Below are 57671 nucleotides of genomic sequence, written 5' to 3'. Positions count from 1 at the left end.
CTTCGGCTGGGTGGTGACCTTCAGCGCCTTCTCGATCTCGGCGCGCTTGTCCTCGGCTATCGGGTGGTCGAAGAGGATCGATATCGGCATTCCGGTGCCGACGGTCTGCCCGCCGCCCGGGGTGTTGGTGAGCTTGTTGACCTTGTCGGCCTGCTCCGTGGTGAAGACCGAGGTGGCGGCGGACTCCTTGCCCCCGGTCGACTTGGCCCTGGTCTTCACGGTGTAGGTGGTCTTCGGCCGGACCTTGCCGTCCGACGTCCATGACGTGCCGTCACCGGCCAGGTGTCCGGTGACCGTGCCGCCGTCGTCGTCCTTGACCTCGACCGACGTGAGCTTTCCGTCCGCGGCCCGTACGGATATCGCCGAGCCGAGCTTGGCCGACTTGCTGCCGCCGGCGGGGGTGACGGTCACCTTGGCCGCCGGCTCGTCGGCCTTCGACGAATCGGCACCGCCCCCGCACGCGGTCAGCAGGCCGGCCGCCGCTATCAGGGCGGGTATCAACCGGGCGGGGTGGCGACGAAGTGCGGCGTGCACGGGGACCCTCCAAAGCAGGACGACTGGCGTTGGCGGGTCCGGCCCTGTGAGGGCGTAACCGTCAAAGGCCGCCAATGCACCCGCCGTCTATGCAGAGGGTCTGACTGCTGTGGTGGTTGTCCGGTGCACCGAATATTAGGACACAGTTCGATATCGAAGGGGCGGGCCGGGGGAGTGCCGGCCCGTGCCTCAGCCGGCCGGCGTGGCCCCGCCGCCGTTACGTGTGGGGCTCACCGCCGGGTGATCCGTTGCTGCCGGACGGCGAACCGGTCGTACCGCCGGTGGTGTCGGAGCCGCCGGTGGTGTCGCTCCCGCCGGTGGTGTCGGCCCCTCCGGTGGTGCTGGCCCCTCCGGTGCCCTCCGTCGGAGTTCCGGTGTCCGTCGTGCCGGTCGTCCCGTTCGTGCCGGTCGTTCCGTTCGTGCCGGTGGTTCCGGTGGTTCCGGTGGTCCCGTTGGTCCCGTTGGTCCCGGTCGTGCCGGTGGTCCCGGTCGTCCCGGGCGGCGAGGTGTCGGTTTCGCCGGGGGTGGTCCCGTCGGTCGGGGGTGACGCGGTGGTCGGCGGGGGCTGGGAGGAGGCGGGGCCGCTGGGGGTCTTGGCCGGCGGGGCGACCGGGTGGTCCTTGGCGGGGCCGTCGGCGCCCTCGGGCCGCTTGAACCACTTGCCCGTCTTCGGGTCGCGCAGGGTGAATTCGCGGACGTCGGTCCTTGCGGGCTTCACGACGACCGCGTTGGTGGGCTGGTATCCCGCCCACTTCTCGCCCCTGGTCTTCGCCCCCTTCGGCAGCTGCTGCGGCGCCGTCAGCGGGTTCCCGCACTTGCAGCGCACCCGGGGCACCCCGTACGGGTCGACCAGCACCGCGGTGCCGGCCTGCAGCACCGACTGGAAGGGGTAGGCCTTGCCGTCCTTGTAGCCGTGGTTGGTGACCCGGGTGTCGTAGGCCAGCTGGATGGGCGTCAGCGACCGCAGATAGGACGGGAGGTTCTCCGGGGTCTGGCCCACGACGCGGGCGAACGCCCGTTGCTTCGCGGGGACGCTCTCCAGGAATCTGACCTGCTTCTCGATGTCGCAGCTCGCGCTGTGCCGGGTGCCGCCGTAGAGGCCGGGCGTTGCGCCCGAGATGATGGCATTTGAGCCTTTGGTGGGCTTTTTGGGGATGGCGGACCGGGCGGGGGCGGTGCCGTTCGCCGTGGAATCCGTGACCGGGTTCTGGCCGGTCGAGCCGGCCGGTTCGGCGAAGACCTCGGCCGCGGCGGTCTCCTCCGGCCGGGTGAGTACGACGATCAGGATCACCGCGGCGACCACGGCGGCCACCAGGATCGCCACCCGCGGCACGGACCGCCACCAGGGTCCGCCGCCCTCTCCGCCACCGCCCCCGCCGCCGCCTCCGCCGCCTCCCTTGCCCGGGCCGCCGGGTGGCGGGGGCGGCCCGGGGGTCTTGGGCTGCGGCTGCCATGGCTGCGTGCTCACCTGCGTCGGCTCGTGCGACGGGCCGGACGGTGTGTCGGAGAGAGGGCCCGACGGCGGCCCTGTCGGGCGGCTGTCGGAGGGCGGTGGCGAGGTCACGGAACCCCCTTCCGGCGTGTGCGGGCCATCCGGGCGCGAACAATGCCCTGGTTCGCACTGGTTCACCCTGGTTCGTCAGTGTCTAGGCAATTGTGTGCCCGGGTTCGGCACTGTCCGCAAGCGGGGCGGTACGCGGCGTGCTTACGGTGGTGGGTGCCGCACCCACCGCGACAGACCAGGAGGCAGCGTGAGCCAGTTGCGGGGCCCCGCGTCCACCGGCCCGCCCGGCCCGGTACACACGCCCGGCGTACCGCCCGCCGTCCGGGCCTGGGGGGAAGCGCTCGGTGCGGCCGCGGCAGGCGTCGTCACCATGATCGTGGTCGCCGCGCTCGGCCTGTGGGCGGCCGGTGCGGCGGACCTGCCCGGCGGGGCGTTCCCCTCGGTGGTCGCGGCGGCCGTCGTGATCGCCGCGGGCGGCTCGGTCACGCTGTCCGGCGAGGCGGGGATCATCGGACAGGCGGACGCCACGCTCGACGCCGTACCGCTGTCGGTCACGCTGGCCGGTGCGCTGGTGACCGGTGCCGTCTTCCTGCGGCCGCTGCGCCACCGGGCGGTGGCCGGCGCCCGGGAGCTGCTCGGCCGGATCGCCCGTACGACGGTGTGCTGGCTGGTGCTGGTGCTGCTGGTCGCACTCGCCGCCCGGCACGACTTCCGGATCTCGGTGGGCAACGACCTCGCCGACGAGATCGGCGCCGAGCTGGGCACCACCCCCACCGTCGGCTTCTCCGCCGACGTGCCGGCGACGCTCGGCTTCGCGCTGCTGTGGGTGCTGGCGGTGCTCGCGCTGACCTTCCTCGTCTCGCGCCGGGCGCCGCTCTCCTCCCGGCTGCTGCACTTCCAGGACTCCGTACGGCCGCCGGCCTTCGCCATGCTGCTGACACTGCTGATCTATGTGGCGATCGGGCTGATCATCGGCGTCGTCGAGCTGATCGCCAAGGACCGCCCCGCGCAGACCTGCGCGGTGCTCTTCCTCGGGCTGCCGAACCTGGCCTGGATGGCGCTGGGCCTGGGGGCCGGCGGCGGCTGGGTGGGGCACGTCGACAAGGCCCTCGGCCTGCCGCTGCCGCACGTGCTGGACCAGGTGCTGCGCGCCCGCGGACAGCGGACCCTCGACGTCGGCTCGATCGCCGAACACGACGGCCGGGCCTGGCTGCTGGTGGCGCTGGCGGCCGTGGTGCTGCTGACCGCCGCCTTCACCGCGGCGGTCCGCTCCCCGGCGCGGCTGCCGGCCTGGCGGCACGCCGTCGAGATGGCCGCGGCGCTGGCGCTCACCCTGTTCGTCGTCGGACTGCTCACCCGGATCGAGGCCCACTACGGGCTCTCCCTGATCGGCGTCGGCGACCTCGGCGGCGACCTGGGCGGCGGGCTCACCCTGCGGCCGCAGCTCCTGCGTCTGGTGGGCGTGGGCGCCGCCTGGGGGCTGGCCACCGGCTTCCTCGGCAGCCTGCTCGCGCGGGGCGTACGGCATCCGGGGGAGGTACCTCAGCGCTAGGCCCCAGGCCCCGTCTGATGGGTCAGGGCCGGCCGGGCCGGTAGAGCCGGCGGGCGCGGGCGCCGTCGACGGTTCCGTCCTCCGGCACCCGCAGGAAGTGCTCCGACTGCCAGGACTGTGTGCTGCGGGCCTGGCGGCTGGTGGTCGTCACCCACGGCGGGTAGACGCGGAACGCCCGTTTCCCGCCGGAGCCGTTCCGCGACACGATGCCCCGTGCGCAGAGCACCTCCCGCGGGAACACGAACTGCCCGAACCGCTCGCCCTCGCGGGTGCTGATGACGAACAGGTCCACGGGGTCGGCGGCGTCGAAGGGCTGGATCGGGCCGCCCGCGGACCTCTTCCACACCGTGACGAACTGACCGGCCTTCGTCGGGGTCGTCTTGGCCACGCGGTACTTGACGAAGAGACCGTCCAGCGTGAACTCGTGCGCCGCGTACTCGGCGCTCTCGGCTTCCGGCACCGGCTGTGAGCACGTGAACCCGCTCGGGTCGTACACCAGCGCCTTCGCCGCCCGAAGGTCATGGGGGATCTCCGCCTCGTGCGGCCAGTCCCCGGCGGTACGGGCACCGGGCTCCTGAGGGGCCTCTTGTCTGCTCACCATGCTCACCATGCTGTCACCCCGGAAATCGAACACGCGAGCGGGTTGCGGGTGGCGGGTATGGCCTCGGGTCTCCCGCGGTGCCCGCCGCCGGTCAGCGCGTGGAGCCGGGGAACACCGGGACCGCCCACGACGGCGGGGGCGGGGGCGCGGTGCCGGCCCCATCGCCCGGGCCCGTCGTGCCGACGCCCCGGTCCCGGTCTTGGCCCTGGTCCCGGTCCCGGTCCTGGTCCCGATCGTCCGGCGGCAGCCTGGGCGGCTCGGTCCGGCCGGCCGTGCGCAGCGCCGCCACGAAGCCCCGGCAGGTCTCGTAGCGGTTCTCCGGTGCCTTGGACAGGGCCTGGGCGAACACCTCGTCGACGGCCGGGGACAGATCGGGGCGCAGCTCGGTCAGCGCCGGCGGCGGATCGTACTGGTGCGCCCACAGCAGCGCCATGTCGTCGTCGCGCCGGAACGGCGGCGACCCGGTCAGCATCTCGAAGAGCACACACGCCAGGCTGTAGACATCGCACCGGCCGTCCACCGGGCGGCCGGAGATCTGCTCGGGCGCCACGTAGTCCAGCGTGCCGACGAAACTGGCCGACGCCGGTGAACCCGGTCAGTGAGAGCGACTTCTTCGTCAGCCCGAAGTCGGTCAGATAGGCGTGCTCGGGACGGTCGCTGTCGGTGCCCTCGGCGATCAGGATGTTGCCCGGTTTGACGTCCCGGTGCACGAGGTCGTGCGCATGGGCGGCGTCCAGCGCGGAGGCCACCTGGAGGGCGATGCGGCAGGCGGTCTCCAGAGGCAGCGGGCCGTCGCGGTCGAGCAGCGCGGCCAGGTCCCGCCCCTCGACGTAGCGCATCGCGATGTAGAGCATGCCGTCGGTCTCCCCGGCCTCGAAGACCGGCACGATGTGCGGGTGGTCGATGGCCGCGGCGACCCGCGACTCATGTGCGAAGCGCTGCCGGAAGGTGTCGTTGCGGGCCAGCTCGGGCGCCAGCAGCTTCACCGCCACGATGCGGCCGAGCTTCAGGTCCTCGGCCCGGTAGACCACGGCCATCCCGCCCCGGCCGATCTCGTCCTGCAGCCGGTATCCGGCGATCTGGCGTCCGCGCAGCCCGGAGGAGTCGGGGGCGGTGGAGCGCTCCCGGCTCCGGTCGGCCGGCTCGTCGGTCACGGGGCCTCATCCGGCGGGGCGGAGCGCCCTTCCGAGTACTGCGCCGCCTGCGTCGGCTGCGCACCCGGCGCGGAGGGGGGAGGGGCGGCCGACCGGGGCCCGGACGGCGTCGCCCGCCCCGGCTCCGGACGCCCCGGATCCGACGCCGACGCCGCCTCCTGCCCGGAGCGCTGCGACGACGGTCCCGAGCTCACCGCGTAGGTCTGCAGCGACACCCCGTCGCAGTAGCACCACCGCTCGTGCCGGGCGTCGTACAGCCAGACCGCGTCGCCGTCCACGACCACCCCCACCCGGGTGCCCCGGGTCCGTTCGGCGAAGGACGCGCGGTCGATCCGGCCGGCGGCCAGCTCCTCGACCAGCTGCCGGTATCTGCCCAGTTCGCCCTCCGCCGCGCCGAGCAGCGGCCGGGGGTCCGCGGTGCGGGCGGCGGGCTGCGCGGCGGTCGGCGGCTCGCGCGGCACGGTCAGCAGCAGCCGGCCGTCGACCCAGGCCGACCAGCCGTTGGAGCACAGCGCCAGCGCCCAGTCGCCGCGCCGGTCGACGACCTGGACCGGCAGCAGCGGATCGAGCGGTGCGCTCGGCAGGCTCGCGTCCGGGGCCGACCAGGTCGCCATGCCCTCCGGCGGGACGACATGACTGGGGAGGAAAGCGGACGAGGTCACAGGCGGCTCCTCGGTGCTACTCGCGCATGATCTCGGGCTCGTGCCGCCGCAGCAGCTTGGTGACCACGAAACCGAGGACCAGCGAGAGCACGATCATCATGCCCATATCGAGCAGCCAGACCCCCGGAGCGTGCCGGAACAGCGGATCCGTGGCCCCCTGCGGTATCAGATGCGGCAGGTCGATGGTGCCCGCCATGGCCCCCAGCGCCCACCGGGACGGCACCAGCCAGGCCAGCTGCTCCAGCACCGGTACGCCGTGCAGATCCAGCAGCGCACCGCAGAACACCACCTGGACGATCGCGAGGAGGACCAGCAGCGGCATGGTGACCTCCTCCTTGCGCACCAGCGCCGACACGAACAGGCCGAGCATCATGGCGGTGAAGGCCAACAGCGCCACCGCCAGGGTGATTTCGAGCAGCGGCGGCAGCAACACGCCCTTGCCGCCCGGCGCGTTCAGCCGGACGCCGGTCAGCGCCACCAACGTCAGCACCACGGCCTGCACGACCGTGATCGTCCCGAGCACCAGCACCTTGGACATCAGATACGCCGAGCGGGACAGCCCGACGGCTCTCTCCCGCTGGTAGATCGCCCGCTCCTTGACCAGCTCCCGTACCGCGTTGGCGGCGCCGGTCAGCACCGCTCCGACGCACAGGATCAGCAGCGCGTTGAACGCCGAATCGGCGGTGAGCGCGGAGCCGGCCAGGGCGTGCGCCATCGCACCCATCACGAACGGCAGCGCGACCATGATGATCAGGAACGTCCGGTCGGCGGTCAGCGCCGCCGCATACCGCCGGACCAGGGTGCTCAGCTGGGCTCCCCAGCTCTGCGCCTTGTGTGCCTCCACCGGCCCCGACGGCGCCTGGCGGGGGCGCGGGGGCTGGTGGGTGTCCATGGCGATATAGCGCCGGTGCTGCGGGGAGGCGCGGTACTCGTCCGCCCAGGCCCGGCCCTTGTCGTTCTCGAAGGCCTCGAACGCCTCCGGCCACTGCGCGTACCCGAAGTACGGCAGTGCCTCCTGCGGCGGCCCGTAGTAGGCGATCGTCCCTCCCGGCGCCAGGACCAGCAGCCGGTCGCAGACGTCCAGGCTCAGCACGCTGTGGGTGACGACGATGACGGTGCGGCCGTCGTCCGCCAGGCTGCGCAGCATATGCATCACGGAGCGGTCCATACCGGGGTCGAGGCCGGAGGTCGGTTCGTCGAGGAAGAGCAGCGACGGCTTGGTCAGCAGCTCCAGCGCCACGCTCACCCGCTTGCGCTGGCCGCCCGAGAGGCTGTGGATGGGCTGGTCGACCCGCTGGTCGAGGCCCAGTTCATGGATCACCTCGTCGACCCGGGCCTGCCGCTCGGCCTTCGCGGTGTCCTCCGGGAAGCGCAGCTGCGCGGCGTAGGTGAGGGCGCGCCGCACGGTGAGCTGCAGATGCAGGATGTCGTCCTGCGGTACGAGGCCGATGCGCCGGCGCAGCTCGGCGTAGTCGCGGTACAGGTCGCGGCCGTCGTAGAGCACCGTGCCGTCGTCCGCGGGGCGCAGCCCGGTCAGCGCGTTGAGCAGCGTCGACTTGCCGGCGCCGCTCGGGCCGACCACGGCGAGCAGCGTCCTCTCACCCACCGGGAAGGACACCCGGTCCAGCAGGATCTTGTTGCCCTTGTCCACGCGGACGGCCAGGCCCTGGACGTCCAGCGACACCTCGCCGGTGTCGACGAACTCCTGCAGCTCGTCGCCGACCAGGGCGAACGAGGAGTGGCCGATGCCGACGATGTCGCCGGGGATCATCGGGGCCCGCTGCACCGGCTGGCCGTTGAGGTAGGTGCCGTTGTGGCTGCCGAGGTCCACGATCTCGAAGCCCTCGGGGCCGGACCGCAGCTCGGCGTGCCGGCGGGAGACCGAGAGGTCGTCGATGACCAGGTCGTTGTCGGGGGAACGGCCGATCCGGGTGGTCCGGGCGGCCGGGATCGGCCGTACGGAGGTGGGGCGGCGGAAGGTATGGGTGCCTGCGGGGTGGGAGACCGCGGACGGCCGGTCGACCGGGCCGGGCCGCGGCACCCCGGAGAGCACCGCGCACGGCCCGTCGGCGGGGTTGCCGAACCGGATCACGCTGCCCGGTCCGACCCCGGACTCCTGGACGCGGCGCCCGTCGGCGTAGGTGCCGTTCGTGCTGCCCTCGTCCGCCACCATCCAGTGGCCGGCCTCGGCCCGCAGGACCGCGTGGTGCCAGGAGACCCTGGCGTCCTTCAGCACGACCTCGCTCTGCGGGTCCCGTCCGACGTGGTAGACGCGGCTGGGGCTCATCACCTGGGTGCCGCCGTCGGACTCGACGACGAGTTCAGGCGCGGTGGGCGCATCCGGCCGCTCAGCCATACCAGGATTTTACGGCGGCGGGCCGCGCCCCGCCTGTTCACGAACCCGCACCACAGCACACAAAGTCCCTCCGCAAAACGGGATTTCGGGGCATGTTCCCTTCCCTTTGCGAGCGAATACGACCGGTTACTCGCGAGAAACGGCACAGGTCAACTAGGGTGAGCGTCCGATTAGTCCAACCTGCAAATTCCATGGAAATAACGGAGTTTGCCGCGCTGATCGAAGGAAGTCCTGCCGAACCAGGACGCAAAGTGCAGCACAGGGCTACGTGGTGTCGGCAACACCGCCAAACGTCGGCTTTGTGGGACCCAGCCGGCCCGTCTGTCGTCCCGGACACGACGGCGCCGGTCCCTTCTTATTCACCTACCTCGTGAAGGCAAGGCAGAGATGGCACGAGTCTCCCGACAAAACCCTCAGCAGTCCCCTCGCCCAAGGGCGCACCCCGTCGACGAGGTGCTCCCCGTCGGCAAACTCACCCTCTACGGTTTCCAGCACGTCCTCGCCTTCTACGCGGCCGCGGTCATCGTCCCGATCCTGCTCGGAAACGCCCTGGGGCTCTCCCGTGACCAGCTCGTCTACCTGATCAACGCGGACCTGCTGACCTGCGGTATCGCCTCGATCATCCAGGCCCTGGGGGTGTGGCGGATCGGCGCCAGGATGCCGCTGGTCCAGGGCGTCACCTTCACCGCGGTCTCACCGATGATCGCCATCGGCCAGGGCGCGGGCGGCGGCACCGCCGGACTGCTCGTCGTCTACGGCGCGGTGATCACCGCGGGCATAGCGACGTTCCTGTTCGCGCCGTTCTTCAGCAAGTTGGTGAAGTACTTCCCGCCGGTGGTCATCGGCACCATCCTCACCATCATCGGCCTGACCCTGATTCCGCAGGCGCTGCAGGACGCGGCCGGCGGCGCGCAGTTGATGGGGAAGCCCGAATACGGCGACCTCAAGAACCTCGGATACGCCCTGGGCACCCTGCTGTTCATTCTCGCCGTGGTGCGGATCGGGAAGCCGTACCTGAGCAGCCTCGCCGTGCTGCTCGGACTTATCGGCGGTACCGCGGTCGCCTGGGCCTTCGGTGATGTGGATTTCAGCGCGGTGCAGAATGCCGACTGGTTCGGCGTCAGTACGCCCTTCCATTACGGAATGCCCAAGTTCGAGCTGTTCCCCATCATCGCGATGCTCGTCGTCATGCTGATCACCATGGTGGAGACCACCGGTGACGTCTATGCCATCGGGGAGATCACCCGTAAGCGGGTCGACAACGACACCGTCGCCAGGGCGCTGCGCGCGGACGGCGCGGCGACCGTTCTCGGCGGCGTTTTCAACTCGTTCCCCTATGTGGCCTTCGCCGAGAACATCGGCCTGGTGCGCATGTCCAAGGTCATGAGCCGCTTCGTGGTGGTCGCGGCCGGCGGCTTCATGATCGTTCTGGGTCTGCTGCCGAAGGCGGGCAGCCTGGTCGCCGCGATTCCGCACCCGGTGCTCGGCGGCGCGGCGATCTCGATGTTCGGCATGGTCGCCACCGTCGGCATCCAGATCCTGGGCAAGGTCGATCTGCGCGAGGAGCGCAACGCCCTGATCCTGGCCGTCAGCCTGGGTGCCTCGATGCTGCCGACCGCGGTCGCGCCGTTCTTCGAGCGGATGCCGGACGGCGTCCGGGCGGTCCTCAACAGCGGCATCACGCTGGGTGGTCTGTCCGCGATCCTGCTGAACCTGGTCTTCAACGTCTTCACCCGCCGCAAGTCGGTGGAGATCGACTGGGACGAGATGGAGGACGACGACGAGGCGGCGGACGCCTACCCGCCGGGGGACGCGCAGGAGCCCGCGGGGCCCCGCGCACCGGTGGACCCGTACGCCCCGCAGGGACGTCCGGCGGATCCCTACGCCCGTCCGGCGGACCCCTACGCCCCGCAGGGTCCGGGCGTCCCGGGCGTCCCGGGCGTCCCGGGCGGTCCGCACGATCCGCAGGGGCCGCACTGGGGACTCCCCACCCGCTGAGGCGAGGGGCGGGGAGGGGCGCGGGAAGCCGGATCCGGGAAGCCGGATCCCGGCCCGTCCCGCCGGCCGCCGACGGGACGTCAGTGGGTGGTGACCGTGTTGAACGGCGGCGCCTCGCCGGCCTCCCCGATCAGCTCCCAGAAGTGGTCGGTCAGCCGGCGCAGATACGCCGAGCGCTCGGCGGCGACCTCCTTGAGCCGGGAGTCGTCGTTACGCGCCACCAGATGCCCCATGTAGCGCTCGGAGAACTCCGCGAACTCGCCGTGCATCGTGCGCAGCGCGTCGCTCACCCGGGTCTTGTTGAGCGTGGTGATCTCGATGACGGGAGCGACATGCGCCTTCCAGCGTCCGTCGATGGCCGACCGCAGATGCCCGGCCAGCTCCTCGTCCCGCCCCATCACCCCGATCAGCTTGCGCAGCGACAGTCCCAGCGCCTCCACCAGCGCCTTGGTCTGGCGGTAGTCACCCCGCCACTGCTGTGCGCCCTCCGCGGCCCGGTACGCCGCCGGGTCCATGCCGATCAGCTGCGCCAGGCGCTCCACGCCCAGCTGACGGGCCATCCGGTGTTCGGCCAGCGTCCGCGGCTCCACGCCCATCAGCGCGGTCGGCGGGCACCACAGGACATCGGCCAGGGCGAACAGCTGCGGCTCGGTCGGCACCTGGGAGCCGTACTCCCAGGCCTCGATGAGCTCGGGGCGGACCGGTGCGCCGCAGGCCGTCATGGACTGGGCGACCTGAGCCGTACTCAGGCCCACCCGGGCCCGCGCGGATCTGGCCTCTGCGGGGGAAAAGGGAGTGCTGTACACGTACGGGACACCTCGCTGCGCCCGGCGTTCGCGGGGCGCTTTGGGGGCGGGGAGATGGAGGAACATCCAGGGGCGGGCAGATTAACAGATCGTCCATAGGTACGAACCTCCAGTTCCCTTCGAGTCGAAGGCGCGGGAGCCGACGGGTGGGCGCGCGGGCAATGTGCACTATCTGTCCGATTCCGCTCATCAACTCGCTTACTGGGTATAGCCGATGCCCCGGTGCTTACCGGGTGGTAGCGGGTCACGGAATCGCTCCGACAGTCGTCTGTAATGAGAGCGTTACGCAGATGAGGGAGGGGTGACACAGTGATCCCTGAGGCTGGCGTTGTCGTCCGGCCTCGTTCAGCGGTGCCGGACGGCGGCACACCTGACATCCGGTCCTCCCCCCACAATCCGATCAGGATGGGACCCTTCCTATGCGATCAGTGCTGGAACGCGCCTGCGCGCGAAGCTTGGAGCCTGCCTTAGCGGCCGTGTGCCGCTGCGCCCCCGTCCGTCCCGCGGAGAGACGCAAGCCGCGGTCGACCGCGGCGTCGCGCATGTCACGCATCTGACGGTCATGCCTCTGGCAGCCGGCTGACGGCTGACGATCCGGAAGTGCCGCACCCCGGCGACCGGGTCCGCTTTCGCATGTCTCCTTGCACGAAAGGACATTCCCCGGTGCTCACTTCGCACCACGACAACTCCCAGGGCTCACCCGTGGCCCTGCTCGACGACGCGGGGCACGCCCCGTACGACGCTCCCGCCCCCGACGACGGCCCCGCCCCCGACGCCGGGCACGTGCTGGTCGTCGGCGCTCCGGGGCCGCGCCGGGAGCGGCTCACCCAGACCCTGCGCGCCACCGGCCACGAGGTGAGCCAGGCCCCGCCCGGCGAGGTCGGCCGGCGGATGGGGCAGGCCCACCCGGACGCCATCGTCGCCCTGGACGAACCGGGCGCACACCAGGAGAGCGGCTTGGAGGTGATCCGTGAGGTGCGTACCGATCCCGCCGGACGGGCGCTGCCGCTGCTCATGGTCACCACCACCCCGGAGCCGTCCGGAGTGGTGGACCTGCTGCGCCACGGAGCCGACGACTGCGTACCGGAGGCCTCCGATCCGGTGGAGCTGTCCGCCCGTATCGAGGCCAAGCTCCGCCGGGTTCCCGTACCGGTGGAGAGTCTGCTGCGCGATCCGCGCACCGGGCTCTACTCCCATCCGCACTTCCTCGACGAGCTCGACCGCGAGCTGCGGCGCCCCGAGGCCGCCCGGCACGGCGGTGTGCTCGCCGTGGTCGGAGTGGCCGAGATGGCCGCCCTGGAGGCCCGGCTGGGGCAGCGGGTGCGCCGGGAGGTCGCCGAGCGGCTGGCCGGTGTGGCCGAGCGTCTCGGCAGCTTCTGCGACCGGCTCGGCTGGGACGACGACGGTCAGCTGCTGATGCTGCTGCCCGGCGTCGACGAGGAGACCGCCCGCCGCGGCCTGGAGCGGTTCGCCGCCACCGTGGCCGGCACCCGCTTCATCGTCGCCGACGAGAACGTCCGCCTGACCCCGGCGATCGGCTGGCTGCCGCTGACCGGCTGCGCCGACGGCACCCGGGCCGTCGATCAGGCCGGGGACGCCGTACAGGAGGCGCTGCGCCACCGGGACCTGCGGCCCGTCCGGTACGCGCCCTGGATGCGCGGCGCACCGCCCCGCCACCGGCGCCCGCCACTGAGCCGGCTGCTGCGTCCCGCCCTGTCCGCGCTCTCCCCGGTGCTGGCGCTGCTGCTCGGCGTCGCCGTGCCCTTCGTGCTCTACCAGCAGACCTATGAGCTGGGCTGGGACCTGGGCTCTGCCATGTACTGGGTGGTGGTGGCCGGACTGGTGCTCTCCGCGCTGCTGATCGTGCTGGAGTGCCTCTTCTCGCTCGACGCCAGGGCCCGTCCCGAGACGCCCGGAGCGCCGTACCCGCCGGCCAGCGCCGTCATCGCCGCCTATCTGCCCAATGAGGCCGCGACGATCGTCGACACCGTCGAGTCGTTCCTGCGCCTGGACTACCCCAACCAGCTGGAGATCGTGCTGGCGTACAACACGCCGCACCCGCTGCCCGTAGAGGAGACCCTGCGCGAGATCGCCGCCCGCGACCCGCGGCTGGTGCTGTTGCCGGTCGCCGGCTCCACCTCCAAGGCGCAGAACATCAACGCCGCGGTCACCCGCGTCCGCGGCGAGTTCGTGGGCATCTTCGACGCCGACCACCACCCCGCCCCGACCGCCTTCAAGGACGCCTGGCACTGGCTGTCCAACGGCCATGACGTCGTCCAGGGCCACTGCGTGATACGCAACGGCGAGAGCTCGCGGGTCGCCGAAACGGTCGCGGTGGAGTTCGAGGCGATCTACGCGGTCAGCCACCCCGGCCGCACCCGGCTCTACGGATTCGGCGTGTTCGGCGGCTCCAACGGCTTCTGGCGCACGGACCTGCTCGCCCGTACCCGTATGCACGGCTCGATGCTGACCGAGGACATCGACTCCACGCTGCGCGCACTGGGCGAGGGCGCCCGGTTCGCCGTCGACCGCACCCTGATCTCCCGGGAGCTCGCGCCCACCACCGTCAAGGCGCTGTGGAACCAGCGCTCGCGCTGGGCCCAGGGCTGGCTCCAGGTCTCGCTCAAGCACCTGTGGCGCGGGCTGCGCTCACCGGTCTTCACGGCACGTCAGAAGCTCGGCCTGTTCGTCCTGCTGGGCTGGCGCGAGGTGCAGCCCTGGCTGACGCTGCAGATCCTGCCCATCCTGCTGTACTCGGCCTGGCGGGCCGGCGGTGTGGACCGGCTGGACTGGGCGGTGCCGGTGTGCGTACTGGCGGTGCTGTTCACCATGGCGGCCGGTCCCGTGCAGGCGCTCTTCGCCTGGCGGCTTGCGGTCCCCGAACTGCGCGCCCGCCGCCGGTGGTTCTGGTCGTACTTCCTGGTATCGACGTTCCTCTACAGCCACTTCAAGAACATGGTGGCCCGGCAGGCCCATCTGAAGGAGGCGCTGGGCGACCGGCAGTGGCGGGTCACACCGCGGGCCGCCACGAAGGCGATGGCCCGCCGATGAGCGCCGAAACCGCCCCGGCCCGCAGCCGGGCGAGCGCCATCGACGGCTTCCGCGGGCTCGCCGCGCTGAGCACCGTCGTCTTCCACGTCTGGCAGCAGTACTTCCGCTACGACGCCGAGGGCGGCCACCCGCCGGTCGACAACCCGGCGCTCGGCGCGGTGCTCTCCCTGGAAGTCATCGACCTGTTCTTCGTGCTCTCCGCGTATCTGCTCACGCTCTCGTACGCGCGGGCCGCCATCGACGGGCGCTCGACGAAGCCCGCCCGGCTGTTCCTCTTCCGGCGCACGATCCGGATCCTTCCGCTGTACGTCCTGGCCGTGCTGGTGGTCTGGGCGACCCGCAACCCGACCCTGCCGGGCAACTGGCAGGACCTGGTCGAGCACCTCACCTTCACCCATGTCTTCGACCAGCAGCGGATCTTCTACACCCTGGGCCCCACCTGGTCGCTCTCGCTGGAGGTGCTGTTCTACCTCGTGCTGGTGGCGCTGGGGCCGCTGGCGGTACGGGCCTGCCGGCCGCTGCGGCGGCGCGGCAGCCGGGTGGCGGTGTGCGCGGCGGGGTGTGCGTTCCTGTTCGCCGCGCCGCTCGCCTGGATCGCCCTCGCCCACTACACGTTCGGTGTGCCGCACACCGACTGGGTGGTCTACTTCGGCCCGCAGGCCCGCTTCGGCGGCTTCGCGGCCGGGATGGGACTGGCCGTGGCGACCGCCGCCCTCGGTGACCGGGGCCGGCTCCGCCCGCGCACCGCGCTGCCGCTGGCCGGGCTGGGGCTCGCCGGGCTGTTCGCCCTGTCCCTGGACTCCGTACCGGAGAACTTCTCCTTCACCTTCTACCACCCGCTCGCCTCGCTCCTGTGGGTCGTCCTGGTCTTCAGCACCGTCCACGTACACCAACAGAGCTTCTGGCACCGGATGCTGACGACCCGTTGGCTCACCGCCGTCGGACTGATCAGCTACTCCCTCTTCATCTGGCACGAGCCGGTCATGCTCCAGCTCCACAAGGCCGGGCTGCTGCCCGCCGGCCAGTCGGGCTTCCCGCTGGCCCTGCTGATCGTCTTCGTGGCGGCGCTGCCCGCCGCGGCGGCGAGCTACTGGCTGATCGAATACCCGTCGAGTCTGCTGGGCCGCCTCAAGGACCACCGCGGCCGGCCGCGCGAGTTCTACCCGGAGCCCGCCACCCGCTGACCGTCGTCGCCCGGCCCTTCGCCGGGGGCCCGCGCACCGCGCGCCGGGTCCCCGGCGAAGATCTTGTCGAGGTGGTCGTGGTAGGCGGCCAACACCCGTAGCGCGGTGGTGCGTTGGGCGTCCACCGGCAGGAATTCCTCCAGCACCGCAACCCGCCCGGCGGGCCGGCCGGGCGGGTTCGGTGGTGTGTGCGGTCGTCAGCCGACGTGGACGCGCGGGCGCCTGGCCGGGTCGGGCTCGGCGCGGCGCAGGACCTCGCGGGTGACCGGGGCGACCTCGCCGTCGCCGAAGACCAGGAAGCGCAGCAGATGGCTGAAGGGATGGCCCTCGGTCCAGTTGAAGTAGGCGTGCGGGACCTGGCCGGTGCGCTCGCGCAGCTGCATCAGTACGGCGGCGATGGTGTTGGCCACGCCGGCGCCCTCCACCCGCAGGATCTGCGCGCCGTAGCGCTCCTCGCCCTGGACGTGCAGGTCGGTGGTGAAGTCCGAGGAGTCCCGGACGGTCACCTCCAGGAACAGCACCGGACGGCCGTCGGGGATATGGGTCTCCTCGCGCTGGCTGTACTCCTTCTCCCGGTACTCCGCCGCGTCCCGTTCATCGGGTTCGTTGGCGATCACCCGCAGCGGTCCGGCGGCCGTCGCGGCGTCTATCAGGCGCCCGGCGGTCTCGTCGAAGTCGACCTGTACGGCGCGCAGTTCGAAGGCGCGGTGGACGCGGGAGGCGAACGAGGTCAGCAGGATGCCGAGGATGAACAGCAGCGCGATCTTCAGACCGTCCGGCCGCTCGATGACATTGGTGATCAGGGTGTATCCGAAGACCAGGGTGATGACCCCGAAGCCGATGGTGGCCGCCCGCAGCCGCCGGTGCCGGGCGGCGACGGTGGAGGCGAAGGACGCCGAGAGCATCAGCACCAGCACACCGGTCGCATACGCCCCGCTCTGCTCGTCGACGCTGGCGTCGAAGACGACGGTGACGCCGAAGGCGATGGCGAGGAAGATCAGCACCAGCGGGCGTACCGCCCGGGTCCACTCCGGGGCCATGCCGTAGCGCGGCAGATAGCGCGGTACGAGGTTGAGCAGCCCCGCCATCGCCGAGGCGCCGGCGAACCAGAGGATGGCGATGGTGGAGATGTCGTAGACGGTGCCGAACGCCTCGCCCAGATACTCGTGTGCCAGGTAGGCGAGCGCACGGCCGTTGGCCGAGCCGCCCGTCTCGAACTCCTTCTGCGGGATCAGCAGGGTGGTGGCCAGGCTCGACAGCAGCAGGAAGCAGCTCATGATCAGCGCCGCGGTGGTCAGCAGCCGGCGGGTGCCGCGGATCCGGCCGGCCGGGCGGGCGTCGGTGTCGGTCGCGTCGCCCCGTACCTGCGGCATGACGGCGACACCGGTCTCGAAGCCGGACATGCCCAGCGCCAGCTTGGGGAAGACCAGCAGCGCCACCCCGACGATCGCCAGCGGCGAGGAGTGCTCGGCGGACATCGCGCCCCACCAGTCGCCGACGACCACGGGGTGCGCGAGCACCTGCCAGGCCGAGGTGGCCAGCACGACGATGTTGAGGACGAGGTAGATCCCGACGAGCCCGACGGCGATGCCGATCGCCTCGCGGAAGCCCTTGAGGAAGACCGCGCCCAGGGCCGCCAGCAGCACCAGCGTGATCCACAGGTTCGCCCCGTGCAGCGCGGCCGGGGCGAACGGGTTCTCCACCACGTGTGCCGAGGCGTCCGCGGCCGACAGCGTCATCGTGATCACGAAGTCCGTCGCCGCGAACCCGAGCAGCACCAGGACCAGCAGCTTCCCCGCCCACCAGGGCAGCAGCCGCTCCAGCATGGCGATCGAACCCTCGCCGTTGGGGCTCTCCTTGGCGACCCTGCGGTAGACCGGCAGGGCGCCGAGCAGGGTCAGCGCGATCAGTACGAGGGTGGCGAACGGCGAGAGCAGTCCGGCCGCCAGCGCGGCAATGCCCGGCTGGTAGCCCAGAGTTGAGAAGTAGTCCACGCCCGTAAGGCACATGACGCGCCACCAGGAGTGCCCTTTGTGCTCGGCCGGCGGGGTGCCGTGCGGCCCGGAGTGCCGGCCGGTGCGGCTGCTGAGTCCGTCCAGCAGCCAGCCGCGCCACCGTTGGGCGGCGGGGGCGGCAGGCGCGGGGTCCGCCTGTGTGGGGGTGGTCATGCGGTGACGTCCTGCCGTTCTCGGTCATCGGTTCGAACTGTTCGGGCAACGAGGAGCGAGTATGCAACACCGTGCCCCCGGCGCCCCGGCCCACCCCGCGCCCGGCGACATCGGCGGCAGCGGCGCCCGCGTCGGTCGGCTCCAGGCCACCTCAGGGCCGCGTCAAGGACGCATCAAGGGAGCGTCAAGAGCGCGTCAGAAACCGTCCGTACCCCGTATGCACCGCGTCAAGAGGCGCCCTTGCGGCGCTCCCGCAGCACCCCGGGCGCGCAGTCTGGCGGAAGGGCCGGGTCGAGACCCAGGACCGGGAGGCGACCCGAGAGCCGGTCCGACCCGGGCCCACGGCAGGAGGTGCTCCCCATGGCCGCGCTTCACCCCCCGGCACCGGTCCGCCGACCGCGCATGCCGCACACCACCCGCGTCCCGCACACCGTCCGCGTCCCGCACACCGCCGCGCTGTGCCGTCCGCGCCGCGCCCACCGGCCGCCGCCCGTCCGCACCCTCACCGGCGACCTCGCCATGCCGCTCGGCGCCGTCGCCGCGGCGCTGCTGGCGACCGCACTGCTGCTGACCGGTGAGACCTCCCACGCCACTGTCGCGCTCGCCGTCTTCACCCTGCTGACCGCGCTCGCGGCCGCACCGGCCAGGCCGCCGCTGGCGCCCGCCGTGGCCCTGGTGTCCTGGATGTTCTACGACGGCTTTGTGCTGCACCGGCACGCCGAACTGGCCTTCCGGCAGCCCGACCGGACGGGCCTGCTGGTGCTGCTCCTCGCCGGCCTCACGGCCGCGGGCTGCGCGGCCGCCGTACGCGCGGCCCGCCGGTGGCCGGCCGGCCGCGGCAGGCGCTGAGGGACCTCAGTGGCAGTGGCACCGGCAGTGGTGCCGGTGCCGGTGCCGGGCGCCGCGCCGCCCGAACCGGCCGGCGGCCGCCCGCCGCGCCCTGCCCCGCGCGCTCAGGAACCCCAGCCCGATGCCCAGCATCCAGGCGTCCTTGGCGAGCGGAACCCCGTCCTGGGTCGGCCGCAGACTGCCCGGCTCCCGCATCCCGGGGAGCCGCAGGTACAGGCCGACGAGCCCGCCGGCGAAGCCCGTCAGCGCCATCCCGGCCAGCCGGGTCGGCACGAACGGCGTGAGCAGTGTGCTGCCGACCGCGATCTCCGTACACGCCAGCAGCCGGGTGAACCGCCCGGCCGGCAGCTTCTCCAGGAACGGATACGCCGTACGGGCCATCGCGTGCACACCCTCGGCGGTCGCCTGGTCCGCCCGCAGCTTGGTCAGCCCGGAGTTCAGCATGAACGCACCGGTGACCAGCCGCGGGGCCACATCACGCGCTTCGGGCAGCAACACCATCGGAGCCTCCTGCTCGATCGTCGGCCCCTTCACCGACCCTAGAGCCAGCCCGGTGGACCCGCCTCACGTCGCGGGCGCCGCCTCACTTCGCCGGCACGTCGTCCCACTGGTCCAGGATGTCGTCCACCGATTCCGGGCCGGTCTCGTTGCGGCGGCCGTCGAGGGACTGTTCGGTCCAGATGACCTTGCCGCCCGGCGTGTAGCGGGTGCCCCACCGCTGGGCGAACTGGGCGACGAGGAACAGACCGCGGCCGCCCTCGTCGGTGGTCGCGGCCCGGCGCAGATGCGGCGAGGCGCTGGTGCCGTCGGAGACCTCGCAGATCAGGGCGCGGTCGTGGAGCAGCCGGACCCGGATGGGCTGGGCGCCGTAGCGGATCGCGTTGGTGATCAGTTCGCTGAGGATCAGCTCGGTGGTGAACTCGATCGGCTCCAGCCCCCAGGCCTGCAGCCGGCGCAGGCAGGCGGCCCGGATGGGCGCGACGGCCGCCGGGTCCGAGGGGACCTCCCACTCGGCGACATGGGCGGGGTCCAGCAGCCGGGTGCGGGCCACCAGCAGCGCGATGTCGTCGCTGGGGTGCTCGGGCAGCATCGCGTCGAGGACCGCCGTACAGGTCTGCTCCGGGGTGCGGTCCGCCCCCGAGGCCAGCGCCGTGTGCAGCAGCTCCAGGCCGGTGTCGATATCGCGGTCGCGGTCCTCGACCAGCCCGTCCGTGTACAGCACCAGACGGGAACCCTCGACCAGGGTGAGCTCCGCGGTCTCCACCGGCATGCTGCCGCCCAGGCCCAGGGGAGGGGAGACCGGCACATCGGGGTAGGTGACCGTCCCGTCGGGGCGGACCAGGGCCGGGCCGGGGTGGCCCGCCCTGGCCAGGGTGGCCCGGCCCCCGACCGGGTCGTAGATGGCGTACAGGCAGGTCGCGCCGGTGATGCCGGTACGCCCGCCGTCCGGACCCGTCCCGCCGGCTTCGCTGCTGACGCCCGGCCAGACCACCTCCTCGTCCGCCGCGCGGCGGCCGTCCGCGGCCGCGTCGGCCGCCCGCGCCTCGTCCGTGTCGATATGGCTGACCAGCTCGTCCAGGTGGTTGAGCAGTTCGTCGGGCGGCAGGTCGAGGGCGGAGAAGTTGTGCACCGCGGTGCGCAGCCGGCCCATCGTGGCGGCGGCGTGCAGACCGTGTCCGACGACATCCCCGACGACCAGCGCGACCCGGGCCCCGGGCAGCGGAATGACGTCGAACCAGTCGCCGCCGACGCCCGCCTGCGCGGGCAGATAGCGGTGCGCCACCTCCAGGGCGGACTGCGCCGGCAGGGTCTGCGGCAGCAGGCTGCGCTGCAGGGTGACGGCGAGGGCGTGCTCGCGGGTGTAGCGGCGGGCGTTGTCGATCGCGACCGCGGCCCGCGCGGCCAGCTCCTCGGCGAAGGACAGGTCCTCCTCCTCGAAGCCGCCGGAGGCCTCCGACCGCCAGAAGCCGGCCAGCCCCAGCACGACCCCGCGGGCCTGCAGCGGGACGGAGATCACCGAGCGGATACCGGCGTCCAGGATCCGCTGGGTGGCCGTCGGATCCTGCCCCCGCCACTCGTCGGAGCTGCGCATGTCGTCGACGAGGACCGGCCGGCCGCTCTCCAGGCTCGACGCCATCGGCGTCCCGGGCGCAAATCTGATCACCTCGCCCACCTGGTACACCGGCGCGTCCTCGGTGAAGCCCCGGACGGCCATCCGCCGCAGATCGGTGTCCGCCCCGCCCTCCGGCTCGTCGCCCTGCAGCACCGGCTCGCGCAGTTCGACGGTGACGACGTCGGCGAACCGGGGGACCGCGACATCGGCCAGTTCCTGGCACGTCCGCGACACATCCAGCGTCGTGCCGATGCCCAGCCCCGCGTCGTAGATCAGCTTCAGCCGCTCCTGGGCCACCTCCGCCCGGCCGGAGACCGCCCGCAGTTCGGTGGTGTCCCGCAGCGTCACCGCACACCCGGCCGGCCCGCCGTAGGGGGCGGTCGGCCGGACGTTCACGGCCAGCAGCCGGTCACCGGCCAGATGCACCTCGTCGGTCGCCTCCCGGCAGGAGGTCAGCAGCGCGCTCAGCCGCGGGTCCAGGCCCAGGCCGTCGACCGGCCGCCGCTCCGCGTCGGCGTCGTCCGGCAGGCCGAGCAGCCGCCGCGCCTCGTCGTTGGCCAGCAGCAGCCGCCCGTCACTGCCGATGATCAGCACGCCCTCCCGTACGGCGTGCAGCACGGCGTCGTGGTGGTCGTACATCCGCCGCATCTCGGCCGGGTGCAGCCCGTGCGTCTGCCGCCGCAGCCGGCGGTTGACCAGCACCGTCCCCGCGGTGACCAGCAGCAGCGCCCCGACCGCGAAGCCGAGCAGCAGCGGCAGCTGGTCGGCCACCCGCTGCTCCGTCTTCTGGATGCGGATGCCGACGGACACCAGCCCGACGACCGAACGGTCCCTGTCGACGACCGGGACCACGGTGTTCACCGCGGGACCGACGGCCGAGGAGAGCGTGGTGGTGTACGCCTTGCCGCTGAGGGCCTGCCGGAAGGAGCCGCCGACGACGTGCTTGCCGATCAGCTGCGGGTCCGGGTGGGTCCACCGGATGCCGTCCGGCCGGAACGCGACGATGTAGTCGACGCCGGCGCTCTTGCGGGCCGCCTCCGCATGGGGCTGCAGCAGCGCGGTGGGGTCGGCGGACTTCATGGCGGCCAGCGTGCCCGGCGCGCGGGCGAAGGTCTCGGCCTCGATGACCGAGCGCTGCCGGGCCTCCTGCCTGATCGCCCCCCGCGCCTGGAAGACGAGGGCCACGACCCCCGCGACGACCAGCAGCAACACGAGCGCCAGCTGCAACCCGAACACCTGGCCCGCGACGCTCTGCGCGCGCACCCCACGCAGCTTCAGCAGCGACCGGAGGCGTTGCCGGGGGGAGGGTGACGAGCCCTGCGGATCATCACCCTCTCGCCGGAATTTTTCCCTCATGCCCCATATTTAGCATTCTGCTCCACTGTGGGGTGATCAGCTGGGGCATGGCGTTGTGCGGTGGCTGCACGCCGTGACCGCCCGGCCGGGCGGCGGGTCCGTACACTCCACCGGCCGTCGGCGCGGGCGAGGTGTACCGGGTGGTCGAAGCACCGGCTGACCTGGTCGCCGGTCAGTACGCCGGCGACCGGCCCCGAGGCCAGCACGCGTCCGTCCCGCAGCAGCAGGGCGTGCGTCGTGCCGGGCGGAAGCTCCTCCAGATGATGGGTGACCAGCACCGACGACAGCTCGGGGTAGGTGTGCTGGAGCGTGTCGATCCGTTCGATGAGCTGCTCCCGGCCGGCGACGTCGAGGCCCGTGGCGGGCTCGTCCAGCAACAGCAGCCGCGGGCTGGGCATGAGCGCGCGGGCGATCAGCGCCCTGCCGCGCTCGCCCTGGGACAGGGTGGGCCAGCGCGCGTCGCGGCGGCCGCCGAGGCCGAGCAGGCCGATGAGGCGGTCGGCCATGGCGGCCTGCTCGGGCGTCGGAGCCCAGCGCGGGACACGTTCGACGGTGTTGGTCAGCCCGGTCAGCACCACGTCCCGGACCCTCAGCGGCGAGCGCGGACCATGGCGTGGGTCCACATGCCCCACGGCGGACCGCAGTTGGCGAAGGTCGATCCGTCCCAGCTCGCTTCCCAGGACTTCCACCGTGCCCCGGGTGGGATGGGTGAGCGCACCCAGCAGGCCGAGCAGGGTGCTCTTGCCGGCACCATTGGCGCCGAGCAGCGCCCAGTGCTCTCCCGGCCGCACCGTCAAGGACACCTCGTGCAGGATCGGGTTGCCGTCGCGGACGAGGTCGGCCCGGTCCACGCGCAGTACGGGCGATGCGGTCACCGTCCGGCCCGCCCGGCACGGTTGACGGCTGCCACGACGGCCTGCACCGAGGCGGCGAGAACGGAGGTGTCCCAGCCGGCTCCCCAGCACGTGGTCCCGTCCACCCGGCACTCGGCGTAGGCGACGGCCGGGCTGCCGGGCCCCACGTCGGTGGCGTGCTCGGCGTAGTCGAGGATGTCGACGCGGAAACCGGCACTCCCGAGGGCATCGGCCAGCGCCGACAGCGGCCCGTTGCCGGTCCCCTGGTGCGACCGGTCCCGTCCGTTCTCCTCCAGGACGCAGGTGAACCGGTGCTCGCCGGGCCCGGTTTCGGCGGTGCTCCAGGAGCTCAGGGCGACCGGACCGTTGCGGGCCGGGGCGAGGTAGGTCGCCTGGAACAGCTCCCACAGGTCCTCGGGCGAGAGCTCCCGCCCGCCGGCGTCGGTGGCCCGCTGCACCGTTGCGGAGAAGTCCGGACGCATCCGCCGGGGCAGGTCCAGGCCGTGGTGGGTGTGGAGCAGATGGGCGATGCCGCCCTTGCCGGACTGGGAGTTGATGCGGATGACCTCCTCGTAGGTACGGCCGATGTCACCCGGGTCGAGCGGCAGGTACGGAACCTCCCAGGGCGCCTCCTGGGGCGGCACGCCCAGCTCCGCGGCCTGCTTGGCGTGGTGGGCCAGGCCCTTGGCGATGGCGTCCTGGTGGGTCCCGGAGAAGGCGGTGTGGACGAGGTCGCCGGCGTAGGGGTGGCGCGGGTGGACGGGCAGCCGGTTGCAGTGCTCCACCACCTCGCGCACGGCGTCGACGTCGGAGAAGTCGATCATGGGATTGACGCCCTGTGCGTACAGGTTCAGCGCCAGGGTGACCAGGTCGACGTTGCCGGTCCGCTCGCCGTTGCCGAACAGGCAGCCCTCCACCCGCTGCGCCCCTGCCAGGACGGCGAGTTCGGCGCAGGCGACCCCGGTGCCGCGGTCGTTGTGCGGGTGCACGGAAAGGATCACCGCGTCACGCCGCGCCAGATGGCGGTCCATGTACTCGATCTGGTCCGCGTACACATTGGGGGTGGCGATCTCCACCGTCGCCGGCAGGTTGTGGATCACCGGCCGGTCCGGGCTGGCCTGCCACAGCTCTGTGACGCTGTTACAGACGTCCAGGACGAAGTCCGGTTCGGTGAGGTTGAAGACCTCGGGGGAGAACTCGAACCGGATATCGGCTCCTGACCGCTCCTCGGCGCGCCGCATCAGATGGGCGGCCGCGTCCAGGATCATCCCGTGGAGTTCGCTGCGCGAACGCCCCAGGACCACGTTCCGCCACGTCGGTGCGGTGGCGGTGTAGAGATGGACGAGGGTGCGGGGCAGGCCTTCGACGGCGGCGACGGTGCGGTCGATCAGATCGGAACGGGCGGCGGTGAAGACCGAGACGGTCACGTCGTCGGGCACCGCGCCGCTGGTGGCCAGATGGCGTACGAAGTCGAAGTCGGTCTGGCTGGCGGAGGGGTAGCCGACCTCGATCTCCTTGTAGCCCATCGTCACCATCAGGTCGAACATCCGGCGCTTGCGCCCGGTGTCCATGGGCTCGGCCAGCGCCTGGTTGCCGTCGCGCAGATCGACGGGCACCCACAGGGGCGCCTTTTCGAGCCGGCGCGACGGCCAGGTCCGGTCCGTCAGCGGCAGCGGAACCCGGGCGTGCGCGGGCCGGTAGCGCTGGTGCGGCATCGCGCTCGGTCGCTGCGGGTTCCACGCCGGAGCGTCGGCGGGAACCGGACCGGACGGGGTGCGCAGTGTGGGGAAAGCCTGGATCTGGGGTGGTGCCATGGCGCAGAACTTCCTTCGGTCAGGCGTCTGGCGACCGGCAGGGCCGGATACCCGCTACGGGGTGCCGGTCCGTCAGACCCCGCAGCGGCAGCCGAGAAGAAGGAGCTCGCACAGCGACATGCCGGGTAGAGTAGCCACAGCCGAACACCTCAGACAACCTGAGAAGTAAAAGAGAAGGTGAACGTCGCATGCCACTGGGCGCCTTGCGGCCGACCCCCTTGGTCGAGCAGGCCACGGAACGCCTGCGCGAGCAGATCACCAAGGGCGAGTGGACCGTCGGAACGAAACTCCCCGGTGAGAACGCCCTCGCCCAGAGCCTCGGGGTGGGACGCTCAACCGTCCGCGAGGCACTGCGCGCACTCGCCGGAGCGGGCCTGGTGCAGGCACGCCAAGGCGCCGGTGTCTTCGTCATCGCCACCAAACCCGTGGAGGACTGGCCCACTCAGCTGCGCCGCGCGGCCGTCACGGACGTCTACGAAGTCCGCATGCTCCTCGAAGTCGAAGCCGCCCAGATGGCCGCCGAGCGCCGCACGGACGACGACCTCACCGCCCTGGACACGGCGCTGGCCCAGCGCCGGAAGGCCGCGAAGGCAGGCAACGCCGAGTTCGTCGACGCCGACATCGCCCTGCACACCGCCATCGTCACCGCCGCACACAACCCCGTACTCACCGCCCTGTTCAGCGAGTTCGTACCGGTGCTGCGCACGGGGCTGATCGACCTGGTGGAGCTGCTCGACCTGCGGACCGACGACCCGAACCACGGCGACCGCGAACACACCCTCCTCGTGGCGGCCATCGCACGGGCGGACGCCGAAGCGGCCGGTCGCACCCTGCGGGAGGAGCTCAGGCAGACGCTCGATCGGCTGCGTGCCGTGTGAGGCGGACGCGAAGGAGGGCCATTCCCGCGAGCTTCAGTTGACCGGGCACACAGGGTCGCCTGATGTGTCTGGCATATAGGCCGCCCGTTCCTGCGCGGTGAGGTCGCGGTTGACGGCCCGGCAGATCTTTTGGACGGCTGCGGCAGGTCGGGGGAGGGCGACATCCCATAGGCGCGCGGTGTTGTCGACGCTGCCGGTGGCGAGGGTGTGTCCGTCCGGGCTGAACGCCACCGAGGTCACTCTGTCGGTGTGGCCGGTCAGGGTGGCGCGGTTCTTGCCGGTGGCGGTGTTCCACAGCCGCACGGATGTGTCGAGGCTGCCGGTGGCGAGGGTCTGTCCGTCCGGGCTGAACGCCACGGACAGCACCCAGTCGGTGTGGCCGGTCAGGGTGGCGCGGCGCTTGCCGGTGGCCGTGTCCCACAGGCGTACGGTGCGGTCGCGGCTGCCGGTGGCGAGGGTGTGTCCGTCGGGGCTGAATGCCACCGAGTCCACCGCATCGGTGTGGCCGGGCAGCGTGGTGCGGCGCTTGCCGGTGGCCATGTCCCACAGTTGTACGGTCTCGTCGGCGCTGGCGGTGGCGAGGGTGCGTCCATCGGGGCTGAACGCCACCGAGGCCACCGTGTCGGTGTGGCCGGTCAGAGGGGTGCGGCGCTTGCCGGTGGCCGTGTCCCACAGTTGCACGGTCTTGTCGGTGCTGGCAGCAGCGAGGGTGCGACCGTCCGGGCTGAACGCCACCGAGCCCACCATGTCGGTGTGGCCTCTCAGGGCGGCGCGGCTCTTGCCGGTGGCCACGTCCCACAGGCGAACGGTCTTGTCGATGCCGCCGGAGGCGAGGGTGCGTCCGTCCGGGCTGAACGCCACCGAATACACCCAGCCGGTGTGGCCTCTCAGGGTGGCGCGGTTCTTGCCGGTGGCCGTGTCCCACAGGCGCACGGTGTTGTCGCGGCCGCCGGTGGCGAGGGTGTGTCCGTCCGGGCTGAACGCCACCGACCGCACCACGTTGGTGTGGCCCGTCAGAGGGGCACGGGTCGTGCCGGCGGCCATGTCCCACAGCCGCACGGTCTTGTCGGTGCTGCCGGTGGCGAGGGTGCGGCCGTCCGGGCTGAACGCCACCGAGGCCACCCTGTCGGTGTGGCCCGTCAGAGTCGTGCGGTTCTTGCCGGTGGCCGTGTCCCACAGCCGTACGGTCTTGTCGAGGCTGCCGGAGGCGAGGGTGCGTCCGTCGGGGCTGAACGCCACCGAAAACACCGTGTCGGTGTGGCCGGGCAAAGTGGTACGGGGCTTGCCGGTGGCCGCCTCCCAGAGTCGCACGGTGGCGTCGAAGCTGCCGGTGGCGAGGGTGCGGCCGTCCGGGCTGAACGCCACCGAGACCACCGCATCGGCGTGGCCGGTCAGGGTGGTGCGCTTCTTGCCGGTGGCTACGTCCCACAGTCGCGCGGTGTGGTCGCGGCTGCCGGTGGCGAGGGTGCGTCCGTCGGGGCTGAACGCCACCGAGTCCACCGAGTGGGTGTGGCCGGGCAAAGTGGTACGGGACTTGCGGGTGGCCATGTCCCACAGTCGCGCGGTCTTGTCGCCGCTGCCGGAGGCGAGGGTGCGTCCGTCCGGGCTGAACTCCACCGAGAACACCGCGTTGGTGTGGCCGGTCAGGGTGGCGAGGGGTTTGCCGGTGGCTGTGTCCCACAGCCGCACGGTGGCGTCGCTGCCACCGGTGGCAAGGGTGCGTCCATCGGGGCTGAACGCCACCGCCCCCACTTCGTGGGTGTGGCCGGTCAGGGTGGCCCGGTGCTTGCCGGTGGCCGTGTCCCACAGCAGCGCGGTGTGGTCGCGGCTGCCGGTGGCGAGGGTGCGTCCATCGGGGCTGAACGTCACCCGGTTCACCCCGCCCCTGTGGCCGGACAAGCGCCGCCGCAAGGGGAGGGCCGCGGCGTTCTCCAGGCTTTCGACGGACTCGGGAGTGGGGCTGGCGCGGTAGGCCTCGATGGCCAGCAGCGAGGCGAGGTCGGGGTCTGCGCCGATGAGCGTGCTGGACTGGGCGGCAAGCTGACGGGACAGGGCCGCCTCCCGTTCGGCGACCACCGTCCGCCACTGCCACAGGGCCCCTCCCGCGGCGACGAGTGCGAGGACGAGCAGGACGGCCAGGATCGTGTTGAGGCGTCTGCTGCGTCGGATGACGGCCTGCTGGCGTTGCCGGCTGGCGGTGAGGAAGGCGGCGATGTCGCCCGGCAGACGGCGTTGCTGTGACCAGTCGAGGCCTTCGGCGAGTGCCGTTCCCCCGAGCAGGTCTCCAGGATCGGTCCCTTCGGCCCAGCGGGCCCGCCGTGTGCGGGTGTGGGCGAGCCACTCCTGGAAGCGGTGGTCTTCATTGACCCATTCACGCAGTGTGCCCCAGTCGCGGATGAGGGCGTCATGGATCAGTTCGGCCACCGGCAGCGCGGGAGGGGTGTCGCGGAGCAGGGAGATGCTGGGGGTGTGGGTGGTGATGATGCGATGACGAGTGAGGGCGGCGAGGACATCGTCGACGGCACTGTCGCTGTCCGGCCCCCCGCTGCGGTCGGCTGCCAGTTCGCGCAGTTCCTGCAGGGGGACCTGGGCACGGATGGCGGGGATGTGGTGGCGGGGGTCGGCGGGCCGTACCAGGGAGGTGAGGATGCGCTGTGCGATGGGCTGGTGGTCGGGCGGTAGTTGGTTGAGGGCGGTGTCGCACCACGTGGTGAGGCTGCCGGTGACTCCGCCGATGCGCCGGTAGGCGTCGTGGGTGAGGCGTCCGTCGTGCCGCCTCTGCCAGAGCTGACTGAGCGTCAGCTCCAGTAGGGGCAGCACGGTGACCGGTGCCTGCCGGGTCCTGGCCCCCTCCGGGGTGGTGGCCAGGACGTCGGTGATGATCTGCTCCGGCAGCCCGTGCTCGAAGTGGTTCCCCACGTCCCGGGCGGGCAGGGTGATGATGTCGTGCAGGTCATCCCGGCTCAGGGTGCCCGGCATGTTGAGGAGTCCCGGCATCGCCGCTTCCAGCAACTCGGGGGCCAGCGCGGCCAGCTGGGGGTAGAAGTCGTCGCGCATGATCAGGATCACGTCGAGCTCGGCGCGCGATCCGACCGCGGCGGTGATCTGGTCCGTGGCGGCCAGGCGGCGCTCCTGATCCCGGCCGGTGGAGGTCTGGGTGAAGAGCTCTTCGAACTGGTCGATGATCAGCAGGACGCGCTGACAGGAGGGTTCGGCCGCGAGTTTGCGGGCGACGGCTGCGGTGATGCCCTCGGTGCCGGCCCCGGCCAGCCCGGCGCGCTCGATTTCGGCCAGCAGGTCCTGCCTCGGCCGGGCGAGCACGGGCAACCACCTGTCGCTGCCCGGCAGCTCGCCGGCGGCCAGCGCAGGCAGGACACCGGCCTGGACCAAGGACGACTTGCCTGAACCGGAGGGCCCCAGCAGCAGGGTCACCCGCTGTTGCCGGGCCAGGTCCGCCAGCACCTGCCGCACCGCGTCCTTCCGGCCCTCGAACCACTGGGCCTGTTCCGCGGTGAACGGCTCCAGTCCCCTGTACGGGCACACCTCCCGCTCGGTCAGCTCGGGCCAGATCTCCCGCAGTACCTGCGTAGGTGTGACATAGGCGATGCCCTGCCCCTTTCCGTACTCGTCAGGGGCGGTGATCTCGGTGACCATGCCGATGACCAGGCCGGTCTCCTCGTCGACGACCGGCCCGCCGCTGAACCCGGTGGTCAGGTCGTTGGCGGCGGTCAGCTGCAGATGCATGCCACTGCTCCCGGTGGCCGGCAGCAGATGGCCGGCCACACCGAACCCGAAGTGCCCGCCCGCCGGAGCCTGGGCGGGGAACCCGAACGAGCGCACCTGGTGGCCGCGGCAGCCGGCCGCGGAGCCCAGCGGCAACGCCCGCATACCCGCTGAGGTCCCGCTCAGGCGCACGACGGCCACGTCTTCGTCCTCCGGGGCACGCCACGGCTCGGCCAGGACCAGCCCCTCGACCTCGCGCGCGCCGTCCCCGTGCGGGAAGGCCAGCTGCACGCTCTCGCCGGGCTCGACTCCGGCGGCGCGTACGACGTGTGCACAGGTGACCAGGATGTCCTCGGCCACCAGGAAACCGGCCCCGGCCACCTGGTCACCCGGCCCGAGGATCTGGGCCACGGCGGGGAGGAGTTCCGAGCCGCCGTCACCGTTCGGCTGCTTGCCGCTGATGTCCACTGGTCAGCCCGGGTACGGATCCGTGCCGGGATGGCCGGGACCGTTCTTCTTCCAGGTCATCGTCACCTTCAAGTGACAGTTGGCGCTGCTCTTGGTGATCACGGCCCCGGCTGCGACCGCGAGGTCGACACCGAACTCCACCGCGATCCCGTCCGGGCCGGCCTTGCGCAGCTGGTCGAGTGTCGCGTGCGCCGCCTCGGTGACCGAACCCAGCGCTTGTTTCAGGCTCCCCGGCAGCTCGTGAATGGCTTCGCCCACGCGACCTGCCTTCACCGGCCCCTCCAGCGCGGACGGAGCCTCGACCAGGAGGAAACCCCCGCCTTCCAAGGGGATCCGGGCCAGATGTGTCAAGGCTCCTCCTTCACTCATCGTGCCTCGCGGGCGGCGCTGACGAGCAGGGCGCCGCTGGTGCCCACGCCGACTGGAAACCCTTGACCGACCACGAAGAGGCACCGGCGCCGCCTGCGCTGATCGTCATCGATTCCGGTATGTGCCGCATCCAGAGTGGGCCGTACGCATGAGGCCGGCCCGGCCCGCGCCCGGCCGGGGCGGGCGACGGGGGCGGGGCTCTCATGAGCGGCGGCGCTGTGTTGCGGGCCCGGGTGCCCGGTGCGACCGTGTACGAGGGGGAAATGCCGGTGCCCTTGCAACGGACGACCTTGCGGGCGACGGCACTTCGCGCCGGTACACGGCGGAATCGCACCCCACCATCCTTGGCACCTGCCACGCGGTGAATCGGCGCGCGTCCATGAACGGGGGAAGCACACAGAAAGCGGGAAACCCAATGGCGAACGGACCCATGGACAGCCGTGCATCCGGCGAGCAGCCCGAGCGGCCCAACGGCGCCGTCGCGGGCCAGGTCACGGAGTACACCGGTCGGTACGTGGTCTTGCTCGACCCGAGCGACCAGGAGAGCGGGCTGAACGCACTGCGTTCCTCCGCCGACATCGCGCCCGTCGAACGGGTCCGGGGAGCCGAGGCCGCGAACGTCGCCGAACTCCTGGAGCGCCCCGACGCCTCGGTGCTCTTCGAAGACCTCGCCGCGGCCGTCGTCGAAGTACGGTCCGAGCAGCGTCACGCGCTGGTCACCACGGCCGAGGCGGAACGCTCGATCCTCGCGGCCGAGCCGGAGCGCAGGGTCTACGCCTCGCCGATCACCGCTCCGCAGCAGGCGCCGACCGAGTTCTTCCCGGCCTACCGCAGCGACGAGGACGTGGTCACCCGCCATTCCCACGCCGAGACCGCCGCGTCCCAGGGGCCGGCCCTGGACGAACAGCACACGACCTGGGGCCTCCAGGCGATCAGGGCCAACATCTCCGGCATGACCGGACAGGGAGTGAAGATCGCCGTCCTCGACACCGGCGTGGACACCGACCACCCGGACCTGGCCGGGCGCATCGAGGAGACGGCCTCCTTCGTGCTCGGCGAGACCGTCGAGGACGTCCATGGCCACGGCACGCACTGCATCGGTACCGCCGCCGGTCCGGCCAACCCCCGGCAGGGGCCCCGCTACGGCGTGGCGACCGAGGCGCGCATACTCGCCGGCAAGGTACTCGACAACACCGGCTTCGGCGCGGACGGCCAGATCCTGGCGGGCATGTCCTGGGCGATCGCCCGCGGTGCACGGGTGATCTCCGTATCGCTCGGCGCTCCGGTCCAGCCGGGTGAGCTCTTCCCGCAGACGTTCGAGATCCTGGCCCAACGTGCACTCGAACTCGGGACGGTGATCGTCGCGGCGGCGGGCAACAGCAGCCGGCGCCCCGGATTCGTGGCCCCCGTCGAGCGACCCGCCAACTGCCCCTCCATCCTCGCCGTGGGCTCGCTGGACAAGGCACTGAAGACGGCGTCCAGTTCCTGCGGAGGCATCAACGGCCAGGGCGGCGAGGTCAACATCGCGGCCCCCGGCAAGTCCGTGCACTCGGCTGCCCCTGGCGGCGGTTACGCGATCAAGTCGGGCACCAGCATGGCCACACCGCACGTCGCGGGCGTCCTCGCACTGCTCGCCCAGGCGAACCCCACCGCTTCCGCGGCCGACCTCAAGGCCAGTCTGCTGTCCGGTGCGTTCCCGCTGACGCAGCCCGCCCGGGACGTCGGCGCGGGCCTGCTCCAGGCCCCGTGAGCGAGTCGTCGCAGCCCGAGCCGGTCGGGGTCATCCTCGCAGTCGACCCCGACCGGTTCTCGCACGTGGTCGAGGCCTTGCGGCGGGCGGGGCTGACGGTCACGGGTGAGCAGCCGCTCCTCGGCACGCTCTCCGGCACCGTCGCGGAGGACCGGATCCCGGCCCTGGAACAGGTCGACGGCGTCGAAGCAGTGGACCGCGAGCGCAGCATCCAACTGCCCCCGCCGGACTCCCCGGACCAGTGACCGTATGGGCCCGGACACAACGGCGGTTGTCGGGCTCCGGCGAAGCGGCGTCGGAAAAAACCGTTGGCGCCGCCGTCCGGTGCTGCTCTACGCTCGGCGATGTTCTTGACGGTGGCCTGGGGCCGCCGTCCTCGGCCGTTGAGGAAACCGGAGGTGAGTACTGATGACTGTCGTTGCGACGGGCGCTGCCCGCATCCAGAAGATCATCAATTTCACTTCCGTGGTCTCCGGCTGACTCGACTCTGTTTCTCCTTCTCGCGCGTGGCGCGGGTAGCCGGGACCGCTCTTTTCTGAAGGGTCATCCCGTTGTTCGACCTCGACTTCTCGAACTTCTCCGCTGCGCATCCGCTGACGGCCTATGGCTGGGACGACGGGTTCGCGGAGAGTTTCACCCCCTTGGCCGGGCGGGGGTTGGTGCCCGGCCGTATCGTCCGTGTGGACCGGGGCCGGGTGGATGCCGTCGTGCCCGACGGCGACGGTGTCCGGACGGTCCTTGCGGACACCGCGCTGGTGGCGACCGGCGATCCGATGCGGGTGCCGTGCACCGGTGACTGGGCCGTGATCGACCTGGAGAACGGGCTCAGCGGCGGCCATGTCGACGGTGTCGTACGGGCGTTGCTGCCGCGGCGTACGTCGTTCGTCCGGTCCACCTCCTCCAAGCGCTCCGAGGGGCAGATCCTCGCGGCGAACGTCGATCACGCGGTGGTCGCGGTGTCGCTGGCCGGTGTGCTGGATCTCGGGCGCATCGAACGGTTTGTCTCGCTCGCCTGGGAGAGCGGTGCCCAGCCGCTCGTGGTGCTGACCAAGGCGGATCTGGCCGGGGGGCCGGAAGGGCTGGGGCATCTGGTCGCGGACGCCGAGTCGGTGGTGCCCGGGGTGCAGGTGCTGGCGGTCAGTTCGGCGACCGGGGAGGGGATCGACGTGCTGTCCGCGGTGCTCGCCGGGGGCACGTCCGTACTGCTCGGGCAGTCCGGTGCGGGCAAGTCCACGCTGGCCAATGCGCTGGTCGGGGCGAGTGTGCAGGTCGTACAGGCGATCCGGGACCGGGACGGCAAGGGGCGGCACACCACGACCACACGGGATCTGCACGCGCTGCCCGGTGGCGGTGTGCTGATCGACACGCCGGGCCTGCGCGGCGTCGGCATGTGGGATGCGGAGGGCGGGCTCGCCCGGACCTTCGCGGACGTCGAGGGGCTGGCCGCGGACTGCCGGTTCCACGACTGCGCGCATCAGGCCGAGCCCGGCTGCGCGGTGCAAGAGGCCGTGGAGCACGGGCAGTTGTCCGTACGCCGGCTGGAGAGCTACCGCAAGCTGCTGCGGGAGAACCAGCGCATCGTGGCGAAGACGGATGCCCGGTTGCGCGCCGAGCTCCGGCGGGACTGGAAGCAGAAGCAGGCGCTGGGACGCCACATGGGCGAGCGGAAGCGGGGCGGGTGGTGAGGTGACCCGTGGGGCCGGTCCCGCCCGCGGCGGGCGGGACCGGCCCCACGACCGAACGCCATGTCCGATTTCCGCCAGTCGCGGCGTCGCGCACGGCGCACACTGGAGGCGTGATGGACGACGAGGCCAGGTACGAAGCGGTGTCCAGCCGGGACGGGCGGTTCGACGGGGAGTTCTTCTTCGCGGTCGTGACGACGGGGATCTACTGCCGTCCCAGCTGCCCGGCGGTCACTCCCAAGCGGGTGAACGTGCGGTTCTTCGCGTCGGCCGCGGCGGCGCAGGCGGCCGGGTTCCGGGCCTGCCGGAGATGCCGGCCGGACGCCGTGCCCGGTTCGGCGGAGTGGAACGTGCGGGCCGACCTGGTCGGCCGGGCCATGCGGTTCATCGGGGACGGTGTGGTCGACCGGGAGGGCGTCGGCGGGCTTGCCCGGCGGCTGGGCTACAGCGCGCGTCAGGTGCAGCGGCAGCTGACGGCCGAGCTCGGCGCGGGGCCGGTGGCGCTGGCGCGGGCCCGCCGGGCGCACACCGCGCGGGTGCTGCTGCAGACCACGCAGCTGCCGGTCACCGAGCTGGCGTTCGCGGCCGGTTTCGCCAGCATCCGCCAGTTCAACGACACGATGCGGGAGATCTACGCGGCGACGCCGAGCGAACTGCGGGCCGCCGCCGGGCGCGCACGCCCAGGAGGCGGAGCCCGGGGCGGCGGCCGCTCCGCACTCGGCGGGATCCCGCTGCGGCTCGCCTACCGCGGGCCGTACGCCACGGCCGAGATCTTTGACTTTCTGCAGGTCCGGGCGGTGCCCGGCGTCGAGGAGGTACGCGGTGACCGCGGCTCGCGCACCTACCGCCGTACGCTGCGGCTCGCGTACGGCAGCGGGATCGCTGAGGTCGACGAGCCCGCAGGGCCGCGCCGCCGGCGCCGGCCGCCGGCCGGTCTGGTGTGCCCGGCGGCGCGCGGGGCGGACGGCGGCTGGCTGGAGTGCCGGCTGCGGCTGACCGACCTGCGCGATCTTTCGACGGCCGTCCAGCGGATGCGCAGGCTCTTCGACCTGGACGCCGATCCGTACGCCGTCGCCGAGCGGCTCGGTACAGATCCGCTGCTCGGCCCGCTGGTGGCCGAACGCCCGGGGCTGCGTTCGCCCGGTGCCGCGGACCCCGAGGAACTGGCCGTACGGATCGTGCTCGGCGGGCCGCCGGAACCCGCCGCCGCGCTGGTGGCCGCGTACGGGAAGCCGCTGGACGCGCCGGACGGCGGGCTCACCCACCTCTTCCCGGCGCCCGGCGAGCTGACCGGCGAGGAGGTGGCGCGGCCGGTCCGGACGCTGTGCACCGCGCTCGCCGAGGGGGCCGTCGTACTGGACGCCGGCGCGGACCGCAACGCGGCGGAGCGGGCGCTGGCCGCACTGCCCTGGGTCGGCCCGCGCGCGGCTGCGTACATCAGGATGCGGGCGTTGGGGGATCCGGACGTGACTGCCGGGATGAGCGGGGCGGCCGCGGGGTGGCGGCCCTGGGGGGCGTATGCGCTGCACCATCTGTGGAGCGGTGGGCTGCTCCCGGAGGGCGAGCTGCTGAGCGATGGGGAGCTGCCCGGGGCGGGCGGGGCGCGCGAGCCGGGCGGGGCGCGCGAGCCGGCCGCGACGGCGGGGGCCGCCCCGGGCACCTGAGCAGGCCGGGGTGTCTCGCCGTTGCGCCTTACGGCGCCCCGCCGTCCGGAACCTGACCCATAGGACAGGCCCTCACGGCCGCGGGCGCCCTCAGCCCGCGACCACCGCCCCGGTCCACGCCCCGACCACCAGAAGGCACGCGAACAGCTCGATCAGCACGCTCAGCCCGATGGCGCGCATGACCGTACGGGTCGAGGCCCAGGCGTCGCCATGGCTGCCGAGCCGGATCCGCTCCAGCGCGTAGAGGCCGCCGATCGCACCCAGCGGACCGCCGAGGACCGGGATCACGAAGAAGCCGACGATGCCGAGGGTGCCCGCCAGGAACAGCGTGCGGTACGGCGCGCCCGCGGCCCGCAGATTGCGGGCCGGCAGCAGCCACTTCACGACCTGATTGAGCAGCAGGACGGCGGTGGCGCCGATCAGCACCGCCCAGGCCGGTGCGGACTTCTCGGTGGCCGTCCACCACAGCAGCCCGGCCCACACGATCAGCGGCCCGGGGATGCCGGGCACCAGCACGCCGACCAGCCCGAGCAGCATGACCAGCCCGACCGCGACCAGCTGCCACGCACTCATCCGTCGGCCGCACCTCCCGTGACGGCTCGCACGCTGTGCTCCCTCATGGCCCAAGACTGCCGGAAGCGACCGGGAAGCGCTTGCCGACGGCGGCGGGTCAGCGATGCCGCGGTGGGCGGGTGCCCGGGGCGCACCCTGCGCCCGCCCCCGCGGCCGGCCGTGCCCGCACGCCCGTGCGCGCCCTGTTTCGGCGACCGCCGCGCAGGAACAATACGGCGCATGAATCCCCAGGGGGCACGGCGCGGCCAGGAGGACGACTGGTGGCGGCAGTTGTACGGAGAGGACGGCGGGGGAGGCGGGGACGGACAAGGCGGCGAGGGTGGCGAGGGCGGCCGGGGCGGCACCGGTGACGTCGGCCCGGGGCGCGGCGCGATGGGCGATGCCGCTCCGGCCGGCGCCTCGGACACCCTCGACGACCGGGTGGCGTCGGCACTGCGGGCCGTAGGGGCGCCGGGGTGGCCGGATCCGGCCGGGCGGCGGCCGCTCCCCCCGCCGCCCGCCCCTGCCGAGCCGACCCCGCTCCAGGCCACCGGCCCTGGTGCGCGCCCACCGGCCGGGTACGAGCCCGAGCAGACCGCCGTCGAGCCGGTCGCGCTGCCCGCCGCCGAGCCCGGCGCGCTCGACGAACTGGTGCCGGACACCGTGCTGGACGGTGCCCGCTACGGCTCGCTCACCCTGCGCGCCGCCTCCCAGCGCGGCGACGCCGCCCGCTACCGCGGCGAGGCACGCCGCGACGCGCTGCTCACCGCCCGCTTCGGCACCGGCCGGCACACCCTCATCCTGGTGGCCGTCGCCACCGCACTGCCGGCCGCGGAGGGCACCCACCGCGCCGCACACGACGCCTGTGCCTGGATCGGCGGCGCGGTCGGCCGCAGCTGCACCCGACTGGCGGAGGACATCCGTACGGACCGCCGCGGCGCCCTCACCTCCGGACTGCAGCGGCTCACCGACCGCACCTACGGCAGGCTGCGCGCGCGGGCCGAGGACCTGGGTGCCGCGCCGGAGCACTACACGGCCACCCTGCGGTGCCTCCTCCTGCCCGCCGACCCGGACTGCCGTGCCCGGGTGTTCTTCGGCGTGGGCGCGGGCGGCCTCTTCCGGCTGCGCGACGGCGGCTGGCAGGACCTGGAGCCCGCGGGGGCGGACGGTCCCGAGCCCTTCCGCTTCCGCGCGGAGTACGCCCGTCCGGGGGACACCCTGCTGCTGTGCAGCGCCGGACTGGCCGAACCCCTCCGGCAGGAGCCCGCCTTCGCCGCCCGCCTGGCCGCCCATTGGTCCGGCGCCGAACCCCCGGGCCTGGTCCCCTTCCTCACCACCACCGCACAACTGCGCGCCGACGGCCATACGAAGGACCGTACGGCCGTCGGCGTGTGGGAGTCCTAACGTCGCGCACCCCGGGCCCGCGTGGGTTCATGGGAGGGGGAACCAGGTAAGGCGCCCCGACGGGGGCCGGGCGACGGCCCCGGCCCCGCCCGCCCCGCACCCCGTCGAAGGAGCGACAGCGACATGGCGAAGCAGACCGTGGCCGAGCAGTTCGTGGACATCCTGGTACGGGCGGGGGTGCGGCGGCTCTACGGAGTCGTCGGTGACAGCCTGAACCCGGTGGTCGACGCCGTCCGCCGGAACTCCGCGATCGACTGGATCCAGGTCCGGCACGAGGAGGTCGCGGCCTTCGCCGCCGGGGCGGAGGCGCAGCTCACCGGGGAACTCGCGGCCTGCGCCGGCTCCTGCGGCCCCGGCAACCTCCACCTCATCAACGGCCTCTACGACGCGCACCGCTCCATGGCCCCGGTCCTCGCCCTGGCCTCGCACATCCCCTCCAGCGAGATCGGCACCAGCTTCTTCCAGGAGACCCACCCCGACCGGCTGTTCGCCGAGTGCAGCCACTACAGCGAACTGATCTCCAGCAACAAGCAGATGCCACGGGTGCTGCAGACCGCGATCCAGCACGCCATCGGGCAGAGCGGGGTCTCGGTGGTCGCGCTGCCCGGCGACATCGCCGCCGAGCAGGTGACCGAGCGCGCCATCGAGCACGCCCTGGTCACCACGCGCCCCTCCGTACGCCCCGGAGACGCCGAGATCGACCAGCTGGCCCGCATGATCGACGAGGCCGGCAAGGTCACGCTGTTCTGCGGCAGCGGCACGGCGGGCGCGCACGCCGAGGTGATGGAGTTCGCCGAGCGGGTGAAGTCCCCGGTCGGGCACGCGCTGCGCGGCAAGGAGTGGATCCAGTACGACAACCCGTACGACGTCGGCATGAGCGGGCTGCTCGGCTACGGCGCGGCCTACGAGGCCACCCACGAGTGCGATCTGCTGATCCTGCTCGGCACGGACTTCCCGTACAACGCGTTCCTGCCCGACGACGTCAAGATCGTCCAGGTCGATGTGCGGCCCGAGCACCTGGGCCGCCGCTCCAAGCTCGATCTCGCCGTGTGGGGCGATGTCCGCGAGACGCTGCGCTGTCTGATCCCGAGGGTGCAGGTCAAGACGAGCCGCAAGTTCCTGGACCGGATGCTGAAGAAGCACGCGGACGCGCTGGAGGGGGTGGTCCGGGCCTACACCCGCAAGGTGGAGAAACACACCCCGATCCACCCGGAGTTCGTCGCCTCCGTCCTGGACGAGGAGGCCGCCGACGACGCGGTCTTCACCGTCGACACGGGCATGTGCAATGTGTGGGCGGCCCGCTACCTCACGCCCAACGGCCGTCGCCGGGTGATCGGTTCGTTCAGTCACGGCTCGATGGCGAACGCGCTGCCGCAGGCGATCGGCGCCCAGTTCCTCGACCGCGGGCGCCAGGTCGTCTCGATGTCCGGTGACGGCGGATTCACCATGCTGATGGGCGACTTCCTCACCCTGGTCCAGTACGACCTGCCGGTGAAGGTGGTGCTGTTCAACAACTCCTCGCTGGGCATGGTCGAGTTGGAGATGATGGTCTCCGGCCTGCCGTCGTACGGCACGACCAACCGCAACCCGGACTTCGCGGCCCTCGCCCGTGCGGCCGGGGCGCACGGCGTACGGGTGGAGAAGCCCAAGCAGCTGCGCGGCGCACTGCGTGACGCCTTCAAGCACAAGGGCCCGGCGCTGGTCGATGTCGTCACCGACCCCCACGCCCTGTCCATCCCGCCGAAGATCAGCGCGGAGATGGTGTCCGGCTTCGCGCTCTCGGCCGGGAAGATCGTGCTGGACGGCGGGGTCGGCCGGATGCTGCAGATGGCCCGGTCCAACCTGCGCAACATTCCCCGGATGTAGGGCGGGCGGGGCGGATCAGGAAGCGGGCGGCCGCTGCGGGCGCAGCCGCAGCGTCAGGATCTGGAAGGGGCGCAGTTCGAGCACCACATCCGAGGTCGGCCCCTCTTCCTCGTCGTGCAGGGGGCGTTCCAGCAGGTCCGTCACGGTGGCCCGTTCGAGGGGGAAGCCGGGCGAGAGCGTCCCGGTGGCGCGGCCGCCCCGGGACTCGTACAGCCGCACCACCACATCGCCGCTGCGGTCCTCGGCGAGCTTGACCGACTCGACGGTGATGGCCGGGTGGTCGACGCGGATCAGCGGCGGGACGGGCGCCGCGGTGGCGAAGGTCCGCAGGGGGAGGTTGAGGGCCAGGCCCTCGGCCACCGCTTCGCCGGTCCCCGCGCCCGGCAGCAGGGCGTAGGTGAAGCGGTGGGTGCCCTGGTCGGTCTCGGGGTCGGGGCTGTGCGGTGCGCGCAGCAGGGTCAGCCGTACGGTCGTGCCCAGGCCCTCGGGGTGCGGGGCGCGGGTGACGTCATGGCCGTAGGTCGAGTCGTTGAGCAGCGCGACGCCGTAGCCGGGCTCGGCGACCCGCAGCCAGCGGTGGGCGCAGATCTCGAAGCGGGCGGCGTCCCAGCTGGTGTTGGTGTGGGTGGGGCGGTGGACGTGCCCGAACTGCACCTCGGCGGTGGACCGTTCGGCGTGCACGTCCAGGGGGAAGGCGGCCTTGAGGACCTTCTCCGACTCGTGCCAGTCGATGTCGGTGCGGATGTCCAGGCGGTGGGATCCGGCCCGCAGGGTCAGCTCCTGGGTGCACCGGGACGCGCCGAACGTCCTGGTCACCCGTACCGCGGCGGACAGCGGCCCGGACCCGAGCAGCTCGACGGACTCGGCGTCGGTCAGATCGGTGTGCCGGTTGCGGTAGTGCCGGTCGAGGTCCCAGGCGTCGTACTTGTTGGGGTGGTCGGGGTGCAGCTGCAGCAGGTTGCCGCGTGCGCCGGGCGCCAGGACCTCCCGCCCGGCGTGCAGATCGCGTACGGAGACCAGCAGCCCGTCGGTGTCGATGCGGACGCGCAGCAGGGCGTTGTCGAGGGTGATGGTGCCGGCGGTGTCGGTGCTCGCCCGTACGGGAGGGGGCGGCGGGGTGGGGGAGCCGGGGCCGGGCGGGCGGACGGGGGCGGAGCCCAGCGCGGGCACATGGACCGGGACGGCGGTGGGCGTGCCGGACCCGGGGGCGGCCGCCCCCGCCGGCAGTTCGACGATCTCGTCCCGGTCGTAGGGCGAGGCGTTGAACACCGTCGGCGGTCCGGCCGCCGCCGGCTGCGCTCCGGCCAGCGCGCCGATCGCCTCCTCGGTGATCCCGGTCAGCTCCGCCGCCACCGCCGCGTACGTCTCCCGGGCCTCGCGGTGCACCCAGGCGATGGACGAGCCCGGCAGGATGTCGTGGAACTGGTGCAGCAGGACGGTCTTCCAGAGCCGGTCGAGGGCGTCGTACGGGTAGCGGTGGCCCGCGCGCACCGCGGCCGTCGCGGCCCACAGCTCGGCCTCCCGCAGCAGGTGTTCGGACCGCCGGTTGCCCTGCTTCGTCTTCGCCTGCGAGGTGTACGTACCGCGGTGGAACTGGAGGTACAGCTCGCCCGACCAGACCGGCGCCGCGGCCCCGTACTCCTCGTGGGCGGCCGCGAAGAAGCGGCCCGGCGGTTCGATCTCGACGCGGGGTGAGCCCTCCAGGGAGCGCAGCCGGCGGGCCCGCTCCAGCATCTCGCGGGTCGGGCCGCCACCGCCGTCGCCCCAGCCGAAGGGGACCAGGGACCGGGTGGCCCGGCCCTTGTCGGCGAAGTTCCGCTCGGCGTGGGCGAGTTCGCGGGCGTGGAACCGGGCGTTGTAGGTGTCGACCGGCGGGAAGTGGGTGAAGACGCGGGTGCCGTCGATGCCCTCCCACCAGAAGGTGTGGTGCGGCATCCGGTCGGTCTGGTTCCAGGAAAGCTTCTGGGTGAGGAACCACTTGGCGCCGGCCAGCCGGGCCAGCTGGGGGAAGGCGGCGGTGTAGCCGAAGGAGTCCGGCAGCCAGATCTCCTCGGTCTCCACCCCGAACTCCTCCAGGAAGAAGCGCTTGCCGTGCACGAGCTGCCGGGCCAGCGCCTCACCGCCGGGCATATTGGCGTCGGACTCCACCCACATCGAGCCGACTGGTGCCCAGGTGCCCTCCCGTACGGCCTCCTTGATGCGCTCCCAGATGTGCGGCTGGTGCTCCTTGACCCAGGCGTACTGCTGGGCCTGGGAGCAGGAGAACACCAACTCCGGGTATTCCTTGGCCAGTTGGGTGACATTGGCGAAGGTGCGGGAGGCCTTGCGCACGGTCTCGCGCAGCGGCCAGAGCCAGGCGGAGTCGATATGGGCGTGCCCGGTGGCCGATACCCGGTGCGCGCTGGCGGTGGCCGGCCGGCCGAGGACGCCGGTCAGCGCGGCCCGGCCGGCGGCCGCGGTGGTGCCGACGTCGTGCAGATCGAGCGCGTCGAGCATGTCCTCCAGAGCCCGCAGGATCTCGTGCCGGCGCGGACGGTCGGCGGGCAGCTCGTGCATCAGCTCCGACAGCACCTCGATGTCGAGGAGGAGGTGCCAGACGGTCTCGTCGAGTACGGCGAGGTCCGCCGAGGCGAAGCGGTACAGCGGGCGGGTGGGGGCGGTGCGGACGTCGCCGAGGTCGGTGGGGCGGAAGTCCCGCAGCACCGCCGGGTTCGCGGCGGCCTCCAGCAGCAGCCGCACCTCCTCGCCGCCGCGGGCCGGGGCGCCGACGGGGATATGGCGGTTGCGTGGATGGATGCCCTTGAGCGGTACTCCGTCGGCGTCGTAGACCAGGCCCTCCGCCTGGAAGCCGGGGCCGTCGCCGCGGAAACCGGGGTCGATGACGGCCTCCACTCGGCGCCCCGCCCAGTCCTCCGGCACCTCGCCCGCCAGCCGGAACCAGCTCGTCGACCACGGCGGCCCCCACGGTTCGCCGGCCGCGAACGGCTCGTACGCGGCCCGCAGCGCCTCCTCCACCGGTACGGGTTCCCCAGGCGCATGCCACACGGCGAGCCGCAGCGGCACCCGCGCCGCATACCGCGCGGGCCGGATGAACTGCTCCAGCGCCCGCTCCAGGCGCCCCTCCACCAGCAGTCGGTCGTCGTGCACAGCGGCTCCTCACGCTCGTCGCGGACGCATCCGGGGCCCGGCCGGGACCGACGGCAGGCTCGGATCAGGCATACCCACCGGGGACCGGCCCGGCTCACCCGGCTCACCCGGCGCGCGGGGTGCGGACGGGCGGGCGCGGGGCGGAAGCATGGCGTCTGATCCGATGGGCATGCTGACCGTGAGGCTGTTCGAGACCGGGCGCCGATGTTCGTTGGGGGCGGGGGAGAGAATGCGTCAGCCTGTGCGGCGCGAGGAACGTGACAGACAGCAGGGGACGACCGAGAGGGGCCGGAACGGGGGACGCGCCGCGCGAGCGCCGGGTGTTCTGGAGCGCAAGGTGCGGCATGCGGATCTGCGCGCGGTCGGCGAGGTGCGCCGGGAGCTGCGGCAGTTATTGAGCCGCTGGGCGGCGGGCAGCGGTGAGCTCGCGGAGGTGGCGACGCTGCTGACCAGCGAGCTGGTCACCAACGCCCTGGTGCACGCGGACGGCGGAGCGGTCGTCACGGCCAGGGTCGGCGACCGGCTGCGGGTGGAGGTGCGGGACTGCGCGTCCGGGCGCCCTGAGGTGCGGGCGGCGACGGCGGACGGGACGTCCGGCCGGGGGCTGATGCTGGTGCGCTCCTTGGCCGACGCCTGGGGCGTACGCTCCGAGGGCCTGGGCAAGTGCGTGTGGTTCGAACTGGGCGGCGGACCGGCCTGACCCGAATGCGGGGGTGTCGGTCGGCGCGGTCCGCCACCGGTCAGCCGAACTGCCGTTCGATCTCGGCGAGTTTCTCCTCAAGGGAGTCCAGACGGGGCAGCGTCTGGGTGTCGTCCTCGGCGGTGAGATCCACGGCCTGCCGGGGGCCGGCCGTGGCGTCGACGGTTTCGGGATCAGCGCCCGATACGGCCTTGAGGGCCGGGCGGGAGCGCACGGGCAACTCTGCGGTTGGCGGTGGCGGCGAGTCGCCGGCTATGGCGGAGTCCGGACCGGCGACCTCCCCAGGGGCCCCCGTCGCGGACGTCACCGCCAGTTGCCGGCCGCCGCCCCGGCCGATGCCCCAGGCGCGTTGCCGGTGCTGCCGGTTGATGGCTTTGATACGAGCCCGGTCGATCTTGCCCTGCTCGCGTCTGCGCAGCCGGTCGAGCTCCTTCTGGCGTTGGTCCTCGCGGACCTCCTCGACCGCCTCGTCCAGCGACCGTACGCCTTCCAGCAGCATCAGCGACCAGGCCGCGAAGGTCTCACGGGGAGCGCGCAGCCAGCGTACGACCCGGATCTGCGGCAGCGGTCGGGGCACCAGGCCCTGCTCGCGCAGCGCCGCCCGCCGGGTCTGCTTGAGTGCCCGGTCGAAGAGGACCGCGGCGGACAGCGACATGCCGGCGAAGAACTGCGGGGCGCCCTCGTGATCCAGGCCGCGCGGCGCGTGCACCCAGTTGAACCAGGCGGCGGCGCCCGCGAACGTCCACACCAGCAGGCGCGAGCCGAGCGCGGCGTCGCCGTGACTGGCCTCCCGCACGGCGAGGACGGAGCAGAACATCGCCGCGCCGTCGAGCCCGAAGGGCACCAGATACTCCCAGCCCCCGGTGAGGCTGAGGTTCTGCACGCCGAAGCCGACCAGCCCGTGGAAGGACAGCGCGGCGGCGACCGCGGCACAGCAGAACAGCAGCAGATAGGAGGCGGAGGCGAAGACGGCCTCCTTGCGTCGGCGGCGCTCCTCGCTGCGTTCCCAGGTGTCGTCTCCGCCGGCCCGGGCGGCAGCGCGTTTGCCGCGCACCACCAGGGCCGCGGCGGCCGTCATGGCGCCGACCGCGAGGGCGCCAGGAACCAGCCAGTCCATCGATATGTCCGTCGTTCTCATTGGGGGGATCCCTTGCCTCGGATACGCGATTGCGCGCGTCATCCTGGCGGAATCCACCCCGTGCACAGGGGGTTTCGGGGCAAGAGAACGCCAAGGAGGTCCGGGGACCGGCAGATAGCGGGTGTCCCGTCGAACTCCCTTGTGGGGGTGGCGAATTGATTTCGAATCAGGTGACCCGAAAGGGTGGTGTGGGGGTCAGGTGGTTGCCGTGAGGCGGGTGATGCGGTCCGCGTCGCAGGTGCGCGGACAGGTGACGCAGGTGTCCTCGGGGCGCAGCGTGTAGAACATGCAGCAACTGGCGCGGTCCCTGGTCGGCAGCGCCTCGCCGTTCGGGCCGGTCAGCGTGCGGAAGGCCGCGCTGCCCACGTACGGCGCGGTGGCGCCCGGCAGCAGCCGCTCCAGCTCGGCCACCGCACGCGGCTCCTCGCCCAGCAGGTGCCCCAGGTACCAGAGGCCCTCGACGATCTCGTCGGACGCCATGCCCCACAGCGCCCGCGGACCGCGCCGCATCCGGGTGCGGAAGCCCGCCAGTACGGGTTCGAGGTGCCCGGCCACCGCGGCCCGGACCTCTGCGCGCAGCGCCTCCTCGTCCGGCAGGACCCGGGCGCCGGGCAGCGCGGCCGCGGGGTCGTCCGGCAGGCACCCGAAGGAGTCGATGCGCACCGCCATCCGGCCCAGCTCGCGCTGGAAGGAGACGTCCTGTACGGGCAGGTGCGGCACCCGGCGGTGCAGGAACCAGGGGATGGTGATCAGCAGACAGGCGGGCCAGGCGTAGCGGTGCAGCGCGAAGCTGGCGGTCACGTCGGGCCGGGCGCGCTGGCCGTAGTCCCGCTCGATCTGGGCGTCGTCCCAGGCGAGGAAGGAGTCGAGGACCTCGCCGCCGGCCGCGAGTCCGGCCGCGCACACCCAGCCGTCGCCGGTGGGCGGGGCGTCGTTCCAGGTGGTCACCTGCAGACCGGGGAAGACCTCGAAGAGCCGGGTGTAGGCCTCGGCGATGGGGTGGGCGGCGAGCGGGGCGGCGAGGGCAGAAGTCATGCGGGAGACCACCGAATCGCGATCGTTAGCAGGTAAGGCTTACCTTATCCGAAGACTTTACCCGCGCCCGCCGGAAGCCAGTCCTGGCAGCCCGCCGACCGCCCCCGGGCGGCTCCCGGATTTGAACTGCGGCCGACGCCGCCTATGGTGCTGGGGACGTCAGGAGGAACCGTCATGGAGCAGGGCACAGCGGAACAGCAGCCGTGCGCACGGGCCTGGGTGCCCGCGCAGCCCGGTCCCGCCGCGCCCCAGCGGCACTCCGTCCGCGGACAGGTGCTGGCCGCGCTGCGCCGTGCGCTGGCCGAAGGGGAGCTGGCTCCCGGCGAGGTCTACTCCGCGCCCGCGCTCGCCGAGCGCTACGGCGTCTCCGCGACCCCGGTCCGCGAGGCGATGCAGCAGCTCGCCGCCGAGGGCGCCGTCGAGGTGGTGCCCAACCGCGGCTTCCGGGTCGCCGAGCGCAGCTCCCGTGACCTCGCCGAGCTGGCCGAGGTCCGCACCATGCTGGAGGTGCCCGCGATCGTCCGGCTGGCCCGGGCGCTGCCCCCGGAGCGCTGGGAGGAGCTGCGGCCGCTCGCCGCGGCGGGGGTGGCGGCCGCCGCCCGCGGGGACCGGGCCGGCTACGCCGAGGCCGACCACTCCTTCCACCACGCGGTGATGTCCCTCACCGGCAACCGCCGGCTCACCGAGGTCACCGGCGACCTGCTGCGGCGCGCCCACTGGTCGGCTCCCGCCGATGCCCGGCGGCGCACGGCCGACCTGCTGGCCGACGCCTCCGAGCACACGGCGCTGCTCGACGCCCTGATCGCGCAGGAGTACGCGGTCGCCGAGCGGATCGCCCGCGAACACGTCTCGGCGGCACGCCACCCGCACTGAGGCCAACGCACTGAGCCCACCGCACCGCTACCGTCCGTACGGACCCGCCCGTACGGAGCCACCCGTACGGCACGGCCCGTACGGGTGGCCACGAGGGGGACCGGCCCGGTGGGGGTCAGTCCGGCAGCAGCTCCGCCATGGGGAGCGCCGCCACATCGGCGGCGGGCCGGGACAGGTAGAGATCGGCGTGGTAGAAGCCGTCGGCTTCCTTGCCCGCGACGGACAGACCGCGCCCGGCGAGCGCCTCGAACGCCGCCCGCCGCTCATTGCCGTCCGCGAACCGCCGCTGGCGGAACGTACGCGTGGTGAGCTTCTCCGTCACCAGGCCGGCGCGGGCCAGCAGCGCGGAGACCGGCCGGTAGGACACCTCGCGCAGGACGAAGGCGGCGACCCAGGGCGGCGTGGACACACAGTCGATGAGCCGGCCGAAGGTGCGTTCGGTGATGTAGCCGACGCCGCCGGTGACGGTGATCAGATCGGTGTCGGTCAGCGCCCGCCGCAGCGCCGGGCTCGGGTCGCCCAGTTCGAGGTTCTCCGCGAAGCCGCGGTCGAGCAGGCCGACCGACTGCGCGTAGGCGACCGCGTGCTCGGCCGAGTCGAGGCCGGTCACCCGCACCGCTTCGGCGCGCCGCCGGGTGGCGAAGAACGTGCGGTCCGCTTCGGCGAGTTGACGGGTCGTCGGGACATCGGGGCGGTACCTCGTATAGCGGCTGTAGAGATCGGCGAGGGTCAGCCGGTGGTTGAGCAGCGCCGCGTTGACCCCGTATGAGCAGCACAGGTCGACGACGTTCAGTGGGGGGCGGTCGCTGCGGCGCCGTTGCAGGGCCTCGGCCACGGCGCGGAACACCGCCTGGCCGTGGTGCGGAATCTGGTAGTCCAGGGGTTGCAGTGTGGTGAAGTACCGACGGGGATCAGGGCAGTTGTAGATCGCCTCGAAATCCGCCTTGCCCCAGTCGGTTCCGGCGGTCGTCTTGGTCACTCCTGCGGTCATGGATCGCCTCCATACAGGATCTGTGAGGGGGAGGGGTCCAGCTGGTCCCGGACCAGCATCCAGTGCGCACCGTCGCGTCGCAGTGCGACTTGCGGCCATTCTCGGGGCCTGTGGGGCGTAGTAGGGCGGTACTGCCCCCGGGCCTTCGCTCATCGTCCCACCTCCCGCTTCGCTCGGCGCGTCGAAGCCGGGAGGGTGCGGCAACCGTCGTGCCCCGGCCGATCCGCCGCAGGGACCGTCGATATCCGGCCAATCGCCGTATGACCTTGCATGGCCGATGACGGGGGGTTGACGGCGAGCCGCTGACGGGGTCATGAGCTGGGGCCTGTCCGGCCCTGACCCACCGGACAGGCGCCAGCCGCACGCAGACGGCCAACCACTCGGGGACCGCGTGTGGTTGGCCGTCGTCGGGGTCGAGCGCCGGTGCCCTATGTCGCGGCCGCCGCCGTGGACAGGTGATCGGCGAGCCAGGTGGGGACGCCGCCCATGAGGCGGAAGAGCCGGGCGGCCTCGGCGCGCAACCGGACCGCGTCGCCCTCCGGCGCCGCGTCCGCCAGCGCCGCCAGGGCCGGGGCGGTGCCGACGAGGAAGCCCAGCTCCTCGCGGATCCGCAGCGACTCGGCGAAGCCGTGCCGGGCCTCGGTCAGCTCGCCGTCACGCAGGGCGAGTCCGGCCAGGTGGCGCCAGGTGAAGGAGAGCAGCAGGGTGTCGCCCTGCGCGGTGGCGCCGGCGTGCGCCCGGCGGTAGGCGGCGCGGGCCGCGTCCGGGCTGTCGGCGAGGTGCTCGGCCATCAGCCCGCGGCGGAAGTCCAGCAGCGGGCGGCCGGCCGCGGCCGGGGCGAGCAGCGCTGCGGCCCGGCCCAGCGCCGAGCGGGCCTCGTCGGCCCGGTCCCGTACGCCCAGGACCGTGGCGGCGTAGGCGAGGTGGCCGCGCTCGCAGGCCGCGCCGCCCCGCTCGTCGTCACCGCCGGCCATCGCCTCGGCGGTGCGCAGCGCGTCCTCGGCGTCGGCCCAGCCGGTGGCCGTGAACATGCAGCGCTCCACCAGGAGCGCGGCGCGGCGCAGTGCGGCGGTGGCGTCCCGGGCGGCGTGCGGTTCCAGGAGCGCGGCCGCGTCGTCCCAGCAGCCGCGGGAGCGCAGCCGCCAAACGGCGCGGTCGAGGGGATCGTCCCCCTCGACCGTTCTGGCTGTCGGTACTTCCGGTACGGGTGCCGGTCCCGGCACCACCGCTGATACGGGATCCGCAGAACTGGCCGGATCCGTGGATTCCGCGGATCCTGGCATGGCGGTATCCGCCACGTTGCCCTCCCCGAGCGCGCCATTGAGCTGGAAATTGGAAGCCGTTGGCGAATCTCAGCACGGATTCCGTCGCGCGGCCAAGGGGGTGGGTGAATGATTTCACAATCCCTCATGGGGCGGTCGGGGCCGCCCGCGCAGCACTGATCGGCCGCGCTGCGCAACGCCGCGTCCAGCGCCCCCGTATGCGCCGTTGACGTGATCCGCCCGATCGGATGAACGCGAATGGCGGATCACCGCCGCCCGGTGACGGGATCCGCAGCGCTCCTTCACCCGTACGGGCGATCGCGCCCGTACGGTCCGCCGGGCGTCAGCTCATCCGCAGCGCGAGGAAGAAGTCGAGCTTGTCCTCCAGCCGGGACAGATCGCGGCCGGTGAGCTGCTCGATCCGGCCCACCCGGTAGCGGAGCGTGTTGACGTGCAGGTGGAGACGGGTGGCGCAGCGGGTCCAGGAGCCGTCGCAGTCCAGGAACGCCTCCAGCGTGGGGATCAGCTCGGCGCGGTGCCTGCGGTCGTAGTCGCGCAGCGGGTCCAGGAGGCGGGCGGTGAAGGCCCGGCGGACGTCGTCCGGCACGAACGGCAGCAGCAGGACGTGCGAGGCCAGCTCCTCGTGGCCGGCGGCGCAGACCCGTCCGGGGCGGGCGGCGGCGACCCGGCGGGCGTGCCGGGCCTCCTCCAGGGCGCCGCGCAGGCCCTCCGCGGAGTGCACCGAGGCGCTCACCCCGACCGTCAGCCGGCCGTCGCCGTCCAGACCGCGGCCCAGCGGCTCCCGGACGACGGAGAGCAGGTGCTCGGCCCGCAGACCGGCCGCCGAGGAGTCCCCCGACTCGTCGGGGACGGGCAGCGGTACCAGTGCCACCGCCTCGTCGCCGGTGTGGGCCACCGCGATCCGGTCGGACGGCTCCGGCCCGGAGGTGCCCGGATCGACCAGCATCTCCTCCAGCAGGGCCTGTGCCACCGGACCGCCGGGGACGTCGCCGCCCTCCCACTCGACGCTGGCCACCACGAGCTGCCAGTGCGGGGCGGTGCCCAGGCCGGGCAGCAGCACCGGGGCCGCCACCCGCAGCCGGGCCGCGATCTCGGCGGGTGCCGCGCCGGTCTGGACGAGCTCCAGCACCTCCTGGGCGAGCCGCCGGCGGACCGTACGGGCGGCGTCGCGCCGGTCGCGTTCCACGGCGATCAGCTGGGTGACGCCGTGCAGCAGGTCGAGGCGCTCGGCCGGCCAGTCGCCGGCGTCCGCCTCGACGGCCAGCAGCCAGTCGCTCAGCAGCGTCTGGCGCAGGTCACGGCCCTCGTAGCGGATCGGGAAGAGCGAGTAGGTGGCGCCGGCGAGGGTGACCCGGTGCGGGCCGCGGCGCCCGGTGCGGGCGGCGGCGAGATGCTCGCCTGCGAGCCGGGCGGCCAGTTCGCCGGGCAGCTCGGGTCCGGAGTCCGCCAGCGTGGATCCGGCGATCTGCCGGCCGGTGGGGGAGAGCACCCAGGCCCGCAGGTCCAGGTCGGAGCCCAGCAGGTCCAGCACCACCTCCGGGCCGCCGCCGGCGGGGCCCGAGGTCATCAGACGGCGGTGGCGGTCCACCACGGCGGCCAGGTCGCCGGCCCGCTCGCTGGAGACCTGGCGTACGACGTGCTCGGTGATGGAGGCGAACGAGACCGCCTCCTCGACCGAGAACAGCGGCAGCCGGTGCCGGGCGCAGGCCTGCACGAGATCGTCCGGGATGGCGCCCAGCTCGGCCTCGCCCGCCGCGAGCCCGGCGACGTTGGCCGCGGCCAGGATGCGGACGAACCGCTCGGAGTCCTCCGGCTCACGGCGCCAGGCCAGGCCGGTCAGCACCAGCTCCCCTCCGGAGAGGTAGCGGCTGGGATCGCGCAGGTCCGTGGTCATCACGCCGCGTACAGTGCGGTCCAGTTCGTCCTCGCCGCCGAGCAGCCGAAGGCCCAGGGTGTGGGTTTCCAGGAGTGCGCGGAGCCGCATGACCTCGCCCGCCGTTCTTTGCTGTCTGGTGTTGCCGGTGGAATGCCGCGAGGTTTCAGAGCCTCGTCTTTCGTTCGAATCTACAAGACAGGTGGCTTGGCCAGCCAACCGCTTCATGGTTTCGGTGACTGCACCGGGTGGGTCCCCTGAGCGTTCACTAAGCCCAACCGCGTTAACAAGACATGAACGGCTCCATGGCGACGGGACCCCAACGTCCTCACCATGAGTAGCGAACGTCCCGATTTCGTAGAAGAGGCCACCCATGGACTTCCTTCGCCCCGCCAGCTGGGAGGAGGCGCTCGCCGCGAAGGCCGAGCACCCCACCGCTGTGCCCATCGCGGGCGGCACGGACGTGATGGTCGAGATCAACTTCGACCACCGCCGCCCCGAGTACCTGCTCGACCTGAACCGCATCGGTGACCTGAGCGAGTGGGAGGTGGGGGAGAAGACCGTACGCCTGGGTGCCTCCGTTCCCTACACCAAGATCATGGAGAATCTGCGGGCGGAGCTCCCGGGCCTGGCCCTGGCGTCGCACACCGTCGCCTCCCCGCAGATCCGCAACCGCGGCGGCGTCGGCGGCAACCTCGGCACCGCCTCCCCGGCCGGTGACGCGCACCCCGCGCTGCTCGCCGCCGGCTGCGAGATCGAGGTCGAGTCCGTACGCGGCCGCCGCATGATCCCGATCGACGACTTCTACGTCGGCGTCAAGCGCAACGCGATGGAGCCCGACGAGCTGATCCGCGCGGTGCACCTGCCCAAGGCCGACGGCCCGCAGCAGTTCTCCAAGGTCGGCACCCGCAACGCCATGGTCATCGCGGTCTGCGCGTTCGGCATCGCGCTGCACCCCGAGACCCGCACGGTGCGGACCGGCATCGGCTCCGCCGCACCCACCCCCGTACGGGCCCGGGAGGCCGAGGACTTCCTCGCCGCGGCGCTGGAGGAGGGCGGCTTCTGGGAGTCGGGTGCCCCGATCCCGCCGTCCGTCGCCAAGCAGTTCGCGCAGCTCGCCTCCGGAGCCTGCAACCCGATCGACGATGTGCGCGGCAGCGCCAAGTACCGCAGGCACGCCGTCGGCATCATGGCGCGCCGCACCCTCGGCTGGACCTGGGAGTCCTACCGCGGCAACGAGAGGAGCGCACAGTGCGCGTGACATTCACCGTCAACGGCCGCCAGCAGGAGGCCGACGACGTCTGGGAAGGCGAGAGCCTGCTGTACGTCCTCCGCGAGCGGATGGGCCTGCCGGGTTCGAAGAACGCCTGTGAGCAGGGTGAGTGCGGTTCTTGTACGGTCCGCCTGGACGGTGTGCCGGTGTGCTCCTGCCTCGTCGCCGCCGGCCAGGTCGAGGGCCGCGAGGTCACCACCGTCGAGGGCCTGGCCGACTACGCCAAGCAGCGTGCGGAGCACGGGGGTTGCGGGACCGGAGCGTGCGGTTCCTCCGGTACGTCGCTCCAGGACGCCCAGCAGTGGGAAGCCAAGCCCCTGGACTCCCAGACCGGCGAAGGCACCGAACTCTCCCCGATCCAGCAGGCGTTCATCGACGCCGGCGCCGTCCAGTGCGGCTTCTGCACCCCCGGCCTGCTGGTCGCTGCCGACGAGATGCTGGAGCGCAACCCGCAGCCGACCGATGCGGACATCCGCGAGGCGCTGTCCGGCAACCTGTGCCGCTGCACCGGTTACGAGAAGATCCTGGACGCCGTCCGTCTCGCGGCCGCGCGCCAGGACCGTCAAGAGGAGGCGGTCTGATCATGGCTGTCAATCCACGTGTCGCGACCGCCCCGGCGACCGGTGCTCCCACCAACCTCACCCAGGGGTCCAAGACCAAGGGCGGCATCGGTGAGTCGACGCTGCGCCCCGACGGCACCCTGAAGGTCACCGGCGAGTTCGCGTACTCCTCGGACATGTGGCACGAGGACATGCTGTGGGGCTTCACGCTGCGCTCCACCGTCGCGCACGCCGAGATCGTCTCCATCGACACCTCCGAGGCGCTCGCCCAGTCCGGCGTCTACGCCGTGCTGACCTACGACGACCTGCCCACGTCGATCAAGAACTACGGCCTGGAGATCCAGGACACCCCGGTTCTCGCCCACGGCAGGGTCCGCCACCACGGTGAGCCGGTGGCCCTGGTCGCCGCCGACCACCCGGAGACCGCGCGGCGCGCGGCCGCCAAGATCAAGATCGAGTACAAGGAGCTGCCCGTCGTCACCGACGAGGCCTCCGCGACCGCCGACGGCGCGCCGCTGCTCCACGAGGGCCGCGACGACCACCACGCCGGGCACGTCCCGCACCCGAACATCGTCCACCGCCAGCCGATCGTCCGCGGCAACGCCGACGAGGCCGCCAAGAAGGCCGATGTCATCGTCTCCGGCGAGTACGTCTTCGGCATGCAGGACCAGGCCTTCCTCGGCCCGGAGTCCGGCCTCGCGGTGCCCGCCGAGGACGGCGGGGTGGACCTCTACATCGCCACCCAGTGGCTGCACTCCGACCTGCGCCAGATCGCCCCGGTCCTCGGTCTGCCCGAGGAGAAGGTGCGGATGACGCTCTCCGGCGTCGGCGGCGCCTTCGGCGGCCGCGAGGACCTGTCGATGCAGATCCACGCCTGCCTGCTCGCGCTGCGCACGAACAAGCCGGTCAAGATCGTCTACAACCGCTTCGAGTCCTTCTTCGGGCACGTCCACCGCCACCCGGCGAAGCTCTGGTACGAGCACGGCGCCACCAAGGACGGCAAGCTCACGCACATGAAGTGCCGGATCGTGCTGGACGGCGGTGCCTACGCCTCCGCCTCCCCGGCCGTGGTCGGCAACGCCGCCTCGCTGTCGGTGGGTCCGTACGTGATCGACGACGTCGAGATCGAGGCCGTCGCGCTCTACACCAACAACCCGCCCTGCGGCGCGATGCGCGGCTTCGGCGCGGTCCAGGCGTGCTTCGCCTACGAGGCCCAGATGGACAAGCTGGCGGCCAAGTTGGGCATGGACCCGGTCGAGCTGCGCCAGCTCAACGCCATGGAGCAGGGCACGATCATGCCGACCGGACAGCCGGTCGACTCGCCGGCCCCGGTCGCCGAGATCCTGCGCCGCATCAAGGCCCGCCCGCTGCCGCCGGAGCGCCAGTGGGAGTCCAGCGAGGGCGCCGACGTCCGTCAGCTGCCCGGCGGCCTGTCCAACACCACCCACGGCGAAGGCGTCGTACGCGGTGTCGGCTACGCGGTCGGCATCAAGAACGTCGGCTTCTCCGAGGGTTTCGACGACTACTCCACCGCCAAGGTGCGCATGGAGGTCATCGGCGGCGAGCCGGTCGCCACCGTGCACACCGCGATGGCGGAGGTCGGCCAGGGCGGCGTCACCGTCCACGCGCAGATCGCCCGCACCGAGCTCGGTGTCACACAGGTGACGATCCACCCCGCCGACACCCAGGTGGGCAGCGCCGGTTCCACCTCGGCCTCCCGCCAGACGTACGTCACCGGCGGCGCGGTCAAGCACTCCTGCGAGCTCGTCCGCGAGAAGGTCCTGGAGATCGGCCGCCGCAAGCTGGGCACGTACCACCCGGCGTGGGCCACCGCCGAACTCCTCCTGGAAGGCGGCAAGGTCGTCACCGACGGCGGTGAGGTCCTCGCCGACCTGGTGGATGTGCTCGAAGGCGAGTCCGTCGAGATCGAGGCCGAGTGGCGGCACCGTCCCACCGAGGCGTTCGACCTGGTCACCGGCCAGGGCAACGGCCACGTCCAGTACTCCTTCGCGGCCCATCGCGCGGTCGTGGAGGTGGACACCGAACTCGGCCTGGTCAAGGTCATCGAGCTGGCCGTCGCCCAGGACGTCGGCAAGGCGCTCAACCCGCTGTCCGTCGTCGGCCAGATCCAGGGCGGCACCACCCAGGGCCTGGGCGTGGCGGTCATGGAAGAGATCATCGTCGACCCCAAGACCGCGAAGGTGCGCAACCCCTCCTTCACGGACTACCTCATCCCCACGATCCTCGACACCCCGACCATCCCGGTCGATGTGCTCGAACTCGCCGACGAGCACGCCCCCTACGGGCTGCGCGGCATCGGCGAGGCCCCGACTCTGTCGTCCACTCCGGCCGTCCTCGCGGCGATCCGGAACGCGACCGGGCTGGAGCTCAACAAGACGCCGGTGCGACCGGAGCACCTCACCGGCACATAGAGAGCAGTCCGGGGGCGATCCCCCGGACCCCGGCCTCCGGGCGGTGTGCGTCAGGGGTGTCCCTGTCCGTCCTCCTCCGTGTACCGCCCGGAGCCCAACCCCGCACCACGCAGTCGCTGCTGTTCCCCACGCAGTCAGCACCCGTTCGTCTCGGGCCGTCCCCCGGGTCGTGCAGCCGAAGATCCATCCCAAATCTCGCATCCCCCTCGCGAGTGCCCCTTTGAACCTTGGGAGTAAGGCACCATGACCCAGCAGTCCACTGAGCCGAGGACCACGGCGGAAGACGCGGGCGACGGCTCGCGTCAGCCCGCCGGCCGGTCCTGGCTCGACCGGTACTTCCACATATCCGACAGAGGATCCACCGTCGGCCGCGAGGTGCGTGGCGGCGTCACCACCTTCATGGCGATGGCGTACATCGTCCTCCTCAACCCGGTCATCCTGACCACGACCAAGGACATCACCGGCGCCACGCTCAGCGCCGCCCAGGTGACCACGGCAACCGCGCTCGCCGCCGCCGTCACCACGATCGTCATGGGCTTCCTGGGCAATGTGCCCCTGGCGCTGGCCGCCGGCCTGAGCGTCTCCGCGGTGATGTCGTTCCAGGTCGCCCCGCAGATGACCTGGGACAACGCCTGGGCGATGTGCATCATCTACGGCGGCGTGATCGTGCTGCTGGTCGTCACCGGCCTGCGTGAACTGATCATGAACGCCATCCCGTTGCCGCTCAAGCACGCGATCACCATGGGCATCGGCCTGTTCGTCTGCCTGATCGGCCTGGTCCAGGCGGGCTTCGTCACCTCCATGCCCGGTCCGGGCGGCCTCGCCGGCGCCAAGCCGATCCAGCTCGGCACCGCCGACATGCTCACCGGCTGGCCCGTCCTGTGCTTCGCCTTCACCGTCCTGCTGATCTTCCTGCTGCAGGTCCGCAAGGTCCCCGGCGCGATCCTCATCGGCATCGTCGGCGGTACGGTCTTCGCTGCGCTCGTCCACCAGTTCGCCGGGCTGTCGGTCAAGGACTGGGGCGGCCGCAACGCCCCGGTGATCTCCGGTTCCGTCGTCTCCACCCCCGACTTCGGACTGCTGGGCCATGTCTCCTTCAGCGGCCTGGGCGACGTCGGCGGCATCACCGTCGGCGTCATCGTCTTCACCCTCGTACTGGCCGGCTTCTTCGACGCCATGGGCACCATCATCGGCATCGGCCAGCAGGCCGACCTCGCCGACAAGGACGGCAAGATGCCGGGCCTGAACAAGGCCCTGGCCATCGACGGCGCCGGCGGTATGGTCGGCGGTCTGACCGGCGCCTCGGGACAGACCGTGTTCGTCGAGTCCACCGCGGGTGTCGGCGACGGCGCGCGCACCGGCCTCGCCAGCGTCATCACCGGCCTGGGCTTCGCACTGTGCCTCTTCTTCACCCCGTTGGCGCAGGTCATCCCCACCCAGGTCGCGGCCGCCGCCCTGGTGGTGATCGGCTCGATGATGCTGACCAACGCCAAGCACATCAACTGGGACGACCCGGCGACCTCCATCCCGGTGTTCCTAACGACGGTCCTGATGCCGTTCACGTACTCCATCACCGCGGGCATCGCGGCCGGCGTCATCGCCCACGTCGCGATCAAGGCCGTACAGGGCAAGTGGCGCGAGCCCGGCTGGCTGATGTGGGTGCTCGCCGCGGTGTTCCTGGCCTACTTCTCGCTCAACCCGATCGAGAGCTGGCTGGGCGTGCACCACTGACCCGCCCTTCCACCCTTCCGTAATCCGTAAGGAGACCGACATGCTGGACATCGCCGAAGAGCTGAACCGGTGGGTCGAGCAGGGACGCGACTTCGCGGTGGCCACCGTGGTGGCCACCAACGGCAGCGCGCCCCGGCAGCCCGGAGCCGCCCTCGCCGTCGACGCCGACGGCACGGCGATCGGGTCGGTCTCCGGAGGATGTGTGGAGGGCGCGGTCTACGACCTGTGCCAGGAGGCGCTGCGGACCGGCGAGCCGGTTCTGGAGCGCTTCGGGTACAGCGACGAGGATGCCTTCGCCGTCGGCCTGACCTGCGGCGGCATCATCGACATCCTCGTCCACCCGGTACGGACGAGCGTCCCGCGCCCCGCAGGCGACAGCGGCGGCGCGGGGGAGTTGGTGGACAGCACTGCCGACACGCTCGCCGCCGGGCTGGCCGCTGCCGCATCGGGAGAGGCGGCGGCGGTCACCCGGGTCATCGAGGGCCCGGCCGAGCTCCTCGGCCGCGCCCTGCTCGTCCGCCCCGACGGCAGCCACACCGGCACCCTCGGCGGCCACCCCGCGCTCGACCGCACCGCGGTCGAGCAGACCCGCGCCCTGCTCGACGCCGGGCGCACCACGACCATGGAGATCGGCGAGGACGGCTCGCGTTGCGGGCAGCCGCTCGTCCTCCTCGTCGAATCCTCCGTCCCCCCGCCGCGCATGATCGTCTTCGGCGCCATCGACTTCGCCTCCGCGCTGGTCAGGGTCGGCAAGTTCCTCAACTACCACGTCACGGTCTGCGATGCCCGGCCCGTCTTCGCCACCCGGACCCGCTTCCCCGACGCCGACGACATCGTCGTCGACTGGCCCCACCGCTACCTGGACTCCCAGGACCTCGACTCCCGCACCGTCCTCTGTGTCCTCACCCACGACGCCAAGTTCGACGTACCGCTGCTGGAGCGCGCCCTCAAACTCCCGGTCGCCTACGTCGGCGCCATGGGCTCGCGCCGCACCCACCTGGACCGTCTGCAGCGCCTGCGCGACGTCGGCCTGACCGAGCTCGAACTCAACCGCCTGCGCTCGCCCATCGGCCTCGACCTCGGCGCGCGCACCCCTGAGGAGACCGCCCTCTCCATCGCCGCCGAGATCGTCGCCAACCGCCGCGGCGGCACCGGCACCCCGCTGACCGGCGCCCACACACCGATCCACCACGACGGGGCCCGCCCGGTGGGACGGATCGGCTCGGTGGCCTGAGCGCCGCTTCGCTGCGCTTTGCCTGGGCCGACGTTGTTGGCTTTCTCGCCGTTGCGCCTGCGGCGGGCTGTTGCCGCTGCGCGGGGCGTTTTCGGCTGCGGGTGCGGCCCTCCAGACTTCGTCCTACGGTCCGCCCCCTCCCGTGGGTGGTGGGAAGGATCCTTCTGCCGTCGTCAATGCTGCCGGACCCTCGCCGTCGTGGCCGATCACCGTTGCGGCAGGAGGGCAGCCCCGGTCCCGCCCCTTCCCGAAACCGGGGGCGAAGCCCCCGGGCCCCGAAAGACGACCGTCAGGCGACCACCTAGGCGCGCCCCCACCAGGTTTCTCCCACCCACAACGGGAGGGGGCGGGCCGGAGGGGCAGTGTTCTCGCCGAGCGGGTCTCCAGTGCTGTTGCCGGAGCCACGAGCTACCGCGCCTCCGGCGACCACCGCTCCGACGCCGGCGCGGCGGCCTTCACCGAGACTTCGCAGTCCTGGTACTTCCTCTC

General features: G+C 72.3%; 40 protein-coding genes and 1 pseudogene (1 of these 41 running past the window's edge). 19 read left to right on the top strand and 22 right to left on the bottom strand.

All coding sequences use genetic code 11. The features are described 5' to 3' along the window. Positions 1 to 534 carry the 5' end (the start) of a L,D-transpeptidase family protein gene (locus ACWD6P_RS05590; RefSeq protein WP_451442734.1) on the bottom strand. The gene continues 645 nt to the left of window position 1, outside the view, so 534 of the gene's 1179 nt are visible here — the first part of the coding sequence; the start codon lies at positions 532 to 534; the stop codon falls past the left edge of the window. Positions 535 to 751: 217 nt separating this feature from the next. After that, positions 752 to 2002, bottom strand: coding sequence for a DUF6777 domain-containing protein (locus tag ACWD6P_RS05585; RefSeq protein WP_451442733.1), 1251 nt, complete (start codon positions 2000 to 2002; stop codon positions 752 to 754). Positions 2003 to 2285: 283 nt separating this feature from the next. Here ACWD6P_RS05585 and ACWD6P_RS05580 point away from each other — a divergent pair, with 283 nt between their 5' ends. Further along, positions 2286 to 3590 carry a streptophobe family protein gene (locus ACWD6P_RS05580; protein WP_451442732.1) on the top strand — a complete coding sequence of 435 codons (1305 nt, stop codon included), beginning with the start codon at positions 2286 to 2288 and terminating at the stop codon, positions 3588 to 3590. A 22-nt stretch (positions 3591 to 3612) separates the two neighbouring features. Here ACWD6P_RS05580 and ACWD6P_RS05575 read toward each other — a convergent pair whose 3' ends face one another. The 4 genes and pseudogenes from ACWD6P_RS05575 to ACWD6P_RS05560 all read right to left on the bottom strand — a co-directional run bounded on the left by ACWD6P_RS05575 (position 3613) and on the right by ACWD6P_RS05560 (position 8363). Continuing rightward, positions 3613 to 4191: a MepB family protein gene (locus ACWD6P_RS05575; RefSeq protein WP_451442731.1), complete on the bottom strand. Its 579-nt coding sequence runs from the start codon at positions 4189 to 4191 to the stop codon at positions 3613 to 3615. A gap of 91 nt (positions 4192 to 4282) precedes the next feature. Further along, positions 4283 to 5345: pseudogene (locus ACWD6P_RS05570) on the bottom strand (serine/threonine-protein kinase). Then, on the bottom strand, positions 5342 to 6007 hold the full coding sequence (locus ACWD6P_RS05565; protein WP_451442730.1) for a hypothetical protein: 666 nt from the start codon (positions 6005 to 6007) through the stop codon (positions 5342 to 5344). The pseudogene ACWD6P_RS05570 and the gene ACWD6P_RS05565 overlap by 4 nt, the downstream one beginning before the upstream one ends. Before the next feature lie 16 nt (positions 6008 to 6023). Next, positions 6024 to 8363: an FHA domain-containing protein gene (locus tag ACWD6P_RS05560; RefSeq protein ID WP_451442729.1), complete on the bottom strand. Its 2340-nt coding sequence runs from the start codon at positions 8361 to 8363 to the stop codon at positions 6024 to 6026. Positions 8364 to 8750: 387 nt separating this feature from the next. Here ACWD6P_RS05560 and ACWD6P_RS05555 point away from each other — a divergent pair, with 387 nt between their 5' ends. Beyond that, entirely contained in the window at positions 8751 to 10361 is a 1611-nt protein-coding gene (locus tag ACWD6P_RS05555) for a nucleobase:cation symporter-2 family protein (protein ID WP_451442728.1), read from the top strand. Positions 10362 to 10441: 80 nt separating this feature from the next. On the opposite strand, the gene ACWD6P_RS05550 is transcribed toward ACWD6P_RS05555, so the two are convergent. Beyond that, complete coding sequence (locus tag ACWD6P_RS05550; protein ID WP_451442727.1) at positions 10442 to 11167, bottom strand: transcriptional regulator; 726 nt, start codon at positions 11165 to 11167, stop codon at positions 10442 to 10444. A 663-nt stretch (positions 11168 to 11830) separates the two neighbouring features. On the opposite strand from ACWD6P_RS05550, the gene ACWD6P_RS05545 reads away from it, so the two are divergent. Both ACWD6P_RS05545 and ACWD6P_RS05540 read left to right on the top strand, forming a co-directional pair. Continuing rightward, a complete protein-coding gene (locus tag ACWD6P_RS05545; RefSeq protein ID WP_451442726.1) occupies positions 11831 to 14218 on the top strand; it encodes a glycosyltransferase in 2388 nt (795 codons plus the stop codon). Further along, positions 14215 to 15402 (top strand): acyltransferase family protein, encoded by a 1188-nt coding sequence (locus ACWD6P_RS05540; RefSeq protein WP_451442725.1) that lies wholly within the window; start codon positions 14215 to 14217, stop codon positions 15400 to 15402. Before ACWD6P_RS05545 ends, ACWD6P_RS05540 begins: the two co-directional genes overlap by 4 nt. Here ACWD6P_RS05540 and ACWD6P_RS05535 read toward each other — a convergent pair. Beyond that, positions 15378 to 15548, bottom strand: coding sequence for a hypothetical protein (locus ACWD6P_RS05535; protein WP_451442724.1), 171 nt, complete (start codon positions 15546 to 15548; stop codon positions 15378 to 15380). The two genes, ACWD6P_RS05540 and ACWD6P_RS05535, sit on opposite strands and share 25 nt — an antisense overlap. A 51-nt stretch (positions 15549 to 15599) precedes the next feature. After that, positions 15600 to 17570 carry an amino acid transporter gene (locus ACWD6P_RS05530; protein WP_451442723.1) on the bottom strand — a complete coding sequence of 657 codons (1971 nt, stop codon included), beginning with the start codon at positions 17568 to 17570 and terminating at the stop codon, positions 15600 to 15602. 360 nt (positions 17571 to 17930) lie between these two features. Between ACWD6P_RS05530 and ACWD6P_RS05525 the strand changes: the two genes are divergently transcribed. Beyond that, positions 17931 to 18419 carry a DUF4118 domain-containing protein gene (locus ACWD6P_RS05525; RefSeq protein ID WP_451442722.1) on the top strand — a complete coding sequence of 163 codons (489 nt, stop codon included), beginning with the start codon at positions 17931 to 17933 and terminating at the stop codon, positions 18417 to 18419. Positions 18420 to 18425: 6 nt separating this feature from the next. On the opposite strand, the gene ACWD6P_RS05520 is transcribed toward ACWD6P_RS05525, so the two are convergent. From ACWD6P_RS05520 to leuA, 4 genes are all read right to left on the bottom strand, one after another. Further along, positions 18426 to 18920 (bottom strand): hypothetical protein, encoded by a 495-nt coding sequence (locus tag ACWD6P_RS05520; protein WP_451442721.1) that lies wholly within the window; start codon positions 18918 to 18920, stop codon positions 18426 to 18428. 82 nt (positions 18921 to 19002) lie between these two features. Then, positions 19003 to 21888 (bottom strand): SpoIIE family protein phosphatase, encoded by a 2886-nt coding sequence (locus ACWD6P_RS05515; protein ID WP_451442720.1) that lies wholly within the window; start codon positions 21886 to 21888, stop codon positions 19003 to 19005. Further along, the gene (locus tag ACWD6P_RS05510) at positions 21885 to 22763 is read right to left on the bottom strand and encodes an ABC transporter ATP-binding protein (RefSeq protein WP_451442719.1); all 879 of its coding nucleotides are present in this window, start codon (positions 22761 to 22763) and stop codon (positions 21885 to 21887) included. The genes ACWD6P_RS05515 and ACWD6P_RS05510 overlap by 4 nt, the downstream gene beginning before the upstream one ends. Then, positions 22760 to 24556, bottom strand: coding sequence for a 2-isopropylmalate synthase (leuA, locus tag ACWD6P_RS05505; protein WP_451442718.1), 1797 nt, complete (start codon positions 24554 to 24556; stop codon positions 22760 to 22762). The genes ACWD6P_RS05510 and leuA overlap by 4 nt, the downstream gene beginning before the upstream one ends. 188 nt (positions 24557 to 24744) lie before the next feature. Here leuA and ACWD6P_RS05500 point away from each other — a divergent pair, with 188 nt between their 5' ends. Further along, positions 24745 to 25434, top strand: coding sequence for a FadR/GntR family transcriptional regulator (locus tag ACWD6P_RS05500; RefSeq protein ID WP_451442717.1), 690 nt, complete (start codon positions 24745 to 24747; stop codon positions 25432 to 25434). 33 nt (positions 25435 to 25467) lie between these two features. Here ACWD6P_RS05500 and ACWD6P_RS05495 read toward each other — a convergent pair whose 3' ends face one another. Both ACWD6P_RS05495 and ACWD6P_RS05490 read right to left on the bottom strand, forming a co-directional pair. Further along, a complete protein-coding gene (locus ACWD6P_RS05495) occupies positions 25468 to 29625 on the bottom strand; it encodes an nSTAND1 domain-containing NTPase (protein WP_451442716.1) in 4158 nt (1385 codons plus the stop codon). Between the two features lie 3 nt (positions 29626 to 29628). Beyond that, on the bottom strand, positions 29629 to 29976 hold the full coding sequence (locus ACWD6P_RS05490; protein WP_451442715.1) for a CU044_2847 family protein: 348 nt from the start codon (positions 29974 to 29976) through the stop codon (positions 29629 to 29631). A 448-nt stretch (positions 29977 to 30424) separates the two neighbouring features. Between ACWD6P_RS05490 and ACWD6P_RS05485 the strand changes: the two genes are divergently transcribed. The 4 genes from ACWD6P_RS05485 to ACWD6P_RS05470 all read left to right on the top strand — a co-directional run bounded on the left by ACWD6P_RS05485 (position 30425) and on the right by ACWD6P_RS05470 (position 35090). Beyond that, positions 30425 to 31744 carry a S8 family peptidase gene (locus tag ACWD6P_RS05485; protein ID WP_451442714.1) on the top strand — a complete coding sequence of 440 codons (1320 nt, stop codon included), beginning with the start codon at positions 30425 to 30427 and terminating at the stop codon, positions 31742 to 31744. Continuing rightward, on the top strand, positions 31741 to 31989 hold the full coding sequence (locus ACWD6P_RS05480; protein WP_451442713.1) for a hypothetical protein: 249 nt from the start codon (positions 31741 to 31743) through the stop codon (positions 31987 to 31989). Before ACWD6P_RS05485 ends, ACWD6P_RS05480 begins: the two co-directional genes overlap by 4 nt. 306 nt (positions 31990 to 32295) lie before the next feature. After that, entirely contained in the window at positions 32296 to 33429 is a 1134-nt protein-coding gene (rsgA, locus tag ACWD6P_RS05475; protein ID WP_451442712.1) for a ribosome small subunit-dependent GTPase A, read from the top strand. Positions 33430 to 33542: 113 nt separating this feature from the next. Beyond that, on the top strand, positions 33543 to 35090 hold the full coding sequence (locus ACWD6P_RS05470; RefSeq protein ID WP_451442827.1) for an AlkA N-terminal domain-containing protein: 1548 nt from the start codon (positions 33543 to 33545) through the stop codon (positions 35088 to 35090). Positions 35091 to 35180: 90 nt separating this feature from the next. Here the strand turns inward: ACWD6P_RS05470 and ACWD6P_RS05465 are convergent, their stop codons facing one another. Further along, positions 35181 to 35663, bottom strand: coding sequence for a DUF456 domain-containing protein (locus ACWD6P_RS05465; RefSeq protein WP_451442711.1), 483 nt, complete (start codon positions 35661 to 35663; stop codon positions 35181 to 35183). 219 nt (positions 35664 to 35882) lie between these two features. Between ACWD6P_RS05465 and ACWD6P_RS05460 the strand changes: the two genes are divergently transcribed. Together ACWD6P_RS05460 and ACWD6P_RS05455 are read left to right on the top strand one after the other, a co-directional pair. Then, a complete protein-coding gene (locus ACWD6P_RS05460; RefSeq protein WP_451442710.1) occupies positions 35883 to 37046 on the top strand; it encodes a protein phosphatase 2C domain-containing protein in 1164 nt (387 codons plus the stop codon). 123 nt (positions 37047 to 37169) lie between these two features. Then, positions 37170 to 38912 (top strand): pyruvate dehydrogenase, encoded by a 1743-nt coding sequence (locus tag ACWD6P_RS05455; protein WP_451442709.1) that lies wholly within the window; start codon positions 37170 to 37172, stop codon positions 38910 to 38912. Between the two features lie 15 nt (positions 38913 to 38927). Here the strand turns inward: ACWD6P_RS05455 and ACWD6P_RS05450 are convergent, their stop codons facing one another. Further along, positions 38928 to 42059 (bottom strand): alpha-mannosidase, encoded by a 3132-nt coding sequence (locus ACWD6P_RS05450; RefSeq protein ID WP_451442708.1) that lies wholly within the window; start codon positions 42057 to 42059, stop codon positions 38928 to 38930. A 337-nt stretch (positions 42060 to 42396) separates the two neighbouring features. Here ACWD6P_RS05450 and ACWD6P_RS05445 point away from each other — a divergent pair, with 337 nt between their 5' ends. Further along, a complete protein-coding gene (locus ACWD6P_RS05445) occupies positions 42397 to 42759 on the top strand; it encodes an ATP-binding protein (RefSeq protein ID WP_451442707.1) in 363 nt (120 codons plus the stop codon). A 40-nt stretch (positions 42760 to 42799) separates the two neighbouring features. Here ACWD6P_RS05445 and ACWD6P_RS05440 read toward each other — a convergent pair whose 3' ends face one another. Together ACWD6P_RS05440 and ACWD6P_RS05435 are read right to left on the bottom strand one after the other, a co-directional pair. Then, the gene (locus ACWD6P_RS05440; RefSeq protein WP_451442706.1) at positions 42800 to 43897 is read right to left on the bottom strand and encodes a DUF2637 domain-containing protein; all 1098 of its coding nucleotides are present in this window, start codon (positions 43895 to 43897) and stop codon (positions 42800 to 42802) included. Positions 43898 to 44092: 195 nt separating this feature from the next. Continuing rightward, the gene (locus ACWD6P_RS05435; protein WP_451442705.1) at positions 44093 to 44932 is read right to left on the bottom strand and encodes a (2Fe-2S)-binding protein; all 840 of its coding nucleotides are present in this window, start codon (positions 44930 to 44932) and stop codon (positions 44093 to 44095) included. Between the two features lie 174 nt (positions 44933 to 45106). Here ACWD6P_RS05435 and ACWD6P_RS05430 point away from each other — a divergent pair, with 174 nt between their 5' ends. Then, the gene (locus ACWD6P_RS05430; RefSeq protein ID WP_451442704.1) at positions 45107 to 45805 is read left to right on the top strand and encodes a GntR family transcriptional regulator; all 699 of its coding nucleotides are present in this window, start codon (positions 45107 to 45109) and stop codon (positions 45803 to 45805) included. A 115-nt stretch (positions 45806 to 45920) separates the two neighbouring features. Here the strand turns inward: ACWD6P_RS05430 and ACWD6P_RS05425 are convergent, their stop codons facing one another. From ACWD6P_RS05425 to ACWD6P_RS05415, 3 genes are all read right to left on the bottom strand, one after another. Then, positions 45921 to 46796: a hypothetical protein gene (locus ACWD6P_RS05425; protein ID WP_451442703.1), complete on the bottom strand. Its 876-nt coding sequence runs from the start codon at positions 46794 to 46796 to the stop codon at positions 45921 to 45923. Positions 46797 to 47224: 428 nt separating this feature from the next. Next, entirely contained in the window at positions 47225 to 48079 is an 855-nt protein-coding gene (locus ACWD6P_RS05420; protein WP_451442702.1) for a hypothetical protein, read from the bottom strand. Positions 48080 to 48401: 322 nt separating this feature from the next. Next, positions 48402 to 50063, bottom strand: a complete 1662-nt coding sequence (locus ACWD6P_RS05415) for a PucR family transcriptional regulator (RefSeq protein WP_451442701.1) — start codon at positions 50061 to 50063, stop codon at positions 48402 to 48404. A gap of 262 nt (positions 50064 to 50325) precedes the next feature. Here ACWD6P_RS05415 and ACWD6P_RS05410 point away from each other — a divergent pair, with 262 nt between their 5' ends. The 5 genes from ACWD6P_RS05410 to ACWD6P_RS05390 all read left to right on the top strand — a co-directional run bounded on the left by ACWD6P_RS05410 (position 50326) and on the right by ACWD6P_RS05390 (position 57182). After that, on the top strand, positions 50326 to 51213 hold the full coding sequence (locus ACWD6P_RS05410; protein ID WP_451442700.1) for an FAD binding domain-containing protein: 888 nt from the start codon (positions 50326 to 50328) through the stop codon (positions 51211 to 51213). Further along, entirely contained in the window at positions 51204 to 51806 is a 603-nt protein-coding gene (locus ACWD6P_RS05405; RefSeq protein WP_451442699.1) for a (2Fe-2S)-binding protein, read from the top strand. The genes ACWD6P_RS05410 and ACWD6P_RS05405 overlap by 10 nt, the downstream gene beginning before the upstream one ends. Positions 51807 to 51808: 2 nt before the next feature. Then, the gene (locus tag ACWD6P_RS05400) at positions 51809 to 54217 is read left to right on the top strand and encodes a xanthine dehydrogenase family protein molybdopterin-binding subunit (RefSeq protein WP_451442698.1); all 2409 of its coding nucleotides are present in this window, start codon (positions 51809 to 51811) and stop codon (positions 54215 to 54217) included. Positions 54218 to 54460: 243 nt separating this feature from the next. Continuing rightward, positions 54461 to 55948: an NCS2 family permease gene (locus tag ACWD6P_RS05395; RefSeq protein ID WP_451442697.1), complete on the top strand. Its 1488-nt coding sequence runs from the start codon at positions 54461 to 54463 to the stop codon at positions 55946 to 55948. 40 nt (positions 55949 to 55988) lie between these two features. After that, on the top strand, positions 55989 to 57182 hold the full coding sequence (locus ACWD6P_RS05390; protein WP_451442696.1) for an XdhC family protein: 1194 nt from the start codon (positions 55989 to 55991) through the stop codon (positions 57180 to 57182). Positions 57183 to 57671: the final 489 nt, after the last annotated feature.

Source organism: Streptomyces sp. NPDC002446 (assembly GCF_053595675.1).
The sequence above is the reverse complement of the archived record's forward strand: the minus strand, read 5'-3'. Positions and strand labels throughout refer to the sequence as shown.

What these genes read in the sequence shown, in the direction of transcription:
- ACWD6P_RS05525 (WP_451442722.1), top strand. Translation starts at nt 17,931, where the DNA reads ATGGCCGCGCTTCACCCCCCGGCACCGGTCCGCCGACCGCGCATGCCG.
- ACWD6P_RS05395 (WP_451442697.1), top strand. Translation starts at nt 54,461, where the DNA reads ATGACCCAGCAGTCCACTGAGCCGAGGACCACGGCGGAAGACGCGGGC.
- ACWD6P_RS05400 (WP_451442698.1), top strand. Translation starts at nt 51,809, where the DNA reads ATGGCTGTCAATCCACGTGTCGCGACCGCCCCGGCGACCGGTGCTCCC.
- ACWD6P_RS05465 (WP_451442711.1), bottom strand. Translation starts at nt 35,663, where the DNA reads ATGAGTGCGTGGCAGCTGGTCGCGGTCGGGCTGGTCATGCTGCTCGGG.
- ACWD6P_RS05470 (WP_451442827.1), top strand. Translation starts at nt 33,543, where the DNA reads ATGGACGACGAGGCCAGGTACGAAGCGGTGTCCAGCCGGGACGGGCGG.
- ACWD6P_RS05515 (WP_451442720.1), bottom strand. Translation starts at nt 21,888, where the DNA reads ATGAGGGAAAAATTCCGGCGAGAGGGTGATGATCCGCAGGGCTCGTCA.
- ACWD6P_RS05430 (WP_451442704.1), top strand. Translation starts at nt 45,107, where the DNA reads ATGGAGCAGGGCACAGCGGAACAGCAGCCGTGCGCACGGGCCTGGGTG.
- ACWD6P_RS05440 (WP_451442706.1), bottom strand. Translation starts at nt 43,897, where the DNA reads ATGAGAACGACGGACATATCGATGGACTGGCTGGTTCCTGGCGCCCTC.
- ACWD6P_RS05410 (WP_451442700.1), top strand. Translation starts at nt 50,326, where the DNA reads ATGGACTTCCTTCGCCCCGCCAGCTGGGAGGAGGCGCTCGCCGCGAAG.
- ACWD6P_RS05485 (WP_451442714.1), top strand. Translation starts at nt 30,425, where the DNA reads ATGGACAGCCGTGCATCCGGCGAGCAGCCCGAGCGGCCCAACGGCGCC.
- ACWD6P_RS05555 (WP_451442728.1), top strand. Translation starts at nt 8,751, where the DNA reads ATGGCACGAGTCTCCCGACAAAACCCTCAGCAGTCCCCTCGCCCAAGG.
- ACWD6P_RS05435 (WP_451442705.1), bottom strand. Translation starts at nt 44,932, where the DNA reads ATGACTTCTGCCCTCGCCGCCCCGCTCGCCGCCCACCCCATCGCCGAG.
- ACWD6P_RS05530 (WP_451442723.1), bottom strand. Translation starts at nt 17,570, where the DNA reads ATGACCACCCCCACACAGGCGGACCCCGCGCCTGCCGCCCCCGCCGCC.
- ACWD6P_RS05575 (WP_451442731.1), bottom strand. Translation starts at nt 4,191, where the DNA reads ATGGTGAGCAGACAAGAGGCCCCTCAGGAGCCCGGTGCCCGTACCGCC.
- leuA (WP_451442718.1), bottom strand. Translation starts at nt 24,556, where the DNA reads ATGGCACCACCCCAGATCCAGGCTTTCCCCACACTGCGCACCCCGTCC.
- ACWD6P_RS05390 (WP_451442696.1), top strand. Translation starts at nt 55,989, where the DNA reads ATGCTGGACATCGCCGAAGAGCTGAACCGGTGGGTCGAGCAGGGACGC.
- ACWD6P_RS05425 (WP_451442703.1), bottom strand. Translation starts at nt 46,796, where the DNA reads ATGACCGCAGGAGTGACCAAGACGACCGCCGGAACCGACTGGGGCAAG.
- ACWD6P_RS05520 (WP_451442721.1), bottom strand. Translation starts at nt 18,920, where the DNA reads ATGGTGTTGCTGCCCGAAGCGCGTGATGTGGCCCCGCGGCTGGTCACC.
- ACWD6P_RS05420 (WP_451442702.1), bottom strand. Translation starts at nt 48,079, where the DNA reads ATGCCAGGATCCGCGGAATCCACGGATCCGGCCAGTTCTGCGGATCCC.
- ACWD6P_RS05460 (WP_451442710.1), top strand. Translation starts at nt 35,883, where the DNA reads ATGAATCCCCAGGGGGCACGGCGCGGCCAGGAGGACGACTGGTGGCGG.
- ACWD6P_RS05455 (WP_451442709.1), top strand. Translation starts at nt 37,170, where the DNA reads ATGGCGAAGCAGACCGTGGCCGAGCAGTTCGTGGACATCCTGGTACGG.
- ACWD6P_RS05540 (WP_451442725.1), top strand. Translation starts at nt 14,215, where the DNA reads ATGAGCGCCGAAACCGCCCCGGCCCGCAGCCGGGCGAGCGCCATCGAC.
- ACWD6P_RS05415 (WP_451442701.1), bottom strand. Translation starts at nt 50,063, where the DNA reads ATGCGGCTCCGCGCACTCCTGGAAACCCACACCCTGGGCCTTCGGCTG.
- ACWD6P_RS05500 (WP_451442717.1), top strand. Translation starts at nt 24,745, where the DNA reads ATGCCACTGGGCGCCTTGCGGCCGACCCCCTTGGTCGAGCAGGCCACG.
- ACWD6P_RS05560 (WP_451442729.1), bottom strand. Translation starts at nt 8,363, where the DNA reads ATGGCTGAGCGGCCGGATGCGCCCACCGCGCCTGAACTCGTCGTCGAG.